The organism is Weissella hellenica, from assembly GCF_005405545.1.
Classification (GTDB): domain Bacteria; phylum Bacillota; class Bacilli; order Lactobacillales; family Lactobacillaceae; genus Weissella; species Weissella hellenica.
On the sequence record NZ_BJEG01000001.1, the window covers coordinates 343,640 to 401,310 of the forward strand.

Below are 57,671 nucleotides of genomic sequence, written 5' to 3' on the forward strand. Positions count from 1 at the left end.
TTGCAGAAACAAATTTGGAAATCACCCATGAAGAAATTAATGATCATACAGTTGAAGGCCTTAAGCTAAAAAATCATGCTGCATTTTCAGTTCAATTTCATCCCGATGCAGCACCTGGTCCCCATGATGCAGAATACTTATTTGATGATTTCCTAGCAATGATTGCACAAAGCAAGAAAGGACAATTACAACATGCCTAGACGTACAGATATCCACAAAATTTTGGTCATTGGTTCAGGACCTATTATTATCGGTCAAGCTGCTGAATTTGATTATTCAGGAACGCAAGCAGCGATGTCTTTAAAAGAGGAAGGCTATGAAGTTGTCTTAGTTAACTCAAATCCAGCAACAATTATGACGGATAGTGAGACTGCTGATGAAGTTTATATCGAACCATTATCATTTGAATTTTTGGCACGTATTTTGCGTAAAGAACGTCCAGACGCTATTTTGCCAACTTTAGGTGGTCAAACAGGTTTGAATATGGCTAAAGAGCTATCAGAAGCAGGTATTTTGGATGAATTAGGTATTATTTTATTGGGGACAAAGTTATCAGCCATTGAAGAGGCCGAGGATCGTGAAGCTTTCAAGAACTTAATGAATCGCTTGCATGAACCGGTACCAGAATCATTGATTGCGGTAACGGTGGCAGAAGCTGTTGACTTTGCAAATCAAAGTGGTTATCCCGTAATTGTACGACCAGCCTACACATTAGGTGGTACCGGCGGGGGGATTGCAAATGATGAGGCGGAACTAAAGGACATTGCTGCCAATGGCTTGGAGTTATCGCCGGTTACACAAGTCCTTATTGAGCAATCCATTGCGGGTTATAAAGAAATTGAATTTGAAGTGATGCGCGATGCTGCTGACAATGCCTTAATCGTTGCTTCAATGGAAAATTTCGATCCAGTTGGTATTCATACAGGTGATTCTATCGTTGTTGCGCCCGTACAAACTTTAGCTGATCGTGAATTGCAAATGATGCGTGATGCCGCTTTGAAAATTATTCGCGCTTTGAAAATTGAAGGGGGCGTTAATATTCAAATGGCGCTGGACCCAAATTCATTTGAGTACGACATTATTGAAGTGAATCCTCGTGTCTCACGTTCATCAGCATTGGCATCTAAAGCAACTGGGTATCCAATTGCTAAAATGGCTGCCAAAATTGCAGTGGGATTGACATTGGATGAAATTATCAATCCTGTAACAGGAACGACTAAAGCTGCATTTGAACCCGCCTTGGATTATGTCGTAGTTAAAATTCCGCGTTGGCCATTCGATAAATTTGCGACAGCCGATCGCCATTTGGGGACGCAAATGAAGGCCACTGGAGAAGTCATGGCTATTGGCCGTAATATTGAAGAAGCGTTGAATAAAGCCGTTCGATCATTAGAAATTGGGGCGACTGGGTTACGTGATATCAACTTTAGTGATATTGACACCCAACAATTATTAACTGACCTAATGCCAGCACGTGATGACCGTTTGTTTATGATTAGTGAATTAATACGTCGCGGTATTTCAATTGATGCCATTCATGAACGAACAAAAATTGATTATTTCTTCTTAGATAAAATCTTGCACGTTATTGAAATTGAACAAGCATTAGCACAGCATATTGGTGATAATAAAGTATTATTATTAGCTAAAAAGAACGGGTTTGCTGATCAAACAATTGCCGATATCTGGGGATGGACAAGCAAAGAAGTATCAGACCATCGTACGAAAGCAGCCATTAAGCCGGTTTATAAAATGGTTGATACGGTTGCTGCCGAATTTGAATCACAAACACCCTATTATTATGCTACTTATGAAATGCAAAATGAATCGGTTGTTAGTCAAAAGCCAAGCATCCTTGTTTTGGGATCAGGACCTATTCGTATTGGTCAGGGTGTCGAGTTTGATTATGCAACTGTACATGCTGTTAAGGCAATTCAAGCTGCTGGTTATGAAGCAATCATTATGAATTCGAATCCAGAAACAGTTTCAACTGATTTTTCTGTTTCAGATAAGCTTTATTTTGAGCCACTTACATTAGAAGATGTCTTAAATGTAACGAATCTAGAAAAGCCGCTTGGTGTTGTTGTCCAATTCGGTGGTCAAACAGCGATTAATTTAGCACAACCGCTAGTTAATGCAGGTGTAAATATTTTAGGAACGAGTGTTGCCAACTTAAATCGTGCCGAAGATCGAGAAGAATTTGATCAAGTGATTAAGCAATTAGGCTTGGCACAACCAGTTGGGAAAACAGCCACGACCATCACCGGGGCCTTAGATGCTGCAAATGAAATTGGTTACCCCGTATTAGTCCGGCCATCATATGTTTTGGGTGGACGAGCAATGGAGATTGTTAATAATCAAGCTGAACTAAAAGACTATATGGGACGTGCGGTGAAAGTGTCGCATGATCATCCCGTTTTGATTGATTCATATTTAGTTGGCTCAGAAGCGGAAGTCGACGTGTTATCTGATGGTAAAACGGTTGTGATTCCAGGAATTATGGAACACATTGAACGCGCAGGTGTGCATTCAGGGGACTCAATGTCTGTATATCCCACACAAACATTATCAGATAAAGTACGCTCTGAAATAGTTACTGCATCAATAGCACTAGCAAAGAGTTTGAAAACAGTTGGTTTAATGAATGTACAATTTGTTATTCATGATAATACAGCATATGTCATTGAAGTAAATCCACGTGCATCGCGAACAGTACCTTTTATTTCAAAGGTGACGCAACTAAAATTAGCACAATTAGCAACTCGTGTTATGTTAGGTGAAAACTTAGCAGATATGGGCTTTGAAACCGGATTAGTACCAGAATCAGAGATGGTTCATGTAAAGTCACCAATCTTTTCATTTACCAAATTGCCAGCAGTAGACTCGTTGCTTGGACCCGAAATGAAGTCGACTGGTGAAGTGATGGGTTCAGACAAAACGTTTGAAAAAGCCTTATATAAAGCATTCGTGGCATCAAATATTAAAATTCCACACGCTGGTAATGTTTTGTTTACGATTGCTGATGAAGATAAGGCAGAAGCGTTAGGCTTGGCGCAACGTTTTAATGAACTAGGCTTTCAATTATTTGCTACGGCAGGAACGGGTGAATATTTACAAAACAACGGTCTACGGGTGCAAATTCTAGATAAAATTAGTGAAACAACGCACAATGCAGTTACCGCTTTGAGCAAAGGCTCATTACAATTGGTCATTAATTCGACCCATCAAGATATCGAAACAGTTAATGATAGTCGTCGCATTCGTAATGCAGCTATTGAAAATGCGGTGCCGTTGTTTACAGCATTCGACACAGTCAAAGCGCTACTAAGTGTCCTTGAATCACAATCATTTACAGTTAACCCTGCATAAAGTAAAAGGAGAAGCTTCCCATGAATAACAATCGTTATGCTGTGTCATTACCTGGTTTAGAATTGAAAAATCCATTTATGCCTTCATCAGGTTCATTCTACTATGGCCTGGATCACATTGATGACTTTGATTTAAATGAATTAGGTGCTTTAGTATTAAAAACAACGACAATGCATCCACGCAAAGGTAACCCACAACCTTGGATTATTCAAACGAAAGCGGGTGTGTTAAATTCAGTTGGATTGGCAAACCCAGGTATTGCTGCTGTTAAAGCAGACTACTTACCAAAGTTAGCTGAAAAATTACCAAATCTACCGCAAATGTTATCAATTTCTGGGGAAACAATTGCTGAGTTTACTGAATTAGCGACCATCATTGATCAAATACCAAGTATTAGTGCCATCGAGTTAAATCTTTCATGCCCAAATGTTGATGAGGGTGGGCGAGCATTTGGTGTTTCAACTACCGGGATTACAGCTGCTGTTAGTGCTGTACGTGCAGTTACAACCAAAGCCGTGTATGCAAAATTATCACCAAATGTTACTGATATTAAACCATTAGCGATTGCAGCGCAAAAAGCAGGTGCAGATGGGTTAACGATGGTGAATACCTTGGTTGGGATGAGTTTAGACTTAATGGCGCGCTCAGTTCGTTTGTACCGTGGTAAAGGTGGTTTATCAGGAGAAGCGATTCATCCGTTAGCTGTGGAATTTATTTGGGAAGCAGCCTCGGTTGTGGACATTCCAATCATTGGAGTTGGTGGGGTGACGATTGACGACGCCCTTGAATTAATGTTAGCAGGCGCATCAGCAGTTCAAGTTGGAATTATGAATAAAGAAGATTCGCTCTTTTTGCCAAAGTTGATTAAACAGTTACCAGCAGCCCTTGATAAGTATCATTTTGAAACAGCAGCTGACGTTACATATGCACTACATCCATTGCCTACTGATGAAGATGCATGGGCTAAGTCTAAAGAAAAGTAATCAGCACAAAGGAGTCGTTATGATTGAAAATAAGCCGGTGTTTATCGCCTTAGATTTTGCCGATGCTAAAACAACCTGGGTATTTTTAGCACAGTTTCCAGCTCAGCAATCATTAGCAGTCAAAGTTGGTATGGAACTATTTTATCGTGAAGGACCGCAGTTTGTGACTGAGTTAAAGCAACGCGGATATACAGTCTTTTTAGATTTAAAGTTATACGATATCCCACATACTGTGGGGCAAGCTACTAAAAATTTAGCGCGCTTAGGTATTGATTACTTAACTTTGCACGCAGCTGGTGGTGAGAAAATGTTAGCGGCGGCTAAGTCAGCAATTGGCGCAGCTAACCAAACAACGAAATTACTAGCAATTACCCAATTGACATCGTTTACGCCAGATGAGTTACAGGCAACCCAACAGTTGGCTGTATCATTGGATGAATCGGTGGTTCATTTAGCGCAAGTGGCAAAGCAAGTAGGCATGGCAGGTGTTATTTCATCTGCTTTCGAAACACCAATGATTCATCAAGCGACTAGTGACGCATTTTTATCAATTACACCCGGAATTCGTTTACAAGGGGATGCCAAGGGCGATCAAAGTCGAATTATGACACCGCAACAGGCACGTAAAAACGGTGCCAATGGCATTGTGGTGGGACGTTCAATTACCCAAGCGCCTAATCCAGTTGCTGCTTATGAACAAATAATAGAAGCATTTAGTGAGGAGTAAATATGACAAACTATCAAAACCAGGTTGCCCAGGCATTATTAGACATTGAAGCAGTGAAATTACAGCCACAGGATCCTTTTACATGGGCATCAGGCATTAAAAGTCCCATTTATACAGATAATCGTAAAATTATTTCATTTCCGAAAGAACGTGGAATCGTGATTGCAGGATTAATTGATTTGATTAAAGCACAATATCCAGACGTTCAGGCCATTGGGGGAGTTGCGACAGCCGGTATTCCCCATGCGGCTTGGGTAGCGCAAGCTATGAATTTGCCGTTGATTTATGTGCGAGCAAAGCCAAAAGATCACGGTACCGGCAAGCAAATTGAGGGTGCTTTGCCGGCACAACAAAAAGTGGTGCTCATTGATGATTTGATTTCAACTGGTGGTTCAGTACTTGGGGCAGTTAAAGCAACTCGTGCAGAAGCAGGGGATGTTATTGGTGTCGTGTCAATTTTTTCTTACGAATTGCCAGCAGCAGTAGAAAATTTTGCAGCAGCTCAAACTAGTTTTGCATCATTAACTAATTTTTCTAGCTTAATTCAAGTTGCGCAACAGGCAGGGAAAATTACGCCTGCTGAGCTGCAGATGATTCAAGAATGGCATCAAACACTTGCCTAAAAAATGTTTACTAATACTTACTATCCAAATTTTTGCGATAAAATGGTATGATAATAAGCATGAATGAGAAGATAAATTATGAACAATTAAATGGCTTGGATTTGGCTTATTATGGGGATGCGGTGTATGAAGTATATATTCGCCAACATCTACTAGCAAAGGGTATTACCAAACCAGCAAAGTTACAACGTGAATCGACAAAGTATGTTTCAGCCAAGGCGCATGCTGCATTATATGCATTAATTGAAGCAGATGGCATTTATACTGAAACAGAGCAAAAGTATTTTAAGCGTGGGCGGAATGCGAATTCACATACGAAGGCCAAAAACACCGACGTCGTGACGTATCGTATTTCAACCGGCTTTGAGGCAGTGATGGGTTATTTAGGTGCAAGTGGTCAAACAAAACGCTTGGAAGAAATAATTTCATGGATTTATATACAAGTGGAAAGTGGGCGAACAGTAAATCATGGGACAACAAAATAACAAACGACAAGCTGATCATAAACCAGCAAAGCAACGTCGTCAGCATCCTGCTAAACAAGCTAGTCAACCAGTTGATGATCAAGTTGAATTTGTATTTGGGCATCATGCTGCAGTTGAAGCGCTAAAAGGAACAACCGAAATAAATAAAGTTTGGTTACAAAATGGCTTAGCAGATAAAGCACGTAATGAAATCAGTGGTTTGGCTAAGAAACGTGGCTTGATCATTCAAGAGGCTCCCAAAGCGAAACTTGATGAATTAACGAATGGTCAAAACCATCAAGGTGTTGTGTTATCAATTGCAGCATATGCATATGCCTCTATTGATGATTTGTTTGCTAAAGCTGCTCAAAAAGATGAAGCACCATTCTTTTTAGTACTTGATTCAATTGAAGATCCACATAACTTAGGGTCAATCATGCGAACAGCAGATGCAGCGGGCGTCCATGGTATTATTATTCCAAAACGGCGCGCAGTACAATTAACGTCAGTTGTTGCTAAGACATCAACCGGGGCCATTGAACACGTTCCAGTTGCACGAGTAACGAATTTAGTGCAAACCGTTGAACAATTAAAAGAACGTGGTGTTTGGGTCTTTGGTACTGATATGAATGGTAAAGACTACCGCCGCTGGGATGCTAAAGGAGCAACGGCATTAATCATTGGTAATGAGGGTAAGGGGATTTCACCACTACTTAAAAAATCAGTTGATGAAACGTTGACGATTCCGATGATTGGACATGTGCAAAGTTTAAATGCTTCAGTAGCAGCTAGTTTGTTAATTTATCAAGGATATAATAGTCGTAATCCATTATCATAAAATAGTGCATGCAATGGCATAATGCCCGATAAATCATCTGAAATTTCTGACATAATTTTGGCAACGACGCTGAATCACCATATGATTTTCTTACATTAGTAAGAAATGGGGATGAAGCGGTGGATGTAAAACAAGCAGAATTAATTATTAGGGCACAGGCCGGGGATGAACAAGCTTTTGAGCAAATTTTCATGCAGTTTGAAGGTCTTGTTTGGAAAATGTATTCGCAGCAACGGGTACGACCGCAGCCAAATGACTGGCAACAAGAGTGTCGGGTTGTGTTGCATAAAACGCTACGTTTATTGCGCAACCAAGCATGGGCTGCATTAACAATCTATTATCAACGATCGTTGCAGACACACGTTGTCCAATTATGGCGTAATGAGTATCGGGTACTTGATATGCAGGTTCCTATTTTAAAAGAAACGGTTGCACCATATGAGGTTAAACAAGCGGTTGCACCATATGAACCAACGGTTAATGAATGGCTAACAATTATTATTGAATGGTATTTAACATTGCCGGGTAAAGAACGTGAATTAGCATACTTACTTATCCAAGGTTATGGTATGGCAGAGGCCGCTAAAGCAATCAATCGTTCACGGTCATGGTGTTATGGTGTTCGGCGCAAGTGGCAACTATTTTATAATGATGAGATAAGAAAACACTAGCTGTTTAAGGGTAAAAGTGCTACACTTTTAGTCATAAAATTAAATATAGAAAGAGCGGTAACGCCATATGGCAGTGAAGAAAGTCGCTTTAGCATGTAGTGTTTGTGGTTCGCGTAATTATATGGTAACTAAAAAGCCAACCCGTGCAGACCGCTTACAAGTTAAAAAGTATTGCAAGTATTGCGATGCACACACTTTACATCGTGAGACAATGTAAGTATTTAGCAGGAGTAATATGATGAAATTTATTTCAGGTGTTATTGATGAAATGCATCAAGTAACTTGGCCAACATTTAGCGAAAATATTCATAATACAACGATTGTTGTTATAACTGGCTTAGCATTTGCATTAATTTTTGGTGCAGCTGATTGGGTATTTGAGCAAGGGATTACTTGGTTGTCTAAGTAAACAAAATGCGCTATACTATCAGTATGAATTAGCAGATAAAACCCTCAATTATGAGGGTTTTTAATTTACAAAAAAATAGGTCAATCAGTCTGAGGAGGCAATCATGGCAACTGAGTCATTTGATAATCAATGGTACGTTTTGCATACATATGCAGGATATGAAAATCGTGTAAAGTCAAATTTGGAATCACGTATTGAAACAATGGGGATGACGGATTATATTTTCCGTGTCTTGGTACCAGAACAAGAAGTCGAAGTTGAAAAAGACGGTGAAACGAAGATTATTAAAGAAAATGATTTTCCTGGCTATGCTTTGGTAGAGATGATTATGACTGACGAAGCTTGGTATGTTGTTCGTAATACACCAGGTGTTACAGGATTCTTGGGATCTCACGGTGGAGGTTCTAAGCCAGTACCCTTGCTTCCTGAAGAAGTGGATGATATGTTAGCTCGTATGAATATTGTTGAACGCAAAGTTGAACATTTGGATATTGCAGTTGGCAATCTAGTTGATGTTATTGCCGGTAGTTTCGCTGGCCAAGAAGGTGCAGCCGTTACTGCTGTGGACGAGGAACATCAAGAAGTTACAGTATTGATTAATATCTTTGGTCGTGACACACCAACACAAATTTCATTTAACGATATTAAGCCAGTTAAATAAAATCAAACACTTGCCTTGCCAAGTCGTAAGAGTTTTGTTATTATAATCTAGTATGTGTTGTTACTAGATGCATATGTGGGAGGCGTAAATCGAAACGCGCCATTTACACCACAAACACGAAGGAGGAAACAATCGTGGCTAAGAAAGTTTCAAGTATTGTTAAGTTGCAGATTCCAGCCGGTAAGGCTACACCTGCACCTCCAGTTGGACCTGCTTTGGGTCAAGCTGGTGTTAACATCATGGGATTCACAAAGGAGTTTAATGCTCGCACTGCCGATCAAGGTGGTTTGTTAATCCCTGTAGTTATTACTGTCTATGAAGATCGTTCATTCGAGTTCGTTACCAAGACTCCTCCAGCAGCTGTTCTTTTGAAGAAGGCCGCTGGTGTTGAAAAGGGTTCTGGTGAGCCTAACACGAAGAAGGTCGCAACAGTTACTGCAGCACAAGTACGTGAAATTGCAGAAACTAAGATGCAAGATCTAAACGCAGCTGATGTAGATGCAGCTGTTCGCATGATTGAAGGTACTGCTCGTTCAATGGGCTTCACTGTTGAAGGCTAATAACAAGTAACGTACGGATCGCGTAGGAAACTAAGCAAGATCAAGCGGGAGGTCGATGACCGTTTGACCGCATTTGCAAGGAGGAATAGCTACCATGGCTAAGTATGGTAAGAATTATATAGCAGCCGCTGAAAAAGTTGACAGTGCTAAGTTATACACTGTTGAAGAAGCTGCTGCATTGGTAAAGGACATTGACTTTGCCAAGTTTGATGCAACTGTTGAAATTGCATTTAACCTAAACGTTGATACGCGTCAAGCTGATCAACAATTGCGTGGTGCCGTTGTTTTGCCTAACGGTACTGGTAAAGACCAAACTGTTGTTGTCTTTGCTCAAGGTGATAAGGCTAAAGAAGCTGAAGCAGCTGGTGCTGACGTTGTTGGTGCCGCTGACTTGGTACAACGTATCCAAGGTGGATGGCTAGACTTTGATGTTGCTGTTGCAACACCAGATATGATGGCTCAAGTTGGACGTGTTGGACGTGTCTTGGGACCTAAGGGCTTGATGCCTAACCCTAAGACGGGTACTGTAACATTTGATGTTACAAAGGCCGTTTCAGAAGCTAAGTCAGGTAAGGTTACTTACCGTACTGATCGTGACGGAAACGTTGCTGTACCAGTTGGTAAGGTATCATTTGATGCTGATAAGCTTGCAGGAAACATCCAATCATTGGCTAATGTTATCTTGCGTTCACGTCCAGCCGCTGTTAAGGGAACATACGTACAACACGTATCAATCGCTTCAACATTTGGTCCTGCTGTGAACATTGACATCGCTTCACTATAATTAGATTTTACTAAAATAGTAAGTGAATGTTGACACTTCCTCGACTACCTGTTAAAGTAGTTGAAGTAATAAATCGATTCTACCTAAGACGCAGGTGTCGTAAGACTTAATATCCCGCCGAGGAAGTGAAAAACGCGAAAGCGACTTTTGACCCCCGGTGCAGCATGTACTGGGGGTTTTTGGTAAGAATCAAAATCTAAACAGGAGGAACAATATACCATGAGTGAAGAAACCATTGCTGTTAAAGCACAACAAGTTGCCGAAGTTGCTGACAAGTTTAAGAACGCAACGTCTGCTGTTGTTGCAGACGTGCGTGGATTGACTGTTGAGCAATCAAACAACTTGCGTGCTGAATTACGTGGAGAAGGTGTTGAACTACGTGTTATCAAGAACAAAGTCTTGGTTCGCGCTGCTGAAGCTGCTGACTTTTCTGAAATGAACGACTTGTTTGCTGGTCCTTCAGCTGTTGCATTTTCAAATGATGATGCAATCGCACCAGCCCGCGTATTAAAGAAGTATGCTGATGAAATCGAAGCCTTGGAAATCAAGGGTGGATTCATCGATGGTAATGTCGTAACTATTGAAGATATCAATAAGTACGCTTCATTGCCAGACCGCGACGGTTTGCTATCAATGTTGTTGTCAACATTGCAAGCACCTGTTCGCAACTTTGCCTATGCAGTTAAAGCTGTATCAGATTCAAAGGAAGAGGCAGAAGCCTAAGCATCCGCTTAGTTTCGCATCTTAAACGGGCATTGCCCACAAATTAAACTTGCAATTAACGCAAATATTAAGAGGAGATTATTTATCATGGCATTTGATAAGGATTCAATCATTGCTTCATTGAAGGAAGCTACGATTATGGACTTGGCTGACTTGGTTTCAGCTATTGAAGAAGAGTTTGGTGTTTCAGCCGCTGCCCCTGTTGCAGCAGCTGGTGCAGCTGGTGGTGACGCCGCTGCTAAGACTGAATTTGACGTTGAATTGACTTCAGCTGGTTCAGCTAAGGTTAAGGTTATCAAGGCAGTTCGCGAAGCAACTGGTTTGGGATTGAAGGACGCTAAGGGTCTTGTTGACGATGCACCTTCAGTTATCAAGGAAGGTCTTTCAGAAGACGAAGCTAACGACTTGAAGGCAAAGCTTGAAGAAGCTGGTGCCGTTGTTACTGTAAAGTAATTCGGTCTTTAGATAAAAAGTCAGAAATGACTAAAAAGCTACTTGTGTTACACAAGTAGCTTTTTTTGTACTCATTATTTTATAAATGTTAAGTCACATGTTAATTATTTCAAATAAATTCGTTGGCTTATTTGTGGATTAATATCGTATACTATTAGTTATGAAAAATAAAAATCAAAGAGGGTTACGTCAAAATAACCAAAATGCAAAAATTGTTAAATCTAAAAGATTAGCAATGTTGATTGTTGGTATTGTGACAATTGCTTTAGGTGCGTTATTGTGGACGCAGCGTGAGAAAATTGTGGATACAGTTGCGCCTAAATTAGGCATTATCAATCATGAAAAAAATTTAAAACAATCATGGCAGAAAACATTAAAAGGACAAAGAGTCAACGTTGACGTTGCAATTTATGATAATAAGAAACAAAAGTTAATCACAACACGGCATAGTCAAACAAATAAGTTTATAACGGCAAGTGCTGTGAAAGTGTCTGTGTTAGGTGAATTGTTATTGGAACATGAACATTCACAGACTGATTTAAATGATAATGAAAAAGAATTAGCTAATAGCATGATTACAGCTAGTGACAATGATGCAACAACTAATTTGTTGTATCAAATGGGAGGCTATCAAGCACCAGATAATCTTTTTGAAAAGTTAGATATGAATGATTCACAGATGAACTCTGCGGCGTGGGGGTACTCAACAACAACAGCACCAGATCAAATTAAATTATTACGTCATATTTTTTATAAAAGTGATGTGTTGTCTAGGGATTCACAACGCTATGTACAAAGTTTGATGAGCCAAATTGATGATGATCAAGCGTGGGGTGTTAGTGCCGGAGTACCTGAAAATGCTGAAGTTTCACTAAAAAACGGTTGGTTACCAGATGATGACGATGGCTGGATGGTGAATAGTTTAGGACACATTAAGACAAAAAAGGTTGATTATGTTATTGCTGTGTTAACCAATGGTGATGTATCTGAACAGAGTGGTATTGATTTAATTGAAAAATTATCACGGCAAACTTATCAAGAACTAATTAAATAATTTTAAAATCGACAACTAATATGAAAATATATTGGTTGTTTTTTTATACGCAAATTAATAGTTCGTAAAATTTTTCTTTACAAAATCGATACATGGTTACAAATGTTTTTCATTTAATAAAACATATTGATTAGTTTGATGAAATTTATTATGATTAAAGAGTTGTGTTATGAAAAAATATTTTTAACGACAACAAAAAATAGAATAGGAGACATATTTATGCTGCAAATCAACGACCTAACAGTCGCTTACAGCAATGTGCCTGTATTTAAGGATTTATCGGTTAAGTTTTCACCTGGTAAAATTACTGGGATTATTGGACCAAATGGGGCAGGAAAGTCAACCCTTATCAAAGGAGCACTAGGGCTTGTTCGTCATTCGGGTCAGACAACATTAGATGGGGTTGCAGTTAATCGCGTACGGCAAAAGATTGCATACGTTGAACAGCGTGCTGCACTTGACTTAACCTTTCCAATCAGCGTTTTTGAGGTGGTTCTAACCGGCACGTATGGTAAGTTAGGATTATTCAAAAGCCCTGGTCGTGAGGAAAAAGAAGCCGCACGAAATGCATTAAAACAGGTTAATTTATCTGAGTTTGAACATCGCCAAATTGGTGAATTATCAGGTGGCCAATTACAGCGAGTATTTGTGGCACGCGCAATTGTCCAACAGGCAGACGTTGTTATCTTAGATGAACCATTCGTCGGAATTGATATGAAATCCGAAGAGGAAATCATGAACGTATTACGTGGGTGGCGTGACGACGGTAAATCTATTATTGTCGTTCACCATGATTTGAATAAGGTCGCAGCGTACTTTGATGATTTATTAATCATGAATCACGGTATTATTGCGCATGGTCCCGTTGCAACGGTTTATACACAGGAGAATATGCAACAAGCCTTTTCTGCTGATTTGAGTGCCGTGTTGTTCAATAAGATAGCAGGTGGTTAAAATGGCTAGTATTGTAGAATTTATGCATGCATTAGGACATTATAATTTTTTACAGAGCGCATTGATTGCTGCCATTATGGTTGGAATTATGTCCGGTATTATTGGTAGTTTTATTATCTTACGTGGTATGTCATTAATGGGAGATGCTATCTCACATTCTGTTTTACCAGGAGTAGCAGTCGCATACATGTTAGGTGTTAATCTATTAATTGGTGCTACTGTCTTTGGTGTAATTGCTGCCTTGTTGATTGGATTTGTTGCTGCAAATAGTAAGTTAAAGAACGATACTGCTATTGGCATTGTTTTTTCGGCATTTTTTGCTTTAGGTTTTATTTTGATTTCGATGGCTGAATCATCAACGAACTTACATCACATTTTATTCGGAAACGTCTTAGCCGTATCAGATAAAGATTTAGTGTCGACAGTCATTGTATTAGCAATCGTGATTCTTTTTGTTGTTACTCTATTTAAAGAATTACAAATCACATCGTTTGATGAAGTTTTTGCTAAATCATATGGTTTGAATACAAGTATCATTCACTATGGTTTGATGATTATTTTGACATTGGTTACGGTGTCAGCATTACAAACCGTTGGTATTATCTTAATTGTGGCGATGTTAATCACGCCGGCTGCGACAGCCTTTTTATGGACAAATCGCCTGGTTTATATGTTAGCCTTGTCATCGACGATCGGTGCTATTGCTTCCATTATTGGTTTGTATTTGTCGTATACAATGAACTGGGCATCTGGACCAGCAATTGTATTAGTTGCAGCAATAATATTTCTATTGTCATTTATTATTGCACCAAAGCAAGGATTTATTACTAAACTAGGAGTGAAAAATGTTAAAGAAGATTAGTATCGCCTTACTAATTATTTTAGTAGCTGGTGGAAGCGTTGTAGCCTTTGTGAAAAATCGTCATGAACAGACTAATACTAAAAGTGATGAATTGCGAGTTGTGACGACCAATTCAATTTTAGAAGATATGGTTGAACAAGTTGGTGGTAAGGATGTTGATGTATACAGTATCGTGAAGCGTGGAACTGATCCGCATGAGTATGATCCAACGACTAATGATATTGCTGCTGCGACTGAAGCAGATGTATTATTCCATAACGGGTTGAATTTGGAAACTGGTGGTAGCGGTTGGTTTAATAAATTAACGAAGACGGCTAATAAACGTGATAATAAAGAAGTTTTTGCAGCATCTAAAAATGTTAAGCCAATGTATCTAACTGAATCAGGTAAGGAAGATGAAACTGATCCACATGCTTGGCTAGACTTGAGCAACGGGGTTAAATATGTAAAGTTGATTAGTCGCGTACTACAAGACAAAGATCCTAAACACGCCAAGGCGTATCAAGAACGTACAGATGCTTATGTGAAGAAATTACAAGCTCTGCACAATGAAGCACAAAATAAATTTGCGGATATTCCGGTTGCACAACGTTTACTTGTAACATCAGAAGGTGCTTTTAAATATTTCTCAAAAGCATACGGCATTACACCAGCTTTTATCTGGGAAATTAATACTGAAGCACAAGGTACACCAGAGCAAATGAAGCAAGTGTTTGCGAAAATTAATGATTCGGATGTAAAATCATTGTTTGTGGAAAGTTCAGTTTCACCAAAATCAATGAAACAAGTATCAAAAGAAACGAACCTACCAATTTATTCAAAGATTTATACTGATTCTTTGGCTAAAAAGGGTACACAAGGTGACACTTATTACGATATGGTAAAGTGGAATATCGATAAAATTCACGATGGTATGTTAGCAAAATAAGCATTGTATAAGTACATTAATTAGGAATTAACCTAGTTAATGTGCTTTTTTGTATGCACAGTTTCAAAAATATTTAAAAAAATATGACTAATTTGTGATTGTTTTCTTTAAAGTTGCTATAATGGACTTGGTGAAATATTGAATCTTGGGCAAACTGTATTTAAGGTTAAGTGATAATATTTACAAATAAGCTTTTCAACGATACAATGTATCGTTAGGTTTATAAATTTATTTGTGTTGTAGAAATTTTTATTGAGGAGAATTTTTAAATGTCTAGTAAGAACATTGTTGTACTAGGAGCTGGCTTTTCTGGAGTATTTGCTGCTCGTAAGTTAGCTAAAAAGTTAAAGAATACTGATTATCAAATCGTTTTGATTGATCGTCATTCATTTATGACTTATATGACTGAATTGCATGAAGTTGCTACCAAGCGTGTTGAACCTAAACACGTTCAATTTGATTTAGGTACGCTATTTAAGCACCAATCGAATGTGAAAATTGTCACGGCAAATGTTGAAGATATCGACAAGACTGCAAAGGTTGTTAAGACATCTGAAGGTGAATTTACATATGAAAAGCTAGTTATCGCTACTGGTGGTACAACGAATACGTTTGGTACACCAGGTGTTGAAGAATACGGATACACATTGTGGTCATTTGAAGAAGCTGTTAAGCTTCGTGCACATATCGAAAATGTTATTCGCGAAGGTGCCATGGAGTCAGATCCAAAGCTCCGTGCTGCTAAGTTAACAATTGCAGTTGTTGGATCAGGATTTACTGGTGTTGAATTAGCTGGTGAATTGATTGAACAACGTCGTGAATTGGCGCGTGATAATAACTTGGATGAATCAGAAATCAAGTTGGAAGTTATTGAAGCTGTCCCAACGATTTTGAACATGCTTTCAGACCGTAAGTTGGCTGATAAGGGTGAGCAATACATGATTAACCATGGCATCACGTTACGTAAATCAGCCGGTGTTGTTGAAGTTAAGGAACATGCTGCTCTATTAAAGGATGGTACAGAAGTTCCTACTGAAACTTTGGTATGGACTGCCGGTGTTAAGGCTAAGCCACAAGGTGCTAAGTGGGGCTTGCAACAAGGCCCTGGTGGTCGTTTCTTGGCCGACGAGTATTCACGTGCTTTGGGTGAAAAAGATATCTATGTTGCTGGTGACGTGGCTGCTTATCAAGAACCTGCATTGGCAGATCCTGATAATCCACGTGCTGGTTGGACACCACAAACTGTTGAAGGTGGAGAATCAGCTGCCAATACAGTTGTCCCTAACGTTGTTTATGATGTTACTGGCCAAACTGGCGACCGTCATGAATTTAAGGGTCACTACCAAGGTTATGCCGTATCAATTGGTTCACACTACACGGTTGGTGTTGTACAACAACTTGGTAACATGAAGCTTGGTAAGGATGGTGTTCCTGTGACTGGTTTCATCGCTAACATGTTCAAGCACATCATTAACTTCTACTTCTTCCTTCAAATTACAAGTGGGTACCACATGTTCCAATACTCATTGGATGAATTCTTCCGTACACCAAACGGACGTAACCCATTCTTTGGTTGGACGTCACGTGTTGGTAACGTTTTGTGGGCAGTGCCTTTGCGTATTGTTATGGGAATTACTTGGATTTCACTAGGGGCATCTCTTGGTGGTGGTGCTGGTGTCCTTGCCACAATTATTGGTTGGTTGCTAGCCTTTGGTTTGTTGACTTCATTGTCAGCATTCATCGGCTTCATCTTTGGTTTGGTAATGGTATTTGCCGGATCAGGTGTGAGTGTTGCTGCCTTGTTGATTCCATTTGCATCTCTAGCATTGATGAACGGTGCTGGTCGTACAATTGGATTAGACTACTGGGTAACACCAGTGATAGAACGTACTTTGGCTAACACATGGTACGGTAAGGCTCGTTCACGTTACAACGATATGCGTAAATAATAAATTATAAAAAATAAGAGGTTGGGACAAAAAAATGTCCCAGCCTCTTTTTAGATCAAAATACATTAATTATAAGCCTGTAAGTTTTATGACATAAACGCGTTCCAAAAGTCTGAATCCGCAACGTCACGTAATTAACGCAATCCTTGTCCTTTCGCGTTGCTACGACCAAAAATTACGTCAACCACGTGACACACTGGCTTCAAAACGACTTTTGTCTCGCACTCCTTTTGTTAGGCATGTGGTTGATGTTGTGATGCATAGAATGCGGCAATAACACCATGGGCAACGCCGACATTAATAGAACGCACACTGCCGTATTGGGGGATGTATACCATTTCGTCAGCGGCAGCAATCAAGTCATCAGCTAGGCCAAGTTTTTCTTCACCAAATAAGAATGCTGATTTAGCAGGGAATTGGACGTCATATAATGATTGTGGGTCGTAACCTGGCGTATTATCAATTGCGTAAATTGTATATCCTTCTTGGTGTAATTGCTTAAAAATAGCAGGATAATCAATAATGCGATGGTGTTCAATATGTTCATAGTTTTGAGTGCCAAGTGAGCCGCGCCGGTCCCATTTTTTAATGCCTTCTTTAGCATCTGGAATGGCAGGGTTTTCGGGATTCAAAAAAATAAGTTTACGCATACCAAATGCGTTACTATTACGAACAGCAGATGCTTTATTAAAGTCGTGACTTAGATTTTGCATGATTGAAACCATCTCACCACGTTGCATATCAAGGGCAGTACGAATTTCGTCATCTGTTTTACCTTTATAAAAGTCGGTAACATTGCGATAATCTGCTGAACGGCTAAGATTAATTTCTGACATTATGGTCTCCTTGTGAACTAGGAATAAGCCTAGTTAAAAACGATTGATTAATAATTTCATTTTAGTCGTGGCAATATCGCGTGTCAAACGAAATAATGCTTGATAAAATAAGATGAAATGACACATTTCAAAGCATATTGGTTATTAATTTGTTATGATAATAGTTATGAGAAAACAAAAAGGAGGCGCTAACATGACGCCAATTATATCGTTGTCGCATGTAGATTACGCATATCCAAATAGTGATGTCCTGGCTTTGCATGATTTGTCACTAACTATTAATCAAGGTGAATGGGTGGCAGTTATCGGGCATAATGGGTCTGGTAAATCAACTTTTGCAAAATTACTAAACTATTTATTAGCACCTACCAAAGGTGAAATTAAAATTAATGATGTTGTTGCCAACGAAGAAAACATGTGGGTCATTCGTGACATGGTTGGCATGGTCTTTCAAAATCCTGATAATCAGTTTGTCGGGGCAACGGTTGCAGATGACGTGGCTTTTGGGATGGAAAATCGTAGTGTTCCTCGTGAAATAATGATGAAGCGAGTTGACGCTGCACTGACTGAAGTACAAATGATGCCTTTTGCTGATCGTGAGCCAGCTCGGCTATCAGGTGGTCAAAAACAGCGGGTTGCAATTGCGTCAGTTTTGGCACTAGCGCCAAAGATTCTGATTTTAGATGAGGCAACAGCTATGTTAGATCCTAAAGGCCGTCGTGAAATGATTGCATTAGTTCGTGATTTAAAAGCACGGATGGGGGATGAATTAACTGTCATTTCGATTACCCATGACATTGATGAAGCAGCGAGTGCTGATCGCGTCATGGTCATCAATGATGGTGAATTAATTGAAACTGGTTTACCGTCAGAAATTTTTGCAAATGCAGATCAATTACGTCGGTTTGGTTTAGCCGTGCCATTCGCAGAACAATTGAAAGAAAAATTACGACAGCGGGGAATTACGGTTCCTGATGAATATTTGACAACGGAAGGATTGGTGACGTGGTTATGGCAATCAATTTCAACCAAGTAGGCTTTACTTATCAGCCTAATACGCCGTTTGCAACACCGGGGCTTCATGATGTATCTTTTGATATTCCAGAAGGTCAATTTACCGCTGTGATTGGACATACCGGTTCAGGTAAATCAACCATGGTGCAAAATTTAGATGGACTGGTGTTGCCAACAACCGGGACTATTACAATTGGGAATCAAGTGATTACTGCGGAAACAAAGTTAAAAGCATTAAATGAAGTGCGCGCGCATATTGGCTTAGTTTTCCAATTCCCTGAAGCGCAATTGTTTGAACAAACAGTTCTAAAAGATGTTATGTTTGGTCCTAAAAATTTTGGTGCTTCTGAAGCAGTTGCTAAGGCATCAGCTGAAGTGGCTTTAGAAAAAGTAGGAATTGCACGTGAATTATATGAACGTTCACCGTTTGAACTATCTGGTGGTCAGATGCGCCGTGTAGCGATTGCCGGTGTCATTGCGATGTCGCCTGATTTGTTGATTTTAGACGAGCCAACGGCTGGCTTAGATCCAAAAGGACAACAGGAATTAATGCAGTTGTTTACTGATTTACAAATAGAAAAGAAAATGACGGTCGTATTGATTACGCATCAAATGGAATATGTTGCACAATATGCTGATCATGTTGTTGTTTTTGAACACGGTACGGTGGTTAAGGCGGGGACACCAGCAATTATTTTTGCTGATGAGGCCTGGTTGCGTGAAAAGCAGTTGGACGTGCCAGCAGCTAAACAATTTGCTGATGCATTGTCCCAAAAAGGTGTGCAATTACATGATGTGTTGGATATCGATCAACTAGCTGATCAGTTAGCTACTCAGCTAAAAGGGGAGGCAAATCATGTTTAGTAATATGATTATTGGTCGTTATATGCCTGGTGATTCCTGGATCCACCGGTTAGATGCACGGACTAAGCTCGTTTTGAGTATTGCTTTTATTTTCGTGATTTTCTTTGCCAATAATGTGATTGGCTATGCGGTTGCAACGATTTTTACCTTATTGGCAATCATGTTGACTGGGCTAGGTGTCGGAGTTTTTATTCGCGGTGTTAGACCCTTAATTTTATTGATGCTCATTACAACGCTATTCCAACTATTCTTCGTACAAACAGGTGATGTGCTTATTCATTGGTGGTTTATTAAAATTACTGTTGATGGTGTTGTTAACAGTATTGTTGTCTTTGTTCGTTTTATGCTCATTATCATGTTTTCAACGATCTTAACTTTAACAACACAACCACTTGCTGTTGCCGATGGGATGGAAAGTTTGTTGAAGCCATTTAAAAAAATGGGATTGCCTGTTTCTGAGTTGGCTTTAATGCTATCAATTGCTTTGCGTTTTGTACCCACACTAATGGATGAAGCACAAAGTATTATGAATGCACAACGCGCACGTGGTGTTAGATTTAACGAAGGTAGCTTAATGACCCGTATTAAGTCATTCGTGCCACTTTTGATTCCGTTGTTTGTGAATGCAATTAAACGAGCAATTGAGTTGGGGGATGCAATGGAGGCACGTGGTTATCGTGGTGGTGATCAACGAACGAAATATCGTGTCCTTACATGGCATCGACAAGATACAGTCGCCATTATTGGTTTTATCGTCTTTACAGTTGTTTTAATTGCAACGCGTTGGATGATGTAGAAAGGATGAAATATGCCACGTTATAAAGCGACCATTGCTTATGATGGGACGGATTTTTATGGTTGGCAAGTCCAACCAAATAAACGGACAGTGCAAGCTGAAATGGAATTAGTCGTTAATAAAATGGCGAAAAATCCAACCGAGCATATTCGGGTACAAGGATCAGGGCGTACCGACGCACGTGTACACGCTAAAGGGCAAGTGGCCCATTTCGATTTACCATTCGACATTCCTGTTGAGGCTGTCCGTAAAGGGCTCTCAACGATGCTGCCATATGATATTGGTATTAAAAAAGTTGAAAAGGTGTCAGAAGACTTCCATGCACAATATAGTGCCCACGATAAAACGTATTTTTACCGTTTTTCAACAACTGAATTTATTGATCCCTTTAAGCGTAATTATACTGGCCATTGGCATCGTCGTTTGAAGCCAGAGCTTATGCAACAAGCAATTGGTGATTATGTTGGTGAGCATGATTGGTTAAGCTTTGTTGCCTCAGGTTTCCAGCAAAAAACGACTGTGCGTACGGTGTATTCTGCAAAAATGTGGCTCAAACCTGAAGAGGATGAAATTTGGTTTGAATTTTCAGGAAATGGTTTTTTATATAACCAAATTCGCATTATGGTTGGTGTCTTATTAGAGATTGGTAATGGTGTTCGACCAGTCGATGATATTCAGCGTTTATTTGCAGTAAAAGACCGGCAGCAAGCGCAATTTACTGCACCAGCGCAAGGATTATATCTAATGGACGTTAAATATTAAAAAAAGGCAAAGTTGTCAAGGTCATTCCATTGACTATTTATCTAAAAGGAGATAATATAGTATTCGGTATTGTTTACCAACCGCAAATGGGAATGTCCTGGTACGACTTTTTTAATTATTGGTAAAGTAAACAAACAGAAAACTGGAGGAAATTTTCCATGCGTACAACTTATATGGCAAAGCCAGGTGAGATCGATCGCAAGTGGTACATCGTTGATGCAACTGATATTGCATTAGGACGTTTGTCAACTGTCGTAGCATCAATCTTGCGTGGTAAGAACAAGCCTACTTACACACCAAACATCGATACTGGTGATAACGTTATCGTTATCAATGCTGGTAAGATCGCTTTGACTGGTAAGAAAGCTACTGATAAGATTTATTACCACCACTCAAATCACCCTGGTGGTTTGAAGATGCGTCAAGCAGGTGACTTGCGCGAGAAGAACCCACAACGTTTGATCGAACTTTCAGTTCAAGGTATGTTGCCAAAGGGTACTCTTGGTCACCAACAAGCTTTGAAGCTACACGTGTTTGCTGGTTCAGAGCACACACATGCAGCTCAAAACCCTGAAGTGTTGGATATCACCAACCTTATTTAATTTAACGAAAGGAGAATAGTTTAATCATGGCTCAAGTACAATACTCTGGAACTGGCCGTCGTAAGAACTCTGTTGCCCGTGTACGTTTAGTACCTGGTAACGGTGCCATTACGATCAATGGTCTTTCATCAGAACAATACATTCCTTTCGCTAACTTGCGTGAGGTTATGGTGCAACCATTTAACGTTACTGAAACTCTAGGAAACTACGACGTTTTGGTTAACGTTAACGGTGGAGGTTTCTCAGGTCAATCTGGTGCAATCCGTCACGGTATCGCCCGTGCCCTATTGACAGTTGATCCTGACTTCCGCGCTTCATTGAAGAAGGCCGGTCTACTTACTCGTGACCCTCGTAAGAAGGAACGTAAGAAGCCAGGTCTTAAGAAAGCTCGTAAGGCTTCACAATTCTCAAAGCGTTAATATTTACTTATTACACTTTATGGGATTGTTCAAGATCCGAATATAAAAATAACTCTCAAGTTGGTTTTACCGACTTGGGAGTTTTTTGTATTGATAAGCGTTGTTTCATAATGGCTGAAAAATGCTATTATGGGTAATATTAAATTTGGTAATTCTGATAGCGAATTTAATATAAACTAAAAAATCACGATTTTTGGATGGATTAACACGAATTACTATTGAAATTTTATCTATTAAGTTGATGGGATGGAAAAATATTAATTAAGTGAAATACGAGTTGAATAACCATAAAAGAATAGAAGTAACGGGTTCAAACATAAAGAGAGTTAAACGATGGTTTTACAGAATGAATTGCATGTAAAATATTCGGCAGAACTTGCACGTTGTGAAGAAAAAAATTCTAAAAGTAAGGCAAAGCAATTATATGATGCTGGGCTAATAAATAATATTTCGATTGGTACATTTGATGGATTAGCAATCATTCATAATTATTTATTTTCAGATATTTATGAATTTGTGGGAGAAATTTGCGAAGGAAATGGACGCAGTATGCGTATTTGTCTTGCGTTAATGTTACGTCAAAAAATATCAAAGGCAGTTGATTGATCATATATTATTGAAAATTAGAGCTTCTAGGAGAACACTTTTCTTAGAAGCTTTTTTTAGCCTTCAAAGTTGGTTATACAGAAAATGCTATAATATTTATGAATAAAAATATATGGGAGGATCAGTATTATGAGTAAGGGGTTATGGGTAGGTGTAATTGGTGTTATAGCAGTAATTGGTATTGGAATAGGTGGATTTTATGGCTATCATCAGACACAAGATAAAGCATTAAAAACAGAACAAGCTAAGACAAAATCAATGTCTGAAAAATTAGCTGGCATTGATAAAAAGACATCAACCGATAAAACAGATAAAGAAAGTTCGAATGGTAGTTCATCGTCTAGCATATCGAGTGTTAGTAGTAATCAGTCGTCAGTGACGGAAACTGAATCAGTTGCGTTAACCGATGCTCAAAAACAGGCAGTCAATGAAGCATTTTTAAATTGGGCTGATCAACGTGCGGCGATGGGGAATATGGCTGTGAATGACTATTATTTTGGTCATGGTGCAGCTGGAAGGGGTGATTGGTACGCCAATACACCAGATGGACAAATGCAGGTGCAAGATGAGAATAATCCGGGGCCAACAGCATTTCCTATTCATATTGTTGGTGGTGTCGTATTTTTAACGATGAAAGATGGTTCAACGGGGCGTCAAAATGATGTTGTTGAATCAACAGCGGGTGGTTATTCTGATAAGGCAGACATGAGTAAACCAATTACAAAATATATTCTTGGTGATAACGGTAAAGTATATGAGCTAAAAACCAGTGACGGGCAAGTTAGTTTAACTACTGGTTTTGGTGAATATAATGATGATGGGACAGCTAGTGATTATCAACCAGGCCAAGATTTTGTTTTGTCTGGTGATGGTGCGGCACAAACAGAGTTACAAAATTTGCTTAGTGCATATCGATAAACTTTTTAGTTAATATACAAAGCAACATATTGTTGCTTTGTATATTTTTTTGTTTTGCGATAATTAAAATATGGAAATATATAATTTAATAAAATCAAAAAGAATTGTATTAGGACTTACTCAAGATGATGTTGCTGATAGATTAAATGTTACAAGACAGGCAATACAGAATTGGGAAAACAATAAAAGAGCAATACCTAATAATTTGATCGCTAAGTATTTTGAAATATTAGATCTTAATGCAACGGAAATTTTATCGTTGTTTGGTTTTTTAAGTAATGACAATCTAATGATTGAAGAAATTGATTATTCAAAGAAGGGAATAGAAGAGTTTCAAGCATATGAAAATGCTGAAGTCTTAATGAATTTTCCAACGTTATATTTGGGAGTAGGAAAACAGCGTAACAAATATACGAATAGCATTAAACAACTAGCATATGTGGGTGAAGCTAGTTCAATTGTTAGAAGGACAAATGAGCATTTAAACGCAGGTAATGATAAATTGAATGAAATTAAAGCTGATGCCGATAATAAAAAAGAAACCTTGTATATTGTTGGCCATTCGAAGTTTAATAAATCGGCAACTTTAGAATTAGAGCAAATGTTTATGGATTCCTTATTAGGTGATCCAAGATTTTCTAAAATTTATAATGGTCGTAATAATGGCTTATCGTTGGATTTTTATGAGCGAAATGCATATAGAGGAGCGGTCTTTCCTGAAATTTGGGAGCAGTTAAGACAAAAAGATGTTGTATCTAGCTTAACAGAAGTACATAACTCGGCTTTGTTTGCTAATAGTCCCTTTAAGTCTTTAAGTCCAAAACAGTTAGAAGCGAAAGAATTAATTACGCAAAAAATTAGTGAGACTTTGAATAAAACAAGTGACAATGCAGTTATTAAAATAGAAGGTCTTGCTGGTTCAGGAAAAACAGTATTGATGTCACAGCTATTCTATGATTTTTGGAAAAATCCAGTAAAAGTTACAGAAACTGATGGTATAACAACTCATAAATCTTCAGTGGCGTTATTAGTACGGCATGAACAACAACGTCGAACATATGAACAAATTGCTAAAAAGTTGAATATGGGTCAAAACGTGGTGATGGATGTGTCGACATTTATTAATAAAGGCAAAAAAGTTGATGTTTTATTAGTGGATGAAGCGCATTTATTGTGGAGTGGGAATTACAGTCGTGCTAAATCAGAGACATGGGAACCAGAGTTAATGGCATTACATAAATTAGCTAAAACATTGGTTTTAATTTATGATCCTAACCAACTTGTCTCGGCACGATCAAAAGTTGAAGATAATGATCAGTTAGTAGATATTTTGAATGGTGACAAGACTATTACGATTAATTTAGATAAACAATGGCGCATTAATGCAAATCAACAGACAATTGAATGGATTCAAAGTTTAGCACATTTTGATAAAAATTCATTAGTTACTACACCAAAAGACAAGGGTTATGAGATTAAATTTTTTGATGATGCAAGTGCATTTAGAAAAGCAATCGAAATAAAAAATCAAAATAACGGTTTAAGTAGAATGGTAGCTACTTATGATTGGAAATACTCACAAGGTTCAAGACCAAAGGATGGTAATCTTTTTTGGAATGTAACATTTGGGGATGAGGTTATGCCTTGGAATTTAGAACTACCTGAAGTAAAAGCCGCACAAAAAAGCAAATTCCTTGGCAAGAGATTGATAGTAGCCTTAATGAAGTCGGAAGTGACTTTACAGTCCAAGGTATCGATTTAAATTACGTAGGAGTCATTCTGGGACCATCTGTAGTATGGAATGAAGAAATCAATGCACTTGATATTGATGCTGATAAATCAATGGATCATCAAAAGATTCGTAAAATAAAGGGAACTTACAATACTGTTGAGAACAAAAAATATTTGAGGAATGTTGTTAATGTATTGTTAACACGTGGGGTACATGGATTATATATCTATGCGGTTGATGATAAATTGCGTGAAAAGTTAACTGGGTTAAATAGATTAAAATAATGAATTTTCCTCCACAATTAGAAGAAAGTTTAGGCAGCTAACAGTTCAGGGGCATTTCTATATTGTGAAGGCATACAAAAAAGCTAGCCATTTAAATAATTTTTAATTATCTAAGGCCTGTGTTCGATGTGTAATCGGAGGCAGGCCTTTTGGTTTTACACAGTAATTACTCCACCTTTCCCTTGTTTATAATTTCTGTTTGATGCTGCTTAATTATCATGTTTTTAAAGGAATAATTATTTTAATAAACATTTATTGTTGTTACCTATTTATTAATAAAATGAGTTTTAAAAGTATTTGGAATGATTGTTCGTGTTTTGCTCATTGATTTGTTTCTTAAACTTTATTTGCATTACAAATACGAACTATTTATAATTGTTATTATTAATTTATAGGAGATTGTGGAAATGAAGAATGTTTTATTAGTATGTGGTTCTGGGGCATCAAGTGGGTTTATGGCAGCAGCCATTCGTAAAGCAGCAAAAAAAGTGGTGAACAATTGAGTGTGAAAGCAGCAAGTGAGTCACAATTGGATGATCGAATTGATGAAATTGATTATTTATTAGTTGGGCCACATTTGTCATACATGTTAGATGATTTAAAAAAGCAGGTAGAAGGTAAAAACATTGAAGTTTTGGTAATCCCTCAAAAAATTTATGGATCACTTAATGGTAATGCAGCACTTGAACTTATTTTGAATTTGGAGAATTAAGCAAATGATGAATAAAATAATGACATTTATGTCAGAGACATTTGCTCCTAAGGTTAATAAGGTAGTAAAGAATCCTTGGTTTGCTTCAATTCAAGATGCAATTATGGCAGCTTTACCCTTGGTATTTGTTGGATCATTAGTAACCGTAGTATCTTTGTTAAATAACATATTCCCTGGAATCCCTGATTTTTCAAAAATCAGTGATTTTTCTTTTGGAATGTTTGGTCTAATTGTATCTTTCTTAATACCATATTATTTATTAGAAAAAAAGAAGCATGCCGAACAAAAGTTGATTTCAGGTGCTACTGGATTGGTTTTGTTCATGATGATGCTATTTCCATCTTTTTCAAAAGGAGGAGATGTAACTTTTATTCTTTCACGTTTTGGGTCCGCAGGAATGTTTTTAGCAATCATAACAGGATTATTTGTTAGTTTTGTCATGAATTTTGCATCTAAGTATTCCCTTTTTGATGAAGATACAGCAATACCTGATTTTGTTGTTGGCTGGTTTAATAGTTTGATCCCGATAACTGTCATATTGATTATTGGTTGGTTAATTACATTCCAATTTAACATCGACTTCTTTGATGTTATTATTGCTGTTTTTAGCCCGCTATCAGCTATCGTACAGTCATATCCAGGATTTGTGTTATCTGTATTTATTCCAGTTTTTTCTATACTTTTGGAATTTCTGCTTGGGTAGTTTTTCCAGCGTTTTATCCAGTATATATGGCAGGACTTTCTGAGAATATGCAGGCAGTTTCAAATGGTCAAGAAGCAACAAATATTGCCACACAAGAAACCCTATATGCTTTTTCTTCTATGGGAGGTGTCGGTACGACACTAGCGTTAGCAGTAATGATGTTGATATTAAGTAAGTCGGCCCAGCTAAAGGCAATTGGTAAGGCAGTATTTGTACCATCAATTTTTAATATTAATGAACCATTAATGTTCGGTGCTCCGGTAGCGTTTAACCCATATTTAATGATTCCTATGTGGATCAACGCCATCGTTGTACCTAGTATTGTTTACTTTGTAATGTCATTTGGGATCGTAAGTATACCAACAAAATCATTCTTATTGTGGTATGTGCCATATCCATTAACATCTTATCTAACAACACAGGATTGGCGTGCAATTATCATTGCAATTATTATTTTTGTGGTGACATGGTTAATATTTTTACCATTCTTTAAGGCATATGATAATTCATTATTAAAAGAAGAGATAGCAGAACAAGGTTAATAGAATAAAGATTTAAAAAGGAGATACTATTTTGGAAGATGATGAATTGAATCAACTATCAATGAATATATTAGTGCATGCTGGTGATGCTCGTAGCTTTCTTGTTCAAGCATTAACGCAATTGGAACAAGATGACTATCAAAAATCTGAAGAACTAATTAAAAAGGCACATGAAGAAGTAGTTATTGCACATGGATTGCAAACAGATACGTTACAGTTAGAAGCTTCTGGTGAACAAATTCGCTATTCTACACCATTTTGTCATGCGCAGGATACATTAATGACAGCTCAAAGTGAAATATTAATTGGTGAGCATTTAGTGAAATTATTCAAAAAATTTATTAAGGAGTAGGGGGCACTATGTTCAAAGATTTCCAATTTCCAAAAGACTTCCTTTGGGGAGGCGCAATTGCTGCTAATCAAGCAGAAGGTGGCTTTGGTATTGACGATAAAGGCGTTAGTGTAGCTGATGTTCATCGTTATTATCCAGAAAAATCAAATGAAGAAATTCATAAAGAGCAACTAAAGGGAATGACCTTGGCTCAGGTGAAAGAGAATATTGAAGATAAAAAGAATTACTATCCGAAACGACACGGTATTGACTTTTATCATAAGTATCCAGAAGACCTAGAGTTATTGGCTGATATGGGATTTAAATCATTTCGAACATCAATTGACTGGACAAGAATTTTTCCTACTGGTGAAGAAAATGAACCTAATGAAGCAGGATTACAATATTATGATCATTTAATTGATAAAATTATTAGTCTTGGCATGGAACCGATTGTTACTATGCTTCATTATGAAACCCCTATCGAGATAACTTTGAAACATGGTGGGTGGCATAATCGTGATGTGATTGATTTATTTGTAAAGTATGGCAAAGTGATTTTAGATCGATACAAAGATAAAGTTAAGTATTGGATTGTAATCAATCAGATTAATTTGATCCAGCTTGAGCCATTTAATTCAACAGCAATTGCATACGACACAGTTGATGATTATCGTGCTGCTAGTTTCCAGGCTGTACATAACCAATTTGTGGCTAGTGCTAAAATCTATGAGTATGCTAAATCTATTAGACCTGACTTGATGATTGGAACCATGATTGCAGATTGTACAGCATATCCATATTCTTGTGCACCGGATGATATTATTTTAGCAATGAAACGAAATCGCATGCAGTATTTCTTTACTGATGTGCAGTTTCAAGGAGAATATCCGCAATATGCATTGAATTATTTTAAAGAAAATAATATCAACTTAACTATTACAGAAGATGATAAAGAAGTATTACGAGATAATACAATGGATTATTTAGCTGTATCATATTATTATTCTCAAATGGTTGATTCTAAAAGAAATACAATGGATCTTGCATCAACAACACCAAACCCTAATTTGAAAGCAAATCCGTGGGGATGGGCAGTTGATCCGCAAGGTTTGTATAATTCTTTGTCACAATATTGGGATAGATATCATAAACAGTTATTGATTGCTGAAAATGGTTTCGGTATGTACGATAAAGTAGAAAATGGTAAAATCCATGATGATTATAGAATTGACTATGTAACGAAACATCTCTTAGCAATAAAAAAGGCGATGTATGATGGTGCGCAAGTAATTGGTTATTGTGCTTGGGGCCCTATTGACATTGTTAGCTGTTCATCTGCCCAGATGGATAAGCGATATGGCTTCATTTATGTTGATTTAGATAATGAAGGAAATGGTACTGGCAATCGTTTGAAAAAAGACAGTTTTTATTGGTATAAAAAGGTTATTTCATCAAATGGTGAAAGTCTGAATGAAGGTTAAAATTAGATAATTTCTTATCAATAATGCAATTAATATACAAAGCAAAAAATGTTGCTTTGTATATTTTTTTAGACAATTAAAATATTTTTCGGGACTTTTAAACATATTCGTAGAAAGTAAGCATACGAAAACAATACTATGCATAAGGGATTTTGATTGGGAATTGGTGTTATGTTCCAGCCAAATAGAGATTTTATCATTAATAAACTTCTTGAAAAGATCGCTCAAAACAGGTACCATTTCATTAAACAATGATTAGAAAATGCTATGAAGAGAAGAGTAGTTTTATTTAGCTTGAACAGAGACGGTTGGTAGTTGAGAAAACCGGAAGCGATAAAAAACGAAGATGAGCTTGGAGCATTAACGATTGTGAAAGCAGTTGTTACGGTAGACTCGTTATCGTCTGACTTACTTATATGTAAGCCAAAGAGATGCTTTTTGTGAGAAAAGCATGAAATTAAGGTGGTACAGTGAAGCTTTCACCCTTTTTTATAAAGGGGTGAAAGCTTTTTATGTGCAATAGTAAATTTAGGGGAGTATTTTATAATGGAAAAAACAGCGAAGATTAAGATTTTACAGGATTTAGTTAATATCAATACAGTAAATGGTAATGAAATTGCGGTTGCTACGTATTTGCAGAAGCTGTTAGCAGATCATGGTATTAAAGCGGACATTGATGAGTTTGGCGATAATCGTGCAAACTTGCAAGCAGAAATTGGAAATCATGGTGTTGATACTAAAACGCTTGTATTTTCAGGACATCAAGATACGGTTTCAATTGACGATGAATCAGCTTGGGCGCATAGTCCATTTGAAGCATATATCGATGGTGACAAATTGTATGGCCGCGGTGCTGCTGACATGAAGAGTGGTCTTGCTGCTGAAATAATCGCATTAATTGAATTACATGAAAATTCTGATGTGGCTTTGAATGGCACGCTACGCTTGATTGTGACAGCAGGAGAAGAATATGGTGCTCAGGGAGCCTATCGTTTGAATGAGCAACATGCAATTGATGATGCAGATGCATTGGTAATTGGTGAAGCAACTGACGGCCAAATTATTTATGCCCATTCTGGTAGTTTTAATTACCGCATTAAGAGTTCTGGAAAAGCTGCCCATAGTTCAACACCAGAACGTGGTATTAATGCGATTCAAGGATTGGTAAACTACATTAACCTAGAAAAAGATTTATTTGATGATGCACCAGAAGACCCTTATTTGGGTAAAGTGCAACATAGCATTACGGTTATTCGTGGTGGTGAGCAAGTTAATACCATTCCTGCGCAAGCAGAAGTACAAGGGAACATTCGGCCAACAGAAGCCTTTAATAATGCTAAAGTTATTTTACGCATTCAAGAGACTATTGATCAATTAAATAATTTATATGATGCTAAACTTGAATTGGAGATTATTCATAATTTTGAAGCCGTTGAAACACAACAAGATAATGAATTTATCCAAACGGTGCAACGAGCAGCTCAAAAATCATTTGATGATCGCCAGGTTGAGTTAATCACTATGAATGGTGCGACTGATGCAAGTGTCTTTGTGAAGAACAATATTGGTTTACCAACGGTTATTTTTGGCCCTGATGGTGATAAAGTTGCTCATCAATTAAATGAGTACACGACTATTAGTAGTTATTTGAAATTAATTGATGCTTATCAGGAGATTGCTCGTAATTTTTTGAAGTAAAAAAATTTGATGATGCTTTTATTCACCAATTTTTATATAATAAATTGAATAAAATTAGAAATAGGTGAATTCTTTTGATAAAAAGACATATTGGAAAACCCGTTAGATTTGGCTTCATTTTGGGTATTATTATTAGTGCTTTAGTAGCTGGCGGCATTGCATTGATTTCATATCAAGTTAGTCATCAGCACAGTAAAAATAATATAGCACCTAAAACTCAAACCGTATCACAAGAGACTTTGACCGTTAAATCATTAACGAAAGAGAAAAAAGTTGTGATGGTTAATTTAGGGTTGTCTGAAATTTTAAACGAAAAGCGAACAACGAAATTATTTGGACAAGATATTTTTGGTACAAATCGTCAGAAAATTATGCAGGCTTCTTTTGATGCTGAATTAGGAGTTGATGGCAAAGATGTCAAAATCACTGCAACTGGTGATAATACTTACAAAGTATCGGTTAAAAAATTTATGTTTATTGGTTATAGTAATCCTAACTTTAAGGTGTTGGATGAGCATAATGGTGTCTTTAGTTCATTTACCGCTGACATTAATGAAACGGATATGATTAATAAAGTATTAGATGCAAAATCAAAGCAAAAATATGTTGCCAAATATAATGATTTGTTGGAACAATCGACTAAAGAATTCTATCGAAATATTGTTGCAGCAACCAATTCAAAAGCTAAGCTAACTTTTGAATTTCCTAAAAGTAATTAGTAGATAGATATTATTTAAATGGTTTATACTATAAGTTGTGGAGGGATAATATGGCTTGGAATAATGAACAGTTAACGTATTTTAATGATCATGATGATTTTCATATTGCACCATTTCGTTCTAATGGGATAGCAGGAACACCTACTTGGATTTGGTCGGTTGTAGTCGATGGCAGGTTGTTTGTTCGTGCATATAATGGTGCAAATTCGTCATGGTATCAGAGTGCAATGGCTCAACATGAAGGTAACATTGTAGTCAATGATAGGCGTTTAGAGGTTACTTTTAAATCAGAAAGTGACGTATCAATTTTAGATAAAATCGATGAAGCTTATCATGTAAAGTATGACCCTAGCCCATATGTTGCGCCAATGTTGTTAGAAAAAACGAGAGATGCAACCGTTGAAGTATTACCTAAATAAAGTAAGTCTTATTTAGCGTTTTTAATTAAAAATAAATTAGAAAGTAGTCATAAATTAAATGTTATGACTACTTTTTTTATGATTTTTTTTATAAATTGTGTGTTTTCTTATGATTTATAAGTAATTAATGACCTTGCTTACTCCTTTAATATTAGATATAATTTAAAAAATTAAAAAATTTTAATTTAATGGGCAAATTATTTGTAAGAGGGGTAAGGTTAATGGGAATTGATAAAATAGGAATGAAGGCGGCTGTATTAGCGACAAGTGTTATCGCTGGGATTGGCGTGGCCGCGAATATAGCCGACGCAAAGGCGAAACAAGTTATTAGTACGTATTCTAGTACTGAAATTTCATCATTGGATACAGCAAAAGCAACAGAACTGAATGCTTTTACACAGCTTGATAATATTACTGAAGGTTTATATGTTTATGATAGCAAAGGGCAACCAAAGAAAGCCTTAGCGCAAAAGACTAAGGTTTCTGACGATAAAAAGACATATACAATTGATATTCGTAAAGATGCTAAGTGGAGCAATGGGGATTCAGTAACAGCTGCAGACTTTGTTTTCGCATGGCAACGAGCTGTTGACCCAAAGACGGCCAGTGAGTATGCTTACTTATTTGATAATATTGAAAATGCTAAGGCAATTCAAGACGGTGAAAAGGCACCGGATACATTGGGTGTTAAGGCTACTGGTAAATATCAACTACAGATTCAGTTAGCAGCACCGCAAGAATACTTTAAAATGATTTTAGCTCGTGAAACTCTAGCGCCATTAAATGAAAAGTTCGTTGCACAACAGGGTGATAAATATGGGACATCATCTAAAACAACTTTATATAATGGTCCATTTGTAAGTAAGGGCTGGTCTGGTTCGACAACCCAATGGACGCTGAATAAAAACCCCTACTATTGGGATAAAAAGCATGTTAAGTTGAGCAAGATTAATTACTCGGTTATTAAAGATCCTTCTACTGCTTATAATTTATATCAAACTAAGAAGTTAGATCAAATGACGTTAGTTGGTGAGCAAGCACAACAATTATCAAAGCATAAAGATGTTGTGAAGCGTGATTTAGCAGCAACGTCGTACTTGCAATACAATTTGAAAAAGAATAACGGTCTGGAAAATGCTAAGATTCGCCAAGCTATTTCACTTTCAATTAATCGTAAGCAACTAACTGAAAGAATCTTAAAAAATGGCTCACAACCAGCTGCTGGGTTTGTACCGCGTAAGGTTGCAACACAGCCAAATGGTAAGAAAGATTTTTATGATGTGACGAAGGTTAAAAATACTGCAGAGTATAAGCCTAAGTTAGCTAAAAAGTTATTTGCAGAAGGTCTAAAAGAAGTTGGTAAGGATAAGATTAATGCAACAGTAATTACTTCTGATGCAAGTGCTTCTGAACAAGTTGCCGTCTTTATTCAAGATCAATTACAAAAAAACTTACCTAAGCTTGAGTTGACTTTGCAAAAGGTACCAATGAAGAGCCGAATTGCTTCTGTTAATGCGGGGGACTTCGATATATCTTTCCAAGGTTGGTCTGCTGACTTTGCTGATCCATATACTTTCTTACAAATTTTCCCAAGCGATAGTGCACAAAACCACACTGGGTGGCAGAACGAAGCATATGATCAGGCAATTACAGATTCATTAGACAAAAACGCTGCTAATAAAACAGCTCGTTGGAACGATTTAGTAAAGGCTGAAAAGATTTTGATGAAGGATCAAGTTGTCACGCCTATTTACCAACAAAACAATGAAGATTTGGTTAATCCGAAGTTAAAGGGCATTAGTTACAACCAAATTAATGGTCATTATAGTTATAAGACAGCTTATATCGCTAACAAGTAATCATATATATTAAGGGGATAATTTTGAAAGAACAAGAACAGATTGAATTAGTAAAGACATTTTCTGATTTGAATGGGGTGCCTGGGTTTGAGACTGAAGTAGCGAAGTATTTTGAAGATTGTGCGACTCCTTATGGACAAGTGAGCCGTGATGGTATCTTTAATAGCTACGTTGATCGCACGGAAAATACAGGGAAAAAGCCAGTTGTGCAAATTGATGCTCACGCTGATTCGGTTGGTTTTATTGCACAAGCTGTACGGCCCAATGGGTTGATTAAGTTTGTCACATTAGGTGGTTGGGCACCAACTAATGTGCCGACGACACGCGTGCGGGTACGTAATAAGGATGGTCAATATATTAAAGGGGTTGTCGCTAGTAAGCCACCGCACTTCATGACCGATGAGGAAAAGAAGCAGGTCCCAAAGATTGCTGAGATGTCGATTGATGTTGGGTCAACTAGTCGTGATGAAACGCTTAATGACTTTAAAATTGATACTGGGTGTCCAATTTTTCCAGATGTTGAATGTGAATACTACCCAACAACTCGTTTATTCTTTGGTAAAGACTTTGATAACCGTGTCGGGTCAGCAGCGCTTGTAGATGTATTAGATCAAGTACATGGGCAAGATCTAGATGTTGATGTTGCTGTGGCATTATCAACACAAGAAGAAGTTGGTACACGTGGTGCAAAGGTGACGGCAAATAAAATCTCACCTGACCTTGCAATTGTGTTTGAAGGTTGCCCATGTGACGACACTTTTGAAGAAGATTGGTTAATTCAAACTGGTTTGAAGCGTGGTCCAATGTTACGTGATATGGACACATTATTTATTGCTAATCCATTGTTCGAGGAATATGCAGCCAAGATTGCAGATGAGCATAAAATTCCTTATACACGTTCAGTTAGAACGGGTGGTGGTGTCAATGGTGCGCCGATTCAATACTGGAATGGTGCGCCAACTATTGTAATCGGTATCCCTGTACGTTATGAGCATACTGCTTATAATTGGGCATCATTGGATGATTTCCAACATGCAGTTGAGTTGACTGTTGAAATTCTAAAGGATTTAGATGCAGACAAAATCACTAGTTTCTTTGGATAAATATTAATATTAAAGTAGCTCGTGAGTTGAATCGTATCAGCTTACGGGCTATTTATGTTGCATTAGTAATGTTTTTGTTGCGCATATTAAAAAGTTAATTTTTAATATTATAAGCTTTATGCAGGCTTAAAAAAATCATATTTTTAAATAGTATTATGAAAAAAGACCATCTAACTTTAATACAAATAACTATAATAGTTTTTATTTAACATATATATAATATTCGTGCACCATGGTAAAGGTAGTAACTTACAAAATGTATATAAAACTCAGGAGGCATTTTAGAATGGTAAAACAGTTTATTAATGGTGAATTTGTTGACAGTCATGCAACAGACACTATTCAAGTTTTAAATCCAGCTACAAATGAAGTAATTGGAGAGGTTGCCGAAGGAGACGAGCAAGATTTACAAGCCGCTGTGGTCGGTGCCAAAGAGGCACAAAAGTCATGGGCTAAGGTTAACCGCGTAAAGCGTGGTGAAATTGTATTAGAGTTAGCCACTTTGATGGAACAAAATAAAGAAGAAATTGCTAAAATCTATCAAGAAGAGCAAGGTAAAGTTTATGCTGATGCCCTTGGTGAAGTAGAAGGTTCTATTGGTTATATTAAATACATGACTGGTTTGGCACAATCTGCTAAAGGTGAAGTATTGCAAAACCAAGTTGATGATGAATTGGTTATGATCGTTAAAAAACCAGTTGGTGTAACAGCTGGTATTATTCCATGGAACGCACCAATCTTTATCTTGATGCGTAAGATGATTCCAGCCTTGGTAACAGGATGCTCAATCGTTGTTAAGCCAAGTGAGGAAACGCCATTCGGTACATTTAAAATTGCTGAATTAATTCAACAAACTGATATTCCAAACGGTCTTGTACAAATTGTTACTGGAACTGGTGCGGGTGTTGGTAGCATGATGTCAAAGAATGAAGATATTGATTTGATTTCATTGACTGGTAGTACCGGTGCTGGTAAGGCAGTGATGTCTGAATCAGCAGCTAATGTTAAGAAGGTTAATTTGGAACTTGGTGGTAAAGCACCTGCTATTATTACTGATAAAGCAGATCTTGATAAGGCCGTTAAGTACATTGTGCAAGCCCGTATTAAAAACAGTGGTCAAGTATGTACTTGTCCAGAACGTCTTTACGTGCAAGCTGGCGTTTACGATGCCTTTGTTGAAAAGGTAACAACAGCAATGAGTAACCTAGTAACTGGTGATCCAACTGATGATAAGACTGACTTTGGTCCAATCATCAACAAGAAGCAGTTAGAATCAATTGACGAAAAAGTACAACAAGCTGTAGGAAATGGTGCTAAGGTTTTGACTGGTGGACACATTGTGTCAGATACACCAGGTAATTACTATGAGCCAACAGTGGTTGTTAATGTTAATGATGATTCAACGATTATGACAGATGAGGTCTTTGGACCAGTTTTGCCAATTGCCAAGTTTGAGACGATTGATGAAGCAATTGATAAGGCTAACAACTCTGTTTATGGTTTGTCTTCATATGCCTTCACTGAAGATTTGAAGGAAGCTATGACCTTTAGTGAACTTTTGAATATTGGTGAAGCTTACATCAACTGTGAAGCCGAAGAAGCAACGACTGGTTACCATGCTGGTTGGCGCCAATCAGGTCTTGGTGGTGCAGATGGTACTCATGGATTTGAAGAATACTTGAACACAACGGTAACTTACTTCCGTTATGAATAAAAATTAACCAGATAACTGGTCGGAAAAATTTCGTATTGAATCGAAATTTTTCCGACCAGTTTTATTTTAATGTATTTATAAATTGTCATGGTGATTTAGTGCAGATTGGATTTTCTATTCTCCGAATAGGAACGAAAAGATAATATCTATTTTGAGATCCTTAATGATTTAAACCAAATTAATTTATGTTTAGTTCTTGACACATATAACTGAAAACGGTTACAATAATTTTGTCATTAAAGATACCATCTTATTTTAATAGATGGTATCTTTAATTGAAAATAAAAATTATTGGAGTTAATCATGAAAATTACAAACTACGAAACATTTTCTGTACCACCACGCTGGTTATTTTTAAAAATTGAAACAGATGAAGGAGTTAGTGGCTGGGGAGAACCCGTTATCGAAGGACGTGCTGCAACCGTAGAAGCTGCTGTTCATGAACTAATGGATTCATTGGTTGGTTCTGACCCATTCCGTATTGAAGATGCATGGGAAAAAATGTATCGTAGTGGTTTTTATCGTGGTGGTCCCATTATAATGAGCGCGATTGCTGGTATTGACCAAGCTTTGTGGGATATCAAAGGTAAAGCATTAGGACAACCTGTTTATGAATTAATGGGCGGTGCCGTTCGTGATAGTATTAAGGTTTATTCTTGGGTAGGTGGTGATCGACCAAATAATGTTGGTGAAGCTGCATTGGAACGTAAAAATGCTGGTTTCACAGCAATAAAGATGAATGCCACTGAAGAACTACAAATGATTGATAGTTATGAAAAAATTCAAGAAGTTGTTGAGCGAGTTAAAGCCATTAGAGATGCATGTGGTCCTTATTTCGGTATAGCTGTTGATTTCCATGGACGTGTTCACAAACCAATGGCAAAAGTTTTGGCAAAAGAATTGGAACCTTATAACTTAATGTTTATTGAGGAACCTGTTTTACCAGAAAATAATGAAGAGCTTGGTAAAATCGGTCAATTATCAAAGACACCAATTGCTACGGGTGAAAGAATGTTCACTCGTTGGGACTTTAAGAAATTATTAGAGTCAGGTGATGCAGATGTTATTCAACCAGATTTGTCACATGCTGGTGGAATAACCGAATGTAAAAAAATTGCTTCAATGGCTGAAGCGTATGATGTGGCAGTTGCTTTCCATTGCCCACTTGGACCGATCGCTTTAGCAGCTTGCTTACAGGTTGATGCTACGGTTTATAATGCATTTATCCAAGAGCAAAGTTTAGGTATTCATTACAATGCCTCAAATGATTTAATGGATTATGTTAAAAATCCAGAAGTGTTTGAATACGAAAATGGTATGGTGAAAATTCCGAGCTTACCAGGATTAGGTGTCGAAGTTAATGAAGAGTTAGTTCGTGAAAAGGCAAAAGAAACAACAGATTGGCATAACCCAGTTTGGCGTCACGAAGACGGGTCTATTGCTGAGTGGTAAGGCAGAAAGGTGTTGAGCATGATGAACCTAGTAACGATTGATACAGGAACCACAAATACAAGAGTAATGCTTTGGCAGAATGGTAAAAAAATTGCTAAAGTTGCACGACCTGTCGGGGTGAAGAGTACATCTATTACAGGTAGTAAGGATACTTTACATCAAACAATTAAATCAGCAATTGATGAGTTATTAAAAACAGCTCAAGTTGAATTGAATTCAGATGTTAAATTTATAGCATCAGGGATGATTACATCTAATTTAGGGTTAGCTGAGATACCACATCAATCAGCACCAGTGAGCATGAGTGATGTGGCAGCCAATATGGAAAGAATTCTGATTCCAGAAGTTTGTTCGCAGCCAATTTGGTTTGTACCAGGTGTAAAAAATAAGGTTCGAACAATCACATCTGAAAACATTGATCAAATGGATGTAATGCGTGGTGAAGAAGTTGAGGCGTTTGGGGCATTAACGCAATTACAGGCTAAAAAGCCATTCATTCTAGTACTACCTGGTTCGCATACAAAATTCATTAAAATTGACGAAGACGGTAAAATTGCTGGATCTATTACATCAATGGCTGGTGAATTAATTTCATTACTAACCAAAGATTCAATTTTATCAGATTCACTAGAGCATAATTTTTCAGATGAACTTGATATCAAAGCACTGACTCTTGGTGCTGAGAATTGTGCCAAAAAAGGATTAGGACGAGCTGCGTTTACGGTTCGATTATTAGATTTGTACACCAATTACACGCGTAATCAAATGGCTAATTATTTGTTGGGTGTTGTTTTACAAAATGATGTTGCAGCGATAAAAACGACACAAGCTTTTGATATTAATGTAGATGATACTTTTGTTGTTATTGGTAAACCTGCTCTTCGTGATGCGCTACAGGTATTGTTAAATAACGATGATTATTTTACTGGTAATATTTTGACAATTGATGTACCTGAATTAGCCAGTGTAGGTATTATGGCAATCGCAAAGATGCGAAACATTATTTAAAATGAGGGACAAATATAATGAATATTGAAAATTATCCAAAGTTGACAGTAATTATGCGTGGTTATAGTTATGAACAAGCTATGCTTATTATAAAGTTATTGAGCCGTTATGAAGGAAAAGTAGGGGTTGAAGTTACGACAAACAACCCAGATCATTTAAAAGTTATTGCAGACGGTAATAAACAGTATGGTGACAAAGTAAATATTGGGGTAGGTACAGTTACAACAGTGAAACAGGCACAAGAAGCAATTGCAGCAGGTGCTAAATTTATGCTTGGACCCCAAGCTTTTTCAGAGGAAATTTATCAATTAGCACAACAAAATGATGTAATTACGGTCCCAGGTGCAATGACACCAACAGAGATACAAACAGAAATCAATAAAGGTGCTGATATTGTTAAGGTATTTCCAGCGATTACGGTAGGTCCTTCATTTTTTAAACAAATTTCTGGACCAATGCCTGGATTACGTTTTATGGCAGTCGGGGGCATTGATATTAAAAATAGTCAATTGTTTATATCAGCAGGTGCTGATTACTTGGGTATCGGATCTAGTTTCTTTAATAAACAGGATCTAGAAAATATGGATGAACAAGCTTTGGATAAATCAATACAAGAATTTTTAATAACCGTTAGTAAATAATTTTGACAGTTTATCATCATCTGTAGAATAAGAGAGGGAAATCATGCCATTACTAATAGTAGTATTAGGAGTCTTATTGTTGATCTTTTTGATTACCAAGCTAAAGCTTAATACTTTTGTATCATTAATTATCACATCTTTTGTTGTAGCCTTTGCATTGGGAATCCCATTGGATAAAGTGCCGACAACGATTACCGAAGGCTTAGGTAATCAATCAGGTAGTTTGGCTATTGTGTTTGGAATGGGATCAATGATTGGTAAGTTGGTTTCAGACGCTGGTGGTGGGCATCGTATTGCCCACACTTTAATTGAAAAATTTGGGCGTAAGCGAATTCAAATAGCCGTAATTTTAGCATCATTTATTATTGGACTAGCATTATTCTTTGAGGTTGGCTTAGTAGTGTTGTTGCCGATTATATTCATCATTGCGCGTGAATTAAAGATGCCATTAATGTCATTAGCCATTCCAATGGCAGCAACTTTAAATGTCATGCATGGATTTATTCCACCACATCCAGCACCAACTGCTATTTCACAAGTTTTTGGGGCAAATATTGGCCACGTGATTTTGTTAGGAATTGTTGTTGCAATTCCTACAGTGATTGTATCTGGACCAGTCTATAATCACTTTTTACGTAAGCTGTATCCACAAGTGTATAAAATACAAACGGAAAATCCTCGGTTAGGTAAAATAGAAGAATTTGATTTAGACAAGACACCTAAATTTGGGATTAGTGTATTAACTGCTATGATGCCAGTTATTTTAATTGGTATATCAACGATTCTTGAATTTACAGTAGCTAAAGGTAGTTTGGCTCACGATATTTTTGGATTAGTTGGAAATCCTGATTTTGCAATGATGGTATCACTAATTTTTGCCATTTATACAATGGGAATTAAACAGAATATTAGTATGAAACGTATTGGTCAAACTGTAGAAAATGCAATTATTCAAATTGCGGGGATGTTATTTATTATTGGTGGTGGTGGTGCTTTCAAACAAGTACTTGTATCAGGTGGCATTTCAGATTATATTTCACAGATGTTTGCTACTATTAACATGTCGCCATTATTAGCTGCTTGGTTAATTACTGCTTTATTGCGTGTTAGTTTGGGGTCATCAACTGTTGCTGCGCTAACGGGTGCTGGCTTAGTAGCACCGATGATTGCGGCTTCGGGGGTTAGTCCAACCTTAATGGTATTATCAGTTGGAGCTGGTAGTATATTTGGTGGTCATGTTAATGATGCAGGTTTCTGGATGGTTAAAGAATACTTTAATTTATCTTTGAAAGAAACGCTAACGGCTTGGTCACCATTAACTTGTGTGATTGGGGTAGTTGGTTTAGGAGCTGTCATGACGCTATCAGTTTTTATGTAATAAATTATGAAACCACTAATTAGTGTTTAGCTAATTAGTGGTTTTTAACGTTTAAATAAAGTAACATTAGTATAAGCGTGATGGTAGGAGAGATTATAAAATGGAAGCTAATAAAGAGACAATTTATGAAAAAGCATTACGAGAACTAAAGGAAAAAATAATAAATGGCGAATGGCAACCAGGACAAAGATTGCCATCGATGAAACAACTTGCACAAATATTAGGGGTCAGCGTAACGACAATTCGGGAAGTACTACATACTTTGGAAAATAAAAATATTGTTAGTATTGAACATGGGCGGGGAATTTATTTGCGTAATGATCCTAATTCGAGTGCAATGCAAATGATCTCAGTCAATCAAGATGTGTCGCTTCTGTCAGTTTTAAAAGCACGCTTGTTAGTAGAGCCAAGGCAAGCATATTATTGTGCACAAAGGGCAGATGAACATTTATGTAACGAATTAGAGATGGCAGCAAATAAATTAGACTCTGAAATGCACATACATGACGATTTTTTAAAAACAGATTTATTATTTCATCAGTTAATTGCAGAAGGTGCACAAGAGCCTGCACTACAGACGATGTCTAATTCTATTGAACAATATCAATTATCGGGTCGTCGTATGACCAATACATTACCATTAATGCGAACAAAAGCTGCGTTATATCATCAATTAATTTCAGCAGCGATTGCAACGCATAATGCAGTAGAAGCAAAACAATTAATGACAATGCATATTGAATCTATGATTGAACCGCTTGAAAAAAAATAAAATACTATAACAAAAACAGTTGAGCAAGTTACATATGTTCTACTGTTTTTGTTATAAAAAGACATTGAATTTGTAAAATGATAAATAAGTGAATGAAAAATAGATAAGGCAAAAGTCTCATAACGGTTTTGTTTGGCACTAAATGACCTTGTGAAAAAAAGTTTTTTCAAAAAAACTTTATCCCTATTTGTTAAATAATTGCATTTGATGAAAATATAGCCAAGATAAAATGTAAATTAATTTCACACGCTAGTATCATTAATGTTTCTCGACATGCGATGGAACAAGTTTTAGATAATTAGACCATTAAAATTAATGATTAATCGACACGAATAAGATTTTTTGTGAAGTTTTTAATGAGCTTATTTGAATAAAAATTAAACATTGTGAATTTTTTTGATCCATTGTAAGATTTATGTGTCGAAAGAAAACGCTTACATTTATAAACGTTTTTAAATGTAGTATTAATATTTAAGTAGAATTTTAGTTTATCCAATGGGGGGGATATTATTATGCCAAAGTATGTACTATCAATTGATGAGGGAACAACTAGCACACGTGCCGTGATTTACGATAAGCATGGTAAGGTAATTGCTTCTGCACAACGTGAGATCACGATGTTCTATCCACAACCAGGTTGGGTTGAACAAGATGCTAATGAAATTTGGATTGCTGTTCAAGCTGTTATCGCAACGGCGTTGATTCAATCAGGAATCCAACCTACTGATATTGAAGGTGTTGGTATTACTAATCAACGTGAGACGACGATTGTTTGGGACAAGCAAACAGGATTACCAATTTATAATGCTGTTGTCTGGCAATCACGTCAAACGGCACCAATTGCTGAAAAGTTAATTGCTGATGGTTATCAAGACATGATTCAGGAAAAGACAGGATTGATTCCAGATGCATACTTCTCAGCTACTAAAATTCGCTTCATATTAGATCAAGTAAGTGGGGCACAAAGACGTGCTGAGAATGGTGAATTATTATTTGGAACAATTGATTCATGGTTGGTATGGAAGCTGACAGGTGGTCAAGTTCACATTACAGATTACACAAACGCTTCACGTACCATGATGTTTGATATTAAGAATTTGAAGTGGGACCCAGAACTTTTGGAGCTATTAAATATTCCGGCTAAAATGTTACCAGAAGTGCACCAGTCATCAGAAATCTATGGAAAAGCTATTCCTGTCCATTTCTTTGGTGCTGAAGTGCCGATTGCAGGTATTGCCGGTGACCAACAAGCATCATTGTTTGGTCAGTTAGCCCTTAATAAGGGGGATGTTAAGAATACCTACGGAACTGGTGCTTTCGTTGTCATGAATACGGGTGAGGAAGCTCAAATTTCAAAGAATGGTTTGTTAACAACGATTGGTTATGGAATTGACGGTAAGGTAACGTATGCACTTGAAGGTTCTGTCTTTGTTGCTGGATCTGCATTGCAATGGTTACGTGATGGTATGCGTGTCATTAAGCAAAGTCCAGAAAGTGAAGATATGGCTAATGCTTCTACTGATGAAGACGAAGTTTATGTTGTACCTGGCTTTACCGGATTAGGTGCACCATACTGGGATTCAGAAGCACGTGGTGCAGTCTTTGGATTGACACGTGGAACGACACGTGAAGATTTCGTTAAAGCTACGCTACAATCACTAGCTTACCAAAGTCGTGATGTCGTTGATGCGATGCGTCAAGATACTGGTTTGGATATTGCTAAGTTACATGTTGATGGTGGGGCATCATTGAATAACTACTTAATGCAATTCCAATCAGATTTGTTAAACACAGAAGTATCACGTCCAGCTAACGTTGAAACAACTGCCTTGGGATCAGCCTTCTTAGCTGGTTTAGCTGTAGGTTTCTGGAAGGATGTTGATGAATTGAAGACAATGACACAACAAGCCACTGAGTTTAAACCAAAAATGTCAGAAGAACATGCAGATGAATTATATGAGGGATGGCAACAGGCCGTTGAAACAACACGGGTCTTCAAGCCAAAGAAGCGGGGGACTAAATAATGCGATTTAAGAGTAGTCAGCGTATAGCAGCAATTGAAAATTTAAAAGAAAATAATTTTGATGTTGTTATTATTGGTGCTGGCATCACTGGTGCTGGTATTGCGCTTCAAACAGCAGCTTCTGGCTTGCGGACAGCTATTATTGACATGCAAGACTTTGCCGAAGGAACAAGTAGTCGTTCAACAAAACTAGTCCATGGGGGCATTCGTTACTTAAAAACTTTCGATGTTGACGTCGTTGCTGACACAGTGAGTGAACGTGCCCGTGTACAAAATGTTGCGCCACATATTCCGCGACCAGCACATATGTTGATGCCTCTTTATGATGATGCTGAAGCAACATTTACACCAATGAGTGCCGAAATTGCGATGGAGATTTATGACAAATTGGCAGAAGTATCACCAGATAGTCCATTCGTGCATCGTTTATTGTCAGCCGAAGAAGCACGTGATTATTTACCAATGTTAGATCACAAGGATTTAGTTGGATTAGCAATCTACTTAGATTACCAAAACAATGACGCACGTTTAACAATTGAAAACATTAAACAAGCTGTTAATGACGGGGCTGTCGCAGTTAGTCATTTGAAGGCAACTGCGGTCGTTGCTGATGGTGATGGTAAAAAGGTTAGTGTTGAAGATACTTTTACCAAAGAAGTATTTGATATTAAGGGGAAGGTTGTCATTAATGCGGCTGGTCCATGGCACGATACAATTACCCAAATTGCTGATGAGACAACTAAGGATACAATTCGTCCTACGAAGGGTGTGCATTTAGTTATTAATCAAGATCGTTTGCCAGTACCAAATACTGTTTATTTTGATTCTGGATTCCATGATGGTCGTATGATTTTTGTTATTCCACGTGCTAATAAAACGTACTTTGGAACAACGGATACAGATTATTCAGGTGATTATTTGCATCCTAAGGTTGAACAAGCCGATGTCGATTATCTATTAGCAACTATTAATAGTCATTTTCCTAATGCTCATATCACAATTGACGACGTGCAATCTAGCTGGGCAGGATTGCGCCCATTAATTGGTGGTGCAGGTGATTACAATGGTAATACAACTAAGAAAACAGCGTCTGATGAGAGTTTGCATGAATTAAATACTAAGCTTGGTCAATACTTTAATAACGAAATCGATCGTCATGAAGTTGACGCACAATTAAGTGATCTAACAAGCAGTGGTGATAAGAATGCTTCAAGTGTCTCACGTGGTTTCCAAATTAAGGCAGAAAACGGCATTATCAATGTGTCAGGTGGTAAATTAACGGATTATCGTTTGATGGCTTCAGAGACATTAGAACAGTTAGTAAATATTTTCGCTGATAAATTTACAACTAAGGTTACACCTATTGATTCAACAAAGTATCCTGTATCAGGTGGTCACTTTAATCCAAATGATGTTGATGCTGAACTTGAAAAGTATGCTGAAGAGTTGGAGAAGTATGAGGTTAACGAAGTTAAAGCTAAAGAAATTGCTAACTTATATGGATCTAACACGCCTGAAATAATTGAATACATTAAAACAGGTGTTTCAGCGCCTAAATTATCAGTAGCTGAAACGAGTATGTTGCATTATGCCATTGATAAAGAATTTGTCTTACGCCCAATTGATTACTTCTTACGTCGTACGAACTATCTATTGTTTAAGTCAGAGGACTTAGAACGTCTGGAAACACCAGTTATTGATGAAATGGCTAAGATTCTTGATTGGTCTGATGAGACAAAACAAGCAATGACAGAAGAATACACTCATTTACGTGATGAAGCGCAATTGAAGGCGCTAAAAGGGGAGGCAAAGTAATGTCAAAGAGAGTTCCTTTAGTTATAGGAAATTGGAAAACCAACAAAAAAGTAGCTGAAGTTTACGATTTCTTACAAGAGATTCAAGGGAAATTACCTGATCCCAAAAAAGTAGAAGTGGGTATTGCAGCACAAGATATTTACTTGCATGAAATGGTTAAGCGCAGCAAAGAATTAAAAATTCCTGTTGGTGTATTTGCTGAAAATGTACACTGGGCTGATGAAGGTTCTTATACTGGTGAAACATCACCCGCTGCATTAGCTGATATCGATGTTTCAGGATCAATTGTTGGTCATTATGAGCGTCGTAAGATGTTCAAAGAGACTAATGGGTCTGTTGGGTTAAAGGTAACAGCGACTCTTCGTAATGGGTTGGTACCAATTGTCGCAATCGCCGAGGATGCAACACACTATAATCCTGATGACGAAGATATGGCACCTTTAACAGAAATTGCTGTTGGTTTGGCTGGTGTCGATAAGACTAAGGCTGAAAAAATTGTCATTGCCTATGAGCCAGCTTGGGCAATTGGTGCTAGCGAAGCACCTTCAGCAGAAATTATTGAACATGCAGCAAAAGTAATTCGTAAGTCATTGGCTATCTTGTTTACACAAGAAGTGGCTGATAAGATTCGCATTCAGTATGGTGGTTCAGCAACTCCAGAAAATTCAAAGGAAATTCTTGAGTTAGAAGACATTGATGGGCTGTTAATTGGGCGTGCGTCACTTGAACCTGCTGCGTTCTTAAGCATGGTTAACGATGCTATTTAAGGGTAAATAAGATGAAAAAGAAAATATTTGGAGAAGTTTTTGGAAGTGCATTGCTAGTATTTTTTGGACCCGCTTTGGTTATTATGGGGGGCGGATACAATGATCTATTAGGCCCATCTATTGGATGGGGAGTTCTGTTAGCTGTATTGGTTTATGCTTTTGGACCTTTGTCTGGAGCACACTTTAATCCGGCAGTAACCTTTATGAACTTTTTGAATAAGCAAATGAAGGGTACTGAAACAATCATTTATATTGTTTCACAACTTGTTGGTGGTTTGATTGGTGGATTTGTCTTAAAGTTTACGTATCAAGCTTTTCTAAATGGTGCCGGCCTAAAATGGTCAACAGAAGTTGCTAAAAATCATTTGAATGCAACAGTATTTCCAAATATTTCAGCCGGTATGGCCTTCTTCGTTGAGGTTATATTGACGACAGTATTGTTAGTTGTTATTTTAGTTTTGAATGACCCTAAGACTAAAACTTACAACCTACAAGCACCAATTGCCGTTGGTTTGACAATCGCGTTATTGGTTTTCGCTGCTGGTAACTTAACGGGTGCATCAATGAATCCTGTTCGTTCATTGTTCCCGGCAATCTTCGCTGGTGGGTTAGCTATGCAAGATATCTGGGTATATTTAACAGCACCATTTGTTGGATCAATTATCGGGGCTTCGATTCACCGTTATATTATGACGGAAAAGTAAAAATACTGATTTAACCAATTGATAATAGATAGCAAATAAAAAATAACCGTTTCTCTAGTAACTTAGGGAAACGGTTATTTTTGTGTGAAATTATATAACTTTTAGTTGTATATGAGTGATGTAAGCGTTGTCATTTACATGCTAAACTACAGAGGTAGCTTAATTAAAAAGGCTAAAGGAGTTAAACAATGGAGAATAATAAACTGCAAATGCAGGTACACCCCCAAGGTTATGTACAATCACTGGTTATGAAAGATGACCCGTATCATATGAATTGGGTTATTGATAATGAGTATTTGAAACAAGCGTCATTTAATGAGTCAGATAAATTATTTGGTGAATTTACGATTACAATTGATGGTGAAACAATTAATAGTGCTGATAACTACCCACAAATGACAACGAAGCAACAACGAATATTGGTTACGTATGAATTGTTACAAAAAGTAGAAGTGAAATTTGATTATGATTTATCAATTAATGATCAGTTAAATTGGAATATTAGTTTATATAATTTAACAACAGAAGATATTAAAATTAATAACTTTGGTGTTTGGTTATCATTAGCATATGTCATGTTCCGAGATAAAAATGTTGTAAAAAATATTCATGAATCAGCGGCAGTTTATCCATCAATATCACGCGATTTTACAAAAATTAACGCAGTGAGACGTGATAATCAATCAGGTAATCTTGGCATTTATCAAACAGCCGGACAAACATTATCAGTAGGAACTTATGCAGCATATAATAATTTATTTTTTGAAAATGTTTCACCTTCATTAGACGGTATGTTGTTTCACCAGCTCATTCTCGCAGGTGGGTATGATGATCATTTTGAAAATAATGATTGGATTTATGATAAGAGTCCAATCTCAATAAAACCTAACACATCAATAGATTGGCATTATGTGATCACAAAAAATAATTCGAAACAAGAATTTTATAAAAAGGCGAGTGAAGTGGGTCAACCAACAATTTCCTACCAACCGTTGAATATTGTGCACCGACCAAGCTACCTAACGCTTAATGGACATACTCATGAGTTAGTTGCTGTCACAACTTATGCCGGTGAAGCGGGTAAACAAAAAGCAAAATTACAATTTCAACAACAATTACCAAATCAATATCAAGTATCATTTAAACCAACCATACTTGGTGAACATAAAATTGTTTTTGACTTTTCAGATGGGACACAAGATTCAGTTGTTTTAAATGTTATGAATCCATTGAATGAAGTCATTGATAAACGTGTTAAATATATCTCAGAAAATTTATATCAAGGTAAAGATGGTGAAACGCCATACGCTTCTACACCAATATCTAATCAAGGTGAATCATTAGGTAAATTAAGTCTTGTTTTAAAGAAAAATTTGATGGGAATCTTAGACAAGGAGCAAGTACGTCAAGTCGAAGCAAGCGCGGTAAATTATGTGCGACCAAAATGGTTTAACAATGGAAACTTTAAAAGGCCAAATAAATTATACGGTGATTTCTATCGTTGTATGGATTTTGAATATATTGCTCACTTGTTCCTACTACTATCAGACTTTGATGAAGAGACCTTATTATTAAATTCAGCCAAAGATTATTTGCAGTGGGCTGCTGATGTTTTCATGTTACGTGTTAATCCGGATTTTCATGAAACTGAACGAGGTAAAGAAGAAGCTCGTATGTTGGGTGTTTATTTTCTATATATTCAGGATTTACTTAAAAAATTAAAGCGACACGGCTTAACAGATTATTATGAAAAAATTAATGATCTATGGCAACAAGTCACGTATAAAATTGATGAGAATCGTACCACATATCAAGCTGCTATTACAGAACATTATTTTGATAATGCTGGCTTTGGACCAACTGCGGGTGCATTAAGTGAAGCTGGGTTTAAAGACGGTGCAAGGACCTATGGCCAATTATTATTAGCTAATATTGGCTACTCAAATGACTTTCGAGTACAAAATCCAGATCGTTGGTGGGAAGCACTTGCATATATGATTCATTCACTCTGGGGAGGAGTCACAGCTGCAGCAACTTTTAAAGTGTATGAAGTATTAAAAAATCCTGCTTATTTACAAGCTAGTTATCGTGCAACTGCAGCAATTATGTATTGTTATGATACAAATTCAGTTACCACGGATAAATTAGATGAAGGGATGGCCGCATCAACATATGCAGTTGCCGGACCACATCTTAATCGACCGGATTTGTCTCGTAATCGTTTTGGTCAGTCAACATTTTATTCAGATGGTGGTATATTCGCAAAATTATTTAATAGTGCTAATGAGACACCAGATTGGGACATGGGTGAGGAACTGGTTGCATACCTTGATGGTATCGGACAAAGAACCTATTTGGTTCATCAGAATAATCAATGGTCGGTGATCAATGGGACATATGAACAACAAGAAAACCAAATTAATGTCATTAGTTTTGCACCATATCAGAAAGAGTTTTGGCTGATTGATGAAACAGGTACGAAGCAACTAACAGGATCAACATTATCAAAAAATCACTTATTTGATATTAATAAGTAATTTATTTATTACCTGTTTTGAAGATGGATTGGAGTAAACAGATGGATCAACAAATTATTTCGATTTCAATACCACCATTTCCTAGTTTTATTGAAGGTAATTATACGACGTTTAAAGCAGGACAGCGTCATGTGCATCGCTATAATATTGGCTTTTTTGATTTGATTTTTGTAAAAAAAGGAGCTTTGTTTTTACGTGAAGATTCAAAAAAATATACAATCCATGAAAATGAGATGTTTATACTCCTTCCAAATGCAGAACATGATTCGTGGCAACCGTGCGAAGAGGAGACGAGTTTCTTTTGGATGCACATCTATACAAGTTCTAGATGGCAACAAGCTAATTTTCCGATGTGTTTTGTTTCGGATTTGCCAATTCCAGAATTACATTTCCATCAAAAGTCGTATACTTTGCAATTACCAAAATTGGGGAAAATTGCTGAACCAGAACTGATTTTTGATTTGCTGGACGACATTCAAAAAAGTACTTCTAGTAACCGTATTGATAGTATTTGGTATACCGAAGAATTGTTTTTGAAATTCTTGAAGTACATTGATACTCAGGGAATTGCAAAAGATCGTGCAACATTGTTAGCTGAAAAAGTTCATTTGTATCTGGCAGAGCATCTTTCGGAACATGTTGATAATAATCTTTTGTCAGCAGAATTCCATTTACATGTAAATTACATTGCACGTGTCATGACGAAAGTCTACGGTAAGACGCCAATGGAATTGTTAGAAGAATTAAGGGTAGAAACAGCGAAACAATATTTGATTCATACAAACAAATTAATCAAAAATATTGCGGAACTCGTTGGTTTTGAAACCTATATTTCATTTACGAATCGATTTAAAAAAATAACAGGTATGTCTCCAAAAACATATCGTGCCACATATAAAAAATAAAAATACTTTTGGGGAGAAAAGTAATGCAAAAAAAATTAAGTATGACAAATATTTTAGCTTACGCCAGTACTGACACTGCTGGAAATTTGCTTTATTGTACACTAACAAGTTTTATTCTTTACTTCTATACTGACGTTTTTGGAATATCTGTCGGTGCAGCTGGAACAATCTTATTAATTGCGCGTGTTATTGATTCACTAGATGCGCCTATTTGGGGGTTAATTATTGATCATACACATTCGAAATATGGTCAAAGTCGTCCATGGTTTTTGTGGTTAGCAGCGCCGTTTGGTATTTTTTTAACATTATCATTTTTATCACCGGAACTATCAACTACACAAAAAGGAATTTATGCTTTAGTAACTTACCTTGTTACAGGTATTATCTATACCGGAATTTCAACGCCGATTACGTCTATTTTGCCAAATTTAAGTAGTGATTCAAATGAACGTGTGAAATTAAATTCGTATCGTATGGTTGGAGGAAATATTGGATATTTTGTTACTGCTTCCTTTACGTTGCCACTTGTTGCATTTTTTGGTGGCGGTAATGATCAAAAAGGTTTTGCGATAACTGCAGCAATTTATTCTGTTATTGGGATTTTAATGTTTGTTTTTGCATTTGCTAAAACACAAGAGGTTAATTCTGGTCCAGTAGAAACACAAAGTATTCCAATTAAAGATAGCTTTAAATCTATGATGGGAAATTGGCCATGGATCATCGTAGTATCAGCAAATGTAATGTATTGGTTGGGAAATACAGTGCGTACTTCAACAGTTATTTATTATGCACAATATAATTTAGGACATCAAAATTATGCTTCGTTATTGAATGGATTAGTATTATTCCAAGTAGTTGGGAATATCTTAATCCCGTTCATGGTTAGAAAATTTTCAAAGGGACAAACATTAATTATTGGATTTACTATTGCTACGATTGGTCAAATTCTAATGGGATTTGTTGGTGATAGCTTTACATTAATTGCAGCAGCATGGATTTTTACATCTATTGGAACCGGAATAGCTGTTTCAATGCCGTTTGCCATGCTTTCTGATACTGTTGACTATGGTGAATGGAAGACAGGGATTCGTTCTGCCGGATTCTTAACAGCAATTGGTAGTGCATTTTGTATTAAAATGGGTTCAGGTTTAGGTGGCTTTTTGCCTTCTAAGATTATGGCAGCATCTGGTTACGTAGCTCATCATCAACAGACAGCATCAGCATTAGCTGGTATTAAGTTTTCATTTATATGGTTACCAGCTATCTGTTTCATGATTGGTGCAGTAATTATGTTAATGTATCCAAAATTTGAAAGAAGAGAAGAAAAAATTAAACAAGATTTGTTAAGTCGCATTAATTAGTATTTCAATATTATGATTTAACAGCACCATTTGTTGCTTCAATTATCGGAGACTTGATTCACCGTTATATCATGACGGAAAAGTAAAAATACTGATTTAACCAATTGATAATAGATAGCAAATAAAAAATAACCGTTTCTCAAGTAATTTAGGGAAACGGTTATTTTTTAGTATTTATTTAGTAAATCAATGGCAGTTTGTTTGTCGGTAATTAAAACATTGGCATAGCGTCCATTTAAAGCGCCGTGAATTGAAACTAGTTTCTTTTTGGCACCAGCTACTAAAATAGAATAATCTTTTTGTCGTAAATTTGCTAAATCAATACCGGTTGTACGATTGTTAAGCTCAGGATTGATGATATGACCGTCTTTATCAATAAAGCGTGAGACGATATCACCAACTGCTAAATGTTGTAAGTCTGCAACTTCTTGTTCGCTTAAATAACCAAGACGAAATAGCGATGAATGGTCTTGAACAGTTCCTGTTGTGTAAATAGCGATATTACTTTGGATACCCGTTTCATAAATTTGATGAATAAATTTATCTTTGATAACAATTTCCTTAGTAATAGCGCTATCCAAAAATGTTGGTAGCGGTAAATTAATGGTATTCGTGTGAAATGCTTGTGCAAATTTTTGATTAATATCATTCGCATGATCACTTAAATCAGATTCAGACATACTACCTTTAAGTTGAACAACTTTAATATTGTGATGTTCGTTTGGAATTAAATGATGGGCAACAGCAGTTAGTGTGTGTCCCCAACTAATACCAATAATATCATTGTCTTTTACAATTTTATTTAAGTAGCTAGCGGTTAATTTGCCAAGTTTATCGTTAATGAGTTGGGTATCGTCAACAAAATTTTCAGCTATTAAAACATCTTTTAATTGATACTTTTTCTTAAGTTGCATTTGTAACAAACTCAAGTCTTGATTGGGGTCGTTTATGATTATTTGGACCATACCATTTTCTTTTGCGTAAGCTAGTAGACGAGAAATAGTAGGTCTTGAAATATTTAATTTTTTAGCGATTTCATTCTGACTAAGACCATCTTCATAGTATAAATGGCAAATTTCGAGTGCAGTTTGGTTTTTATTCGTAGTTGATGTATTAACCATGTATTGTAATGACTCCCCCGCTTGATTTATGTAAATTATATCACAATTTAAACGGTTTCCTAAATCGAATGAACATAATTTCAAACAAAGTGTTTACATTTGTTCAAACCTTGGTTACAATGAATTTGTTCATGAGCACGACAAAAATTATTAAAGGGGTTATCTAGAAATGGACTTAAATCATTTTCTTGAACATACAACGTTAAATCGTGCAGCATCAAAGCAAGAGGTGGATCAAGTAGTTAAAGAAGCACGTGACAACCATTTTTATTCGGTAGTCGTTAATTCAAAATGGGTTTCATACGTTAGTAAGCAGCTTTTGTTATCACCAGTCAAAACGATCTGCATGATTACAACCGATGCAACGAATGACAAAATTATTGAAGTCAATGAGGCCATTGAAAATGGGGCAGAAGAATTAAGTGTTTTATTGAATATTGATGAGTTAAAAGCGGGGCATTATGAAATTGTGTACGCTGAGATTAATGCGCTTGTTGCAACAGCACATCAGGCAGGCACGTTACTGACTGTTATGATAGCAACTGATTGCTTGACTGATAAAGAAATTGTTACGGCCAGTCAAATCATTGCGGACACAAATGCTGATTGTAAAAAAATAAAAATTATTGGTAACATTCAAAATACGATAGAGGCCGAAACAATGATTGCCATTGGGGCGGAACGTGTGGGTGCTAACGATAGTATGGCAATTATTGGTAAAGCATAAATATGGTCGGTAAAACGACTTTTTATTTTAGATTTTTAAGTAAGCGCTTGCATATATTTGGGGAGCATACCGAATTATGAGCCAAGGTTTAAGGAGAATTTTTCATGGCAAACAGAACTACTGCTAATATTTTATGGTTTGACGAATTAAGTCGTACTGACGTCGATTTAGTTGGTGGCAAATCAGCTTCACTGGGGGAATTAACTTCAGCTACTAACATGCCAGTCCCATATGGGTTTGCCACAACGACGCATGCTTATCGTGAATTTATGGCGATAACTGGCGTAAGCGACAAAATTAAAGCGCTTCTAAATGATATTCATGATTACGAAGATGCAAAAGAACTGCACACAGTGTGTGCACAAATTCGTCAATTAATCATGGATCATGATATGCCTGCTAGTTTAACAACTGAAATTAAACAAGCGTATGCAGCGTTAGCACAAAAGGTTGGTGAAACAATGCCTTTTGTTGCCGTACGTTCTAGTGCAACAGCTGAAGATTTGCCGGATGCTTCATTTGCTGGTCAACAAGAATCTTATCTTAATATTCAAGGTGGTGATGATATTGTTCAACAAATTAAGGCGTGCTATGCATCATTATTTACCGACCGTGCGACATATTATCGTCATAAACAAAACTTTCCCCATGAACAAGTAGCATTATCAGCTACTATCCAAATGATGGTGTCTTCTCAGGCGTCTGGCGTGATGTTTTCAATTAATGTGGGTAATGGTGATGAAAAAGAAATCATTATTGATAGTGTTTGGGGACTTGGTGAGTACTTAGTACAAGGAACCGTTACACCCGATGATTTTATTGTTAATAAGGAGTCACTTGAAATTCTGTCAAAAGATATCACGACAAAAAATATTGCACTAAAGCGATTACCAAATGGTGGTGTAGCAGAGCAAACATTATCTACACAACAAGCCAAACAACCTTCATTAACTGATAAACAAGTGATTGAATTAGCTGGCTATGCTAAAAAAATTGAAAAACATTATGGTTGTTATATGGATATGGAATTTGCTCTTGATGAAAAGACGGGCAAAATATGGATTATTCAGGCGCGACCCGAAACAGTTTGGTCACAAAAAAACAAGCAATTAGCAAAAAATAATGAGGTGAATATGATGCCAAAAAATCAAGAAATGCATGTTCTTGTTAAAGGATTGCCTGCTAGTCCAGGAACTGCGAGTGGCATAGTACGAGTTATCGAAAATACAGCAGATATTAATCAATTTAAAGAAGGTGAAATATTAGTTACGAGTATGACCTCACCAGACTGGGTGCCAATTATGAAAAAAGCTCGTGCCATTATTACGAATAATGGTGGTCGTACATGTCATGCAGCAATTGTGTCTCGTGAAATGCAGATACCAAGTATTGTCGGCACCGCAAGTCGTGGTGTAGCTGCGATGGATGTTTTGAAAACGGGTGATATGATTACTGTTGATGCAAAAAATGGGGTAGTATATGCAGGTGAAGAAACATCTATTTTAGCTGATAATAGACAACAACCGGCAGCTAAAGAAGTATCAACTGATACAGAATATTTTGCACCAACAGCTACGAAGGTCATGATGAACTTAGGAGATCCCGAGTTAGTTGAAAAATATGAACACTTACCTGTCGATGGTGTTGGCTTAATGCGGGAAGAATTCATTTGGACAAGTTATATTCATGAACATCCCCTTTACTTAATTAGCCAAGGCAAAGCAGAAAAGGCGATTAATATGTTGGCCGATGGCATTAGTAAAGTGGTTCGTGCAATGGGACAGCGACCAGTTGTTTTACGATTATCAGATTTTAAATCAAGTGAATATCGTAACCTAAAAGGTGGTGCTGAATTTGAACCAAATGAGCCAGCTGATTTGTTAGGCTGGCGTGGCGCATCACGATATTATGATCCAAAGTTTATTGAAGCTTTTAAATTGGAATTAGCAGCGGTTAAAAAGGTTCGAGAAGAATTTGGGTTGACGAATTTAAATGTCATGTTGCCTTTTGTAAGGACAATTGATGAAGCTAAAAAAGTAACGGAAATTATGACGGCAGCTGGCTTGGTACGATCAGAAGACTTTAAGGTTTATATGATGGCTGAAATTCCAGCAAATATTATTTTGGCTGATCAATTCAATCAATATATTGATGGTTACTCAATTGGGTCAAATGATTTAACCATGTTGTTACTCGGTTTGGATCGAAACAATGATACAGTTGCGTCGTTGTTTGATGAACGTAATTTATCAGTAAAAAGAGCTATTGCGCATCTGATTACAACAGCCCATAAAGATGGCAAGACCGTATCAATTTGTGGTCAGGCGCCGTCTCAATATCCAGAGTTTACGGAATTCCTTATTAAGCAAGGAATTGATTATGTTTCGGTTAATCCTGATATGGTTAAAACGACTAAGCATAATGTTGCGCACTATGAACAACGAATTCTATTGGATAAGGCAACGGGTAATGGTCGACAGGATCCAACAAATTATCAGTGGTAAAAGATATTTTCACTACCAAAATAACCCCGTACATTAATGTACGGGGTTATTTTACGATTGTAATGACGCAATGATACCTTATTTAAATAATCTTACCATCATAAATACGTGATGCGATACTCATGAAATCAAACGTTGCGAGTTCATCAGTTGAACGAACGTATGATGATGGGCCAATAGCTGGCATCAAGTTGATTGGGTTTGCAACCCAATCACCATCATAGAACGCAACTGATGGGCGACCAAGGGCGTTAGCGTAACCTAACTCAAAGGCAGTACCACTATCTTCGTTCCCAGCGGTAATAACGCCTAATGTAACGTCAGAATTTCGGATTGCTGTTATATCAGCGTTATATGTTGCAACAGCCCATTTGAAGTCAGGTTCAAAGTCGCCATTTTCGTCAAATGCTTGACCACCAAATTGGTTAAGCAAAGGTACGTGAACGTAGCTGATTGTTGGATTATTGTTTAATGCTTTATATGAAGCAATTAAGGTATCGATTTGTTGGTCTGAAAACCAACCAGCACCTAAGTAAATTGTCTTGGCACCAGGGACTTTAGTGACTTCCGATGAAGCCTCTTTGATGTCTTGTAATTGTTGAATCAATTCGTTCATACTAAGCATATAGATCTCCCAAAAAAATTATTTATAACTACTATTATGACATGTCAATTGGATGAAAGAAACTGAAAAATAAAAATTTAGGATATTTTTGGTAACTTTACAAAATAAAAAGTTTGTAAGGTTAATGTTTACACAAATAATACCAAACCAACATGAACTCTCTATTAAATCGTGACATCTATTTAATAGAATTAAAAGTGTC

General features: G+C 37.0%; 55 protein-coding genes, 2 pseudogenes and 2 other annotated features (1 of these 59 cut by a window edge). Of the genes and pseudogenes, 54 read left to right on the forward strand and 3 right to left on the reverse strand.

The annotated features are described in order from the left end of the window. The 20 genes from FFM61_RS01730 to FFM61_RS01825 all read left to right on the forward strand — a co-directional run. Window positions 1–200: the final stretch of a carbamoyl phosphate synthase small subunit gene (locus FFM61_RS01730; RefSeq protein WP_074426812.1), read on the forward strand. The gene continues 886 nt to the left of window position 1, outside the view; the window shows 200 of its 1,086 coding nt (coding positions 887–1,086); its start codon lies beyond the left edge, outside the window; it ends in the stop codon at window positions 198–200. Next, complete coding sequence (carB, locus tag FFM61_RS01735) at window positions 193–3,369, forward strand: carbamoyl-phosphate synthase large subunit (RefSeq protein ID WP_074426813.1); 3,177 nt, start codon at window positions 193–195, stop codon at window positions 3,367–3,369. The genes FFM61_RS01730 and carB overlap by 8 nt, the downstream gene beginning before the upstream one ends. Before the next feature lie 20 nt (window positions 3,370–3,389). Continuing rightward, window positions 3,390–4,352 (forward strand): dihydroorotate dehydrogenase, encoded by a 963-nt coding sequence (locus tag FFM61_RS01740; protein ID WP_137604592.1) that lies wholly within the window; start codon window positions 3,390–3,392, stop codon window positions 4,350–4,352. A gap of 19 nt (window positions 4,353–4,371) precedes the next feature. Then, a complete protein-coding gene (gene pyrF, locus FFM61_RS01745) occupies window positions 4,372–5,079 on the forward strand; it encodes an orotidine-5'-phosphate decarboxylase (RefSeq protein ID WP_074426815.1) in 708 nt (235 codons plus the stop codon). A 2-nt stretch (window positions 5,080–5,081) separates the two neighbouring features. Next, entirely contained in the window at window positions 5,082–5,702 is a 621-nt protein-coding gene (gene pyrE / locus FFM61_RS01750; protein WP_074426816.1) for an orotate phosphoribosyltransferase, read from the forward strand. A 59-nt stretch (window positions 5,703–5,761) separates the two neighbouring features. Further along, the gene (locus FFM61_RS01755) at window positions 5,762–6,187 is read left to right on the forward strand and encodes a Mini-ribonuclease 3 (RefSeq protein WP_074426817.1); all 426 of its coding nucleotides are present in this window, start codon (window positions 5,762–5,764) and stop codon (window positions 6,185–6,187) included. Then, on the forward strand, window positions 6,171–7,004 hold the full coding sequence (gene rlmB, locus FFM61_RS01760; RefSeq protein WP_074426818.1) for a 23S rRNA (guanosine(2251)-2'-O)-methyltransferase RlmB: 834 nt from the start codon (window positions 6,171–6,173) through the stop codon (window positions 7,002–7,004). The genes FFM61_RS01755 and rlmB overlap by 17 nt, the downstream gene beginning before the upstream one ends. Window positions 7,005–7,123: 119 nt before the next feature. Further along, window positions 7,124–7,675, forward strand: coding sequence for an RNA polymerase sigma factor (locus tag FFM61_RS01765; RefSeq protein ID WP_074426819.1), 552 nt, complete (start codon window positions 7,124–7,126; stop codon window positions 7,673–7,675). A gap of 67 nt (window positions 7,676–7,742) precedes the next feature. Continuing rightward, window positions 7,743–7,892: a 50S ribosomal protein L33 gene (rpmG, locus tag FFM61_RS01770; protein WP_074426820.1), complete on the forward strand. Its 150-nt coding sequence runs from the start codon at window positions 7,743–7,745 to the stop codon at window positions 7,890–7,892. Between the two features lie 18 nt (window positions 7,893–7,910). Further along, window positions 7,911–8,084 carry a preprotein translocase subunit SecE gene (secE, locus tag FFM61_RS01775; protein WP_240005952.1) on the forward strand — a complete coding sequence of 58 codons (174 nt, stop codon included), beginning with the start codon at window positions 7,911–7,913 and terminating at the stop codon, window positions 8,082–8,084. A 103-nt stretch (window positions 8,085–8,187) separates the two neighbouring features. Beyond that, a complete protein-coding gene (gene nusG, locus FFM61_RS01780; RefSeq protein ID WP_074426822.1) occupies window positions 8,188–8,745 on the forward strand; it encodes a transcription termination/antitermination protein NusG in 558 nt (185 codons plus the stop codon). 134 nt (window positions 8,746–8,879) lie between these two features. After that, window positions 8,880–9,305: a 50S ribosomal protein L11 gene (gene rplK / locus FFM61_RS01785; RefSeq protein ID WP_042491805.1), complete on the forward strand. Its 426-nt coding sequence runs from the start codon at window positions 8,880–8,882 to the stop codon at window positions 9,303–9,305. Between the two features lie 94 nt (window positions 9,306–9,399). Next, window positions 9,400–10,089 (forward strand): 50S ribosomal protein L1, encoded by a 690-nt coding sequence (rplA, locus tag FFM61_RS01790; protein ID WP_074426823.1) that lies wholly within the window; start codon window positions 9,400–9,402, stop codon window positions 10,087–10,089. Between the two features lie 64 nt (window positions 10,090–10,153). After that, window positions 10,154–10,280: a sequence feature (ribosomal protein L10 leader region), on the forward strand. 28 nt (window positions 10,281–10,308) lie between these two features. Beyond that, entirely contained in the window at window positions 10,309–10,812 is a 504-nt protein-coding gene (gene rplJ, locus FFM61_RS01795; protein ID WP_074426824.1) for a 50S ribosomal protein L10, read from the forward strand. Window positions 10,813–10,899: 87 nt separating this feature from the next. After that, on the forward strand, window positions 10,900–11,265 hold the full coding sequence (gene rplL / locus FFM61_RS01800) for a 50S ribosomal protein L7/L12 (protein WP_074426825.1): 366 nt from the start codon (window positions 10,900–10,902) through the stop codon (window positions 11,263–11,265). A gap of 160 nt (window positions 11,266–11,425) precedes the next feature. Beyond that, window positions 11,426–12,319 carry a serine hydrolase gene (locus tag FFM61_RS01805; RefSeq protein WP_083194395.1) on the forward strand — a complete coding sequence of 298 codons (894 nt, stop codon included), beginning with the start codon at window positions 11,426–11,428 and terminating at the stop codon, window positions 12,317–12,319. A gap of 219 nt (window positions 12,320–12,538) precedes the next feature. Next, on the forward strand, window positions 12,539–13,273 hold the full coding sequence (locus FFM61_RS01810) for a metal ABC transporter ATP-binding protein (RefSeq protein WP_074426826.1): 735 nt from the start codon (window positions 12,539–12,541) through the stop codon (window positions 13,271–13,273). Between the two features lies 1 nt (window position 13,274). Continuing rightward, entirely contained in the window at window positions 13,275–14,135 is an 861-nt protein-coding gene (locus tag FFM61_RS01815) for a metal ABC transporter permease (protein WP_074426827.1), read from the forward strand. Beyond that, on the forward strand, window positions 14,119–15,063 hold the full coding sequence (locus FFM61_RS01820; RefSeq protein WP_074426828.1) for a metal ABC transporter solute-binding protein, Zn/Mn family: 945 nt from the start codon (window positions 14,119–14,121) through the stop codon (window positions 15,061–15,063). The genes FFM61_RS01815 and FFM61_RS01820 overlap by 17 nt, the downstream gene beginning before the upstream one ends. 269 nt (window positions 15,064–15,332) lie before the next feature. Continuing rightward, window positions 15,333–17,012, forward strand: coding sequence for an NAD(P)/FAD-dependent oxidoreductase (locus tag FFM61_RS01825; RefSeq protein WP_074426829.1), 1,680 nt, complete (start codon window positions 15,333–15,335; stop codon window positions 17,010–17,012). Window positions 17,013–17,245: 233 nt separating this feature from the next. Here the strand turns inward: FFM61_RS01825 and FFM61_RS01830 are convergent, their stop codons facing one another. After that, window positions 17,246–17,848, reverse strand: a complete 603-nt coding sequence (locus FFM61_RS01830) for a TrmH family RNA methyltransferase (RefSeq protein ID WP_074426830.1) — start codon at window positions 17,846–17,848, stop codon at window positions 17,246–17,248. A 193-nt stretch (window positions 17,849–18,041) separates the two neighbouring features. Here FFM61_RS01830 and FFM61_RS01835 point away from each other — a divergent pair, with 193 nt between their 5' ends. The 32 genes and pseudogenes from FFM61_RS01835 to FFM61_RS01990 all read left to right on the forward strand — a co-directional run bounded on the left by FFM61_RS01835 (window position 18,042) and on the right by FFM61_RS01990 (window position 52,492). Continuing rightward, window positions 18,042–18,884, forward strand: coding sequence for an energy-coupling factor ABC transporter ATP-binding protein (locus FFM61_RS01835; RefSeq protein WP_074426831.1), 843 nt, complete (start codon window positions 18,042–18,044; stop codon window positions 18,882–18,884). Beyond that, window positions 18,860–19,726: an energy-coupling factor transporter ATPase gene (locus FFM61_RS01840; RefSeq protein ID WP_074426832.1), complete on the forward strand. Its 867-nt coding sequence runs from the start codon at window positions 18,860–18,862 to the stop codon at window positions 19,724–19,726. The genes FFM61_RS01835 and FFM61_RS01840 overlap by 25 nt, the downstream gene beginning before the upstream one ends. Then, window positions 19,719–20,522, forward strand: coding sequence for an energy-coupling factor transporter transmembrane component T family protein (locus tag FFM61_RS01845; RefSeq protein WP_074426833.1), 804 nt, complete (start codon window positions 19,719–19,721; stop codon window positions 20,520–20,522). Before FFM61_RS01840 ends, FFM61_RS01845 begins: the two co-directional genes overlap by 8 nt. 12 nt (window positions 20,523–20,534) lie before the next feature. Further along, window positions 20,535–21,284, forward strand: a complete 750-nt coding sequence (gene truA, locus FFM61_RS01850) for a tRNA pseudouridine(38-40) synthase TruA (RefSeq protein ID WP_074426834.1) — start codon at window positions 20,535–20,537, stop codon at window positions 21,282–21,284. 158 nt (window positions 21,285–21,442) lie between these two features. Beyond that, entirely contained in the window at window positions 21,443–21,886 is a 444-nt protein-coding gene (gene rplM, locus FFM61_RS01855) for a 50S ribosomal protein L13 (protein WP_042491786.1), read from the forward strand. Between the two features lie 26 nt (window positions 21,887–21,912). Further along, on the forward strand, window positions 21,913–22,305 hold the full coding sequence (rpsI, locus tag FFM61_RS01860) for a 30S ribosomal protein S9 (RefSeq protein ID WP_042491785.1): 393 nt from the start codon (window positions 21,913–21,915) through the stop codon (window positions 22,303–22,305). 333 nt (window positions 22,306–22,638) lie between these two features. Further along, entirely contained in the window at window positions 22,639–22,911 is a 273-nt protein-coding gene (locus FFM61_RS01865) for a hypothetical protein (RefSeq protein WP_074426835.1), read from the forward strand. Window positions 22,912–23,040: 129 nt separating this feature from the next. Next, window positions 23,041–23,829, forward strand: coding sequence for a hypothetical protein (locus FFM61_RS01870; RefSeq protein ID WP_074426836.1), 789 nt, complete (start codon window positions 23,041–23,043; stop codon window positions 23,827–23,829). Between the two features lie 70 nt (window positions 23,830–23,899). Continuing rightward, window positions 23,900–25,591: a DNA/RNA helicase domain-containing protein gene (locus FFM61_RS01875; protein WP_074426837.1), complete on the forward strand. Its 1,692-nt coding sequence runs from the start codon at window positions 23,900–23,902 to the stop codon at window positions 25,589–25,591. After that, the gene (locus tag FFM61_RS09175) at window positions 25,534–25,845 is read left to right on the forward strand and encodes a DNA/RNA helicase domain-containing protein (RefSeq protein ID WP_255313602.1); all 312 of its coding nucleotides are present in this window, start codon (window positions 25,534–25,536) and stop codon (window positions 25,843–25,845) included. The genes FFM61_RS01875 and FFM61_RS09175 overlap by 58 nt, the downstream gene beginning before the upstream one ends. Before the next feature lie 407 nt (window positions 25,846–26,252). Next, window positions 26,253–26,557 (forward strand): annotated as a pseudogene (locus FFM61_RS01885) (PTS sugar transporter subunit IIB). A 7-nt stretch (window positions 26,558–26,564) separates the two neighbouring features. After that, window positions 26,565–27,802 (forward strand): annotated as a pseudogene (locus tag FFM61_RS01890) (PTS sugar transporter subunit IIC). 28 nt (window positions 27,803–27,830) lie between these two features. Beyond that, window positions 27,831–28,154 (forward strand): PTS sugar transporter subunit IIA, encoded by a 324-nt coding sequence (locus tag FFM61_RS01895; protein ID WP_218020853.1) that lies wholly within the window; start codon window positions 27,831–27,833, stop codon window positions 28,152–28,154. 8 nt (window positions 28,155–28,162) lie between these two features. Beyond that, window positions 28,163–29,617 (forward strand): glycoside hydrolase family 1 protein, encoded by a 1,455-nt coding sequence (locus tag FFM61_RS01900; protein ID WP_074426838.1) that lies wholly within the window; start codon window positions 28,163–28,165, stop codon window positions 29,615–29,617. Between the two features lie 258 nt (window positions 29,618–29,875). Then, window positions 29,876–30,107, forward strand: a binding site (T-box leader). A gap of 56 nt (window positions 30,108–30,163) precedes the next feature. Beyond that, entirely contained in the window at window positions 30,164–31,315 is a 1,152-nt protein-coding gene (locus tag FFM61_RS01905) for an ArgE/DapE family deacylase (RefSeq protein ID WP_074426839.1), read from the forward strand. Window positions 31,316–31,389: 74 nt separating this feature from the next. Continuing rightward, window positions 31,390–32,034: a hypothetical protein gene (locus FFM61_RS01910; RefSeq protein ID WP_083194398.1), complete on the forward strand. Its 645-nt coding sequence runs from the start codon at window positions 31,390–31,392 to the stop codon at window positions 32,032–32,034. A 50-nt stretch (window positions 32,035–32,084) separates the two neighbouring features. Then, window positions 32,085–32,453: a DUF2255 family protein gene (locus FFM61_RS01915; RefSeq protein ID WP_074426840.1), complete on the forward strand. Its 369-nt coding sequence runs from the start codon at window positions 32,085–32,087 to the stop codon at window positions 32,451–32,453. A 221-nt stretch (window positions 32,454–32,674) separates the two neighbouring features. Continuing rightward, complete coding sequence (locus tag FFM61_RS01920) at window positions 32,675–34,312, forward strand: peptide ABC transporter substrate-binding protein (RefSeq protein ID WP_074426841.1); 1,638 nt, start codon at window positions 32,675–32,677, stop codon at window positions 34,310–34,312. Between the two features lie 23 nt (window positions 34,313–34,335). Next, on the forward strand, window positions 34,336–35,415 hold the full coding sequence (locus tag FFM61_RS01925) for a M42 family metallopeptidase (protein WP_074426842.1): 1,080 nt from the start codon (window positions 34,336–34,338) through the stop codon (window positions 35,413–35,415). A gap of 286 nt (window positions 35,416–35,701) precedes the next feature. After that, on the forward strand, window positions 35,702–37,129 hold the full coding sequence (aldA, locus tag FFM61_RS01930) for an aldehyde dehydrogenase (RefSeq protein ID WP_074426843.1): 1,428 nt from the start codon (window positions 35,702–35,704) through the stop codon (window positions 37,127–37,129). 303 nt (window positions 37,130–37,432) lie between these two features. Beyond that, window positions 37,433–38,581 (forward strand): galactonate dehydratase, encoded by a 1,149-nt coding sequence (gene dgoD / locus FFM61_RS01935; protein WP_074426844.1) that lies wholly within the window; start codon window positions 37,433–37,435, stop codon window positions 38,579–38,581. Between the two features lie 18 nt (window positions 38,582–38,599). Beyond that, window positions 38,600–39,589, forward strand: coding sequence for a 2-dehydro-3-deoxygalactonokinase (locus FFM61_RS01940; protein WP_083194399.1), 990 nt, complete (start codon window positions 38,600–38,602; stop codon window positions 39,587–39,589). A 17-nt stretch (window positions 39,590–39,606) separates the two neighbouring features. After that, the gene (locus tag FFM61_RS01945; protein ID WP_074426846.1) at window positions 39,607–40,230 is read left to right on the forward strand and encodes a bifunctional 4-hydroxy-2-oxoglutarate aldolase/2-dehydro-3-deoxy-phosphogluconate aldolase; all 624 of its coding nucleotides are present in this window, start codon (window positions 39,607–39,609) and stop codon (window positions 40,228–40,230) included. A 43-nt stretch (window positions 40,231–40,273) separates the two neighbouring features. Then, window positions 40,274–41,608: a gluconate:H+ symporter gene (locus FFM61_RS01950; protein WP_074426847.1), complete on the forward strand. Its 1,335-nt coding sequence runs from the start codon at window positions 40,274–40,276 to the stop codon at window positions 41,606–41,608. 100 nt (window positions 41,609–41,708) lie between these two features. Continuing rightward, the gene (locus tag FFM61_RS01955) at window positions 41,709–42,380 is read left to right on the forward strand and encodes a FadR/GntR family transcriptional regulator (RefSeq protein WP_074426848.1); all 672 of its coding nucleotides are present in this window, start codon (window positions 41,709–41,711) and stop codon (window positions 42,378–42,380) included. 509 nt (window positions 42,381–42,889) lie between these two features. Beyond that, window positions 42,890–44,404, forward strand: a complete 1,515-nt coding sequence (gene glpK, locus FFM61_RS01960) for a glycerol kinase GlpK (RefSeq protein WP_168388693.1) — start codon at window positions 42,890–42,892, stop codon at window positions 44,402–44,404. Beyond that, window positions 44,404–46,218, forward strand: coding sequence for an FAD-dependent oxidoreductase (locus FFM61_RS01965; protein ID WP_074426850.1), 1,815 nt, complete (start codon window positions 44,404–44,406; stop codon window positions 46,216–46,218). Before glpK ends, FFM61_RS01965 begins: the two co-directional genes overlap by 1 nt. Then, window positions 46,218–46,985 carry a triose-phosphate isomerase gene (tpiA, locus tag FFM61_RS01970; RefSeq protein WP_074426851.1) on the forward strand — a complete coding sequence of 256 codons (768 nt, stop codon included), beginning with the start codon at window positions 46,218–46,220 and terminating at the stop codon, window positions 46,983–46,985. Before FFM61_RS01965 ends, tpiA begins: the two co-directional genes overlap by 1 nt. Before the next feature lie 11 nt (window positions 46,986–46,996). Then, on the forward strand, window positions 46,997–47,689 hold the full coding sequence (locus tag FFM61_RS01975; RefSeq protein WP_074426852.1) for an MIP/aquaporin family protein: 693 nt from the start codon (window positions 46,997–46,999) through the stop codon (window positions 47,687–47,689). A 188-nt stretch (window positions 47,690–47,877) separates the two neighbouring features. Then, window positions 47,878–50,226, forward strand: coding sequence for a hypothetical protein (locus FFM61_RS01980; RefSeq protein ID WP_074426853.1), 2,349 nt, complete (start codon window positions 47,878–47,880; stop codon window positions 50,224–50,226). Between the two features lie 41 nt (window positions 50,227–50,267). Further along, complete coding sequence (locus FFM61_RS01985) at window positions 50,268–51,131, forward strand: helix-turn-helix domain-containing protein (RefSeq protein ID WP_074426854.1); 864 nt, start codon at window positions 50,268–50,270, stop codon at window positions 51,129–51,131. A gap of 23 nt (window positions 51,132–51,154) precedes the next feature. Next, a complete protein-coding gene (locus FFM61_RS01990; RefSeq protein ID WP_074426855.1) occupies window positions 51,155–52,492 on the forward strand; it encodes a glycoside-pentoside-hexuronide (GPH):cation symporter in 1,338 nt (445 codons plus the stop codon). 167 nt (window positions 52,493–52,659) lie between these two features. Here FFM61_RS01990 and FFM61_RS01995 read toward each other — a convergent pair whose 3' ends face one another. Continuing rightward, a complete protein-coding gene (locus FFM61_RS01995) occupies window positions 52,660–53,613 on the reverse strand; it encodes a sugar-binding transcriptional regulator (RefSeq protein WP_074426856.1) in 954 nt (317 codons plus the stop codon). Window positions 53,614–53,782: 169 nt separating this feature from the next. Between FFM61_RS01995 and FFM61_RS02000 the strand changes: the two genes are divergently transcribed. Together FFM61_RS02000 and ppsA are read left to right on the forward strand one after the other, a co-directional pair. Beyond that, window positions 53,783–54,340, forward strand: coding sequence for a hypothetical protein (locus FFM61_RS02000; protein ID WP_074426857.1), 558 nt, complete (start codon window positions 53,783–53,785; stop codon window positions 54,338–54,340). A 104-nt stretch (window positions 54,341–54,444) separates the two neighbouring features. After that, window positions 54,445–56,844 (forward strand): phosphoenolpyruvate synthase, encoded by a 2,400-nt coding sequence (gene ppsA / locus FFM61_RS02005; protein WP_074426858.1) that lies wholly within the window; start codon window positions 54,445–54,447, stop codon window positions 56,842–56,844. A gap of 82 nt (window positions 56,845–56,926) precedes the next feature. Here ppsA and FFM61_RS02010 read toward each other — a convergent pair whose 3' ends face one another. Next, on the reverse strand, window positions 56,927–57,469 hold the full coding sequence (locus FFM61_RS02010; RefSeq protein ID WP_083194401.1) for a nucleoside 2-deoxyribosyltransferase: 543 nt from the start codon (window positions 57,467–57,469) through the stop codon (window positions 56,927–56,929). Window positions 57,470–57,671: the final 202 nt, after the last annotated feature.

Excerpts from the sequence above, each read along its gene's own strand:
- carB (WP_074426813.1), top strand. The coding sequence starts at position 193 with ATGCCTAGACGTACAGATATCCACAAAATTTTGGTCATTGGTTCAGGA.
- rplL (WP_074426825.1), top strand. The coding sequence starts at position 10,900 with ATGGCATTTGATAAGGATTCAATCATTGCTTCATTGAAGGAAGCTACG.
- FFM61_RS01845 (WP_074426833.1), top strand. The coding sequence starts at position 19,719 with ATGTTTAGTAATATGATTATTGGTCGTTATATGCCTGGTGATTCCTGG.
- dgoD (WP_074426844.1), top strand. The coding sequence starts at position 37,433 with ATGAAAATTACAAACTACGAAACATTTTCTGTACCACCACGCTGGTTA.
- pyrE (WP_074426816.1), top strand. The coding sequence starts at position 5,082 with ATGACAAACTATCAAAACCAGGTTGCCCAGGCATTATTAGACATTGAA.
- FFM61_RS01985 (WP_074426854.1), top strand. The coding sequence starts at position 50,268 with ATGGATCAACAAATTATTTCGATTTCAATACCACCATTTCCTAGTTTT.
- rpmG (WP_074426820.1), top strand. The coding sequence starts at position 7,743 with ATGGCAGTGAAGAAAGTCGCTTTAGCATGTAGTGTTTGTGGTTCGCGT.
- tpiA (WP_074426851.1), top strand. The coding sequence starts at position 46,218 with ATGTCAAAGAGAGTTCCTTTAGTTATAGGAAATTGGAAAACCAACAAA.
- FFM61_RS01920 (WP_074426841.1), top strand. The coding sequence starts at position 32,675 with ATGGGAATTGATAAAATAGGAATGAAGGCGGCTGTATTAGCGACAAGT.
- truA (WP_074426834.1), top strand. The coding sequence starts at position 20,535 with ATGCCACGTTATAAAGCGACCATTGCTTATGATGGGACGGATTTTTAT.
- FFM61_RS01900 (WP_074426838.1), top strand. The coding sequence starts at position 28,163 with ATGTTCAAAGATTTCCAATTTCCAAAAGACTTCCTTTGGGGAGGCGCA.
- FFM61_RS01955 (WP_074426848.1), top strand. The coding sequence starts at position 41,709 with ATGGAAGCTAATAAAGAGACAATTTATGAAAAAGCATTACGAGAACTA.
- FFM61_RS01990 (WP_074426855.1), top strand. The coding sequence starts at position 51,155 with ATGCAAAAAAAATTAAGTATGACAAATATTTTAGCTTACGCCAGTACT.
- FFM61_RS01950 (WP_074426847.1), top strand. The coding sequence starts at position 40,274 with ATGCCATTACTAATAGTAGTATTAGGAGTCTTATTGTTGATCTTTTTG.
- FFM61_RS01945 (WP_074426846.1), top strand. The coding sequence starts at position 39,607 with ATGAATATTGAAAATTATCCAAAGTTGACAGTAATTATGCGTGGTTAT.
- nusG (WP_074426822.1), top strand. The coding sequence starts at position 8,188 with ATGGCAACTGAGTCATTTGATAATCAATGGTACGTTTTGCATACATAT.
- FFM61_RS01995 (WP_074426856.1), bottom strand. The coding sequence starts at position 53,613 with ATGGTTAATACATCAACTACGAATAAAAACCAAACTGCACTCGAAATT.
- FFM61_RS01980 (WP_074426853.1), top strand. The coding sequence starts at position 47,878 with ATGGAGAATAATAAACTGCAAATGCAGGTACACCCCCAAGGTTATGTA.
- rplJ (WP_074426824.1), top strand. The coding sequence starts at position 10,309 with ATGAGTGAAGAAACCATTGCTGTTAAAGCACAACAAGTTGCCGAAGTT.
- FFM61_RS01835 (WP_074426831.1), top strand. The coding sequence starts at position 18,042 with ATGACGCCAATTATATCGTTGTCGCATGTAGATTACGCATATCCAAAT.
- FFM61_RS01825 (WP_074426829.1), top strand. The coding sequence starts at position 15,333 with ATGTCTAGTAAGAACATTGTTGTACTAGGAGCTGGCTTTTCTGGAGTA.
- secE (WP_240005952.1), top strand. The coding sequence starts at position 7,911 with ATGATGAAATTTATTTCAGGTGTTATTGATGAAATGCATCAAGTAACT.
- FFM61_RS01805 (WP_083194395.1), top strand. The coding sequence starts at position 11,426 with ATGAAAAATAAAAATCAAAGAGGGTTACGTCAAAATAACCAAAATGCA.
- FFM61_RS01755 (WP_074426817.1), top strand. The coding sequence starts at position 5,762 with ATGAATGAGAAGATAAATTATGAACAATTAAATGGCTTGGATTTGGCT.
- rplA (WP_074426823.1), top strand. The coding sequence starts at position 9,400 with ATGGCTAAGTATGGTAAGAATTATATAGCAGCCGCTGAAAAAGTTGAC.
- FFM61_RS01810 (WP_074426826.1), top strand. The coding sequence starts at position 12,539 with ATGCTGCAAATCAACGACCTAACAGTCGCTTACAGCAATGTGCCTGTA.
- FFM61_RS01830 (WP_074426830.1), bottom strand. The coding sequence starts at position 17,848 with ATGTCAGAAATTAATCTTAGCCGTTCAGCAGATTATCGCAATGTTACC.
- rplM (WP_042491786.1), top strand. The coding sequence starts at position 21,443 with ATGCGTACAACTTATATGGCAAAGCCAGGTGAGATCGATCGCAAGTGG.
- FFM61_RS01820 (WP_074426828.1), top strand. The coding sequence starts at position 14,119 with ATGTTAAAGAAGATTAGTATCGCCTTACTAATTATTTTAGTAGCTGGT.
- FFM61_RS01865 (WP_074426835.1), top strand. The coding sequence starts at position 22,639 with ATGGTTTTACAGAATGAATTGCATGTAAAATATTCGGCAGAACTTGCA.
- ppsA (WP_074426858.1), top strand. The coding sequence starts at position 54,445 with ATGGCAAACAGAACTACTGCTAATATTTTATGGTTTGACGAATTAAGT.
- FFM61_RS01875 (WP_074426837.1), top strand. The coding sequence starts at position 23,900 with ATGGAAATATATAATTTAATAAAATCAAAAAGAATTGTATTAGGACTT.
- pyrF (WP_074426815.1), top strand. The coding sequence starts at position 4,372 with ATGATTGAAAATAAGCCGGTGTTTATCGCCTTAGATTTTGCCGATGCT.
- FFM61_RS01905 (WP_074426839.1), top strand. The coding sequence starts at position 30,164 with ATGGAAAAAACAGCGAAGATTAAGATTTTACAGGATTTAGTTAATATC.
- FFM61_RS01975 (WP_074426852.1), top strand. The coding sequence starts at position 46,997 with ATGAAAAAGAAAATATTTGGAGAAGTTTTTGGAAGTGCATTGCTAGTA.
- rpsI (WP_042491785.1), top strand. The coding sequence starts at position 21,913 with ATGGCTCAAGTACAATACTCTGGAACTGGCCGTCGTAAGAACTCTGTT.
- FFM61_RS01740 (WP_137604592.1), top strand. The coding sequence starts at position 3,390 with ATGAATAACAATCGTTATGCTGTGTCATTACCTGGTTTAGAATTGAAA.
- FFM61_RS01815 (WP_074426827.1), top strand. The coding sequence starts at position 13,275 with ATGGCTAGTATTGTAGAATTTATGCATGCATTAGGACATTATAATTTT.
- aldA (WP_074426843.1), top strand. The coding sequence starts at position 35,702 with ATGGTAAAACAGTTTATTAATGGTGAATTTGTTGACAGTCATGCAACA.
- FFM61_RS02010 (WP_083194401.1), bottom strand. The coding sequence starts at position 57,469 with ATGCTTAGTATGAACGAATTGATTCAACAATTACAAGACATCAAAGAG.
- FFM61_RS01840 (WP_074426832.1), top strand. The coding sequence starts at position 18,860 with ATGGCAATCAATTTCAACCAAGTAGGCTTTACTTATCAGCCTAATACG.
- rlmB (WP_074426818.1), top strand. The coding sequence starts at position 6,171 with ATGGGACAACAAAATAACAAACGACAAGCTGATCATAAACCAGCAAAG.
- FFM61_RS01915 (WP_074426840.1), top strand. The coding sequence starts at position 32,085 with ATGGCTTGGAATAATGAACAGTTAACGTATTTTAATGATCATGATGAT.
- FFM61_RS01940 (WP_083194399.1), top strand. The coding sequence starts at position 38,600 with ATGATGAACCTAGTAACGATTGATACAGGAACCACAAATACAAGAGTA.
- FFM61_RS01870 (WP_074426836.1), top strand. The coding sequence starts at position 23,041 with ATGAGTAAGGGGTTATGGGTAGGTGTAATTGGTGTTATAGCAGTAATT.
- FFM61_RS01965 (WP_074426850.1), top strand. The coding sequence starts at position 44,404 with ATGCGATTTAAGAGTAGTCAGCGTATAGCAGCAATTGAAAATTTAAAA.
- FFM61_RS02000 (WP_074426857.1), top strand. The coding sequence starts at position 53,783 with ATGGACTTAAATCATTTTCTTGAACATACAACGTTAAATCGTGCAGCA.